This window comes from Aestuariivita sp. (assembly GCF_021404545.1).
In the GTDB taxonomy this organism is placed as follows: domain Bacteria; phylum Pseudomonadota; class Alphaproteobacteria; order Rhodobacterales; family Rhodobacteraceae; genus Aestuariivita.
This window is the reverse complement of the sequence record NZ_JAAWWD010000011.1, coordinates 1-54,676: the sequence shown is the minus strand read 5'-3', so window position 1 is coordinate 54,676 and position 54,676 is coordinate 1. Positions and strand designations below refer to the sequence as shown.

The following is a 54,676-nucleotide window of genomic DNA, read 5'->3' as shown; positions in this document are numbered from 1 at the left end:
CGGTAACCGCCATTACAGTGTAACGCTGGCAGATGCGCTCACAGCGCATGAGGAAGCTTTAACCTATGGTGGTCGCGATGGTGTAACCAGCTTGCACCTTATTGAGTCTGCTCTGGCACGTCCTTGCTCCGGATACCATCGTCCACTCTCGGCAAAAGCTGCAGCGCCGTTGCATTCGGTCGTCAGCAATCACGGTTTCGTCGACGGCAACAAGCGGACTGCTTGGCTGCTGGTCGAACTTCTCATTTCCCGCAGCGGCTATGAGCTAGCGATTTCGGATGCAGAGCCGATCGACGATTTGGTCGTATCAGTCGCTGATCGATCGCTTGACTTTGAAGGTCTAAGAACGTGGTTCGCACAGCGTCTTAGAAAATTCTGATTGGTCAATCTGACATAGGGGTTGCTTTATGTGCGAAGGGGTCGTAAGTGGCCTCTTCATCATGACCTCCACTGGAATCAGGGTGACGCGATTATCGCGGCCCGCCAGTGATGTTGAAAGGACGACGGCAATGAAAGCCAATGAACTGCGTGACAAGACGCCCGATCAGCTTCGGGAAGATCTTGCCAACCTGAAAAAAGAAAGCTTCAACCTGCGTTTTCAGCAGGCCACAGGCCAACTCGAAAACACAGCCGGGATCAAGGCGGCCCGCCGCAATGCCGCCCGCGTGAAGACCATTCTGAACGAAAAGGCCGCAGCAGCGGCCAGCGAATAAGGAGAGCATAGATGCCCAAGCGTATCCTGTCTGGCGTCGTGACCTCCGACGCAAACGCCCAAACCGTGACCGTGTCGGTGGAACGCCGTTTCACGCACCCGGTTCTGAAAAAGACCATCCGTAAGTCCAAGAAATACCGGGCTCACGATGAACAGAACACCTTCAAGGTGGGTGACACCGTTCGCATCATCGAATGTGCACCAAAATCCAAGACGAAACGCTGGGAGGTTCTGGAGGCGTAAGCCGCCAAAACCTTTCGGTTTGAGCGAAACCCTGGGGACAAGGCAATGATGCCCCCCAAAGGTCGGGAGTAACCTACATGATCCAGATGCAGACCAATCTGGATGTCGCTGACAATTCCGGCGCACGCCGTGTTCAGTGCATCAAGGTCCTGGGTGGTTCCAAGCGTAAATACGCATCCGTCGGCGACATCATTGTCGTGTCGGTCAAGGAAGCCATCCCGCGCGGCCGCGTCAAGAAAGGCGATGTCCGCAAGGCCGTCGTCGTACGTACCGCCAAGGAAGTCCGTCGTGAAGACGGCACCGCGATCCGGTTTGACCGGAACGCCGCTGTGATCCTCAACAACAACAATGAACCCGTGGGCACACGGATCTTCGGCCCAGTTGTGCGTGAGCTGCGCGGCAAGAACTTCATGAAGATCATCTCGCTGGCTCCGGAGGTGCTCTGATGGCGGCTAAACTCAAAAAAGGTGACAAGGTCATCGTGCTTGCAGGCAAGGATAAGGGCAAGGAAGGCGAGATCCTTTCTGTCGATCCCAGATCCGGAAAAGCGGTCGTCGACGGCATCAATATGGCCATCCGGCATACCCGTCAAAGCCAACAGAGCCAGGGGGGGCGTATCCCCAAGGCGATGCCGGTTGACCTTTCCAACATCGCTCTGATGGACAGCAATGGCAAACCGACCCGCGTTGGCTTCCGCATGGAAGAGGACAAGAAAGTCCGGTTCGCAAAGACCACGGGAGACGTGATCTGATGCTTGATGCAGCAACCTATACCCCGCGTCTGAAGGCGCAGTATCGTGACAGCATGCGGGCCGCTCTGAAAGAAGAGTTCGGTTATAAGAACGATATGCAGATCCCGCGTCTGGACAAGATTGTGCTGAATATCGGGTGCGGCGCCGAGGCGGTCCGGGATTCCAAGAAGGCCAAATCTGCTGTCGAGGATCTGACCAAGATCGCAGGCCAGCAGGCCCTGACCACCAAGGCCAAGAAATCCATCGCCGGTTTCCGCGTCCGCGAAGACATGCCGTTGGGTGCCAAGGTCACCCTGCGCGGCGACCGGATGTATGAATTCCTGGATCGTCTGATCACCATCGCCTTGCCCCGTGTCCGCGACTTTCGCGGCGTGTCCGGCAAAAGCTTTGATGGGCGTGGCAACTATGCCATGGGCATGAAGGAACACATCGTCTTCCCCGAGATCGACTTTGACAAGGTCGATGAGGTTTGGGGCCTGGACATCGTGATCACCACCACAGCGAACACCGACGCTGAAGCCAAGGCGCTGTTGAAGCATTTCAACATGCCCTTCAACAGCTGAAGCGGAGGGAGAGAGAAGAGATATGGCTAAGAAATCCATGATCGAACGCGAAAAGAAGCGTCAGCGCCTGGTGGAGAAATACGCTGCCAAACGCGCTGAGCTGAAAGAGATCGCGAATGACGAAAGCAAGCCTATGGAAGAGCGTTTCAAGGCGCGCCTCAAGCTTGCGAAACTGCCGCGCAATTCGTCGCCCACCCGGCTGCACAATCGGTGCCAGCTGACGGGTCGGCCGCATGCGTATTACCGTAAACTGAAAATCTCGCGGATCGCGCTGCGGGACCTGGGCTCAAACGGCCAGATCCCCGGCATGGTCAAGTCGAGCTGGTAAGGGAGGGTATGATATGAACGATCCAATCGGCGATATGCTCACCCGTATCCGTAACGCTCAGATGCGCGGCAAATCCACCGTGATCACGCCGGCGTCCAAGCTGCGTGGCTGGGTTCTCGATGTGCTGGCGGATGAGGGTTACATTCGCGGCTATGAGGCGACCACGGGGGCCGACGGTCACCCGGCCATCGAGATTAGCCTGAAATACTACGATGGCACTCCTGTCATTCGCGAATTGAAACGGGTCTCGACACCCGGTCGTCGCGTTTACATGGGCGTCAAGGACATCCCCACGGTGCGTCAGGGCCTGGGTGTGTCGATTGTCTCCACCCCCAAGGGTGTGATGTCGGATGCAAGTGCGCGCAGCCAGAATGTTGGCGGCGAAGTGCTCTGCACGGTCTTCTAAGGAGCGTTAGCATGTCTCGTATTGGTAAAAAACCGGTCGAGCTGCCCAGTGGCGTCAGCGCCAATGTGTCCGGCCAGACCGTTGAAGTGAAAGGGCCCAAGGGCACCCGTAGCTTTACTGCAACCGACGATGTGACGATCACCGTCGAAGACAATGTCGTCCAGATCGATCCGCGCGGGAAATCCAAGCGCGCCCTTCAACAATGGGGTATGTCGCGGACCATGGTGCAGAACCTGGTGACCGGCGTGACCGATGGTTTCAAGAAAGAGCTTGAGATCACCGGCGTGGGCTACAGGGCGCAGATGCAGGGCAACACCCTGAAGCTGAACCTGGGCTATAGCCATGACGTGGACTTTGTGGCACCCGACGGCGTAACAATCACAGCGCCCAAGCAGACTCAGATTGTTGTCGAAGGTATCGACCAGCAACAGGTCGGCGAAGTGGCCGCCAACATTCGCAAGTGGCGCGCGCCCGAGCCCTACAAAGGCAAAGGGATCCGCTACAAGGACGAGTATATCTTCCGTAAGGAAGGTAAGAAGAAGTAAGGACGCAAGACATGGCAAACAGCAAAAGAACCCTGTTTCTGAAGCGCCGTCTGCGCGTTCGGAACAAACTTCGCAAAGTGAATGCGGGGCGCGCACGCCTCAGCGTTCACCGTTCGAACAAGAATATCTCCGTGCAGCTCATTGATGACGTACGCGGTGTGACATTGGCTTCGGCCTCGACCCTGGAAAAGGATCTGGGCGTTGTGGGCAAGAACAATGTCGACGCGGCGAGCAAAGTGGGCACCGCCATCGCCGAACGCGCCAAGAAAGCGGGGGTGGAGGAAGCCTATTTCGACCGCGGCGGGTTTCTCTTTCATGGCAAGGTGAAGGCTTTGGCCGATGCCGCGCGTGAAGGTGGGCTCAAGATCTGACCGGGTCGGCGGGACAAGTCCCGCCCTACACGATACGCCGTAGGGCGGGACTTGTCCCGCCACACGGTTCATAGAAATGAAGGCGGCGCATCCGCCTCGATGATCCGGGGGCCATGTCGGCTCACCAGGATTGGACAACCCAAGGCGCCAGTCGCGCCACCAAAACAAAAGGACTGCTCCGATGGCAGAACGTGACAACCGCCGGGGACGCCGCGACCGCGACGAGGCCCCAGAATTCGCCGACCGGCTGGTCGCGATCAACCGTGTGTCGAAGACCGTGAAGGGTGGTAAGCGCTTTGGCTTCGCCGCCCTCGTCGTGGTCGGTGACCAGAAAGGCCGTGTCGGCTTTGGCAAGGGCAAGGCCAAGGAAGTGCCCGAGGCGATTCGCAAAGCGACCGAGCAAGCCAAGCGTCAGATGATCCGCGTGCCTCTGCGCGAAGGCCGGACGTTGCACCATGACATGAACGGTCGCCATGGCGCGGGCAAGGTTGTGATGCGCACCGCCCCTGAAGGGACGGGTATCATTGCAGGTGGTCCGATGCGGGCCGTGTTCGAGATGCTGGGCATCAAGGACGTTGTGTCCAAGTCGATCGGTTCGCAGAATCCATACAACATGATTCGCGCCACCATGAACGGTCTGATGAAAGAGCAATCACCCCGTTCGGTTGCGCAGCGTCGTGGCAAGAAGGTTGCCGATATCCTGCCCAAGCGCGAAGACGCGGCGGACACATCCGCACAAGTGGCTGAGGAGGCTTGATCCAAATGGCAAAAACCATCGTCGTCAAACAGATCGGCTCCCCGATCCGCCGCCCCGCCAAACAGCGCGCCACGCTGATCGGCCTGGGCCTGAACAAGATGCACAAGACCCGCGAGTTGGAAGACACGCCCAGCGTACGCGGCATGATCAACTCGATCCCGCATATGGTCGAGATCATCGAGGAAAAGGGCTGAGGCGCTAGTTCGTCTGAGTTCTCACGAAAGTCGGGGCGTGTGCGGCAAGCTGTGCACGCCCCAATTTCATTCTGCAGTACCGTATTCGGTTATTGCGAATTCGTTTGCGGTGTGGCCGAAGACCCCACACTATGAACGGCATGTTATCTATCTACCTTTGCACGTTCTTGTTACAGGGTTGCCTTTCCGCTGTTGCGTATGACGCAGGGTTGGCAGGCCCCTCTGGGTTTCAATCTCCCGGGAATCGGTGGTTTAGTCGGTGATCGGCTATATTGGAGCGGTATTCCATTCAAGACCGATCCCTGCATTTCGCAGAGAAGAGCAAAAAGCCGATAGGGCTTTGATCGAATTGTTGTTGTTTTTGATGGATACGCGTCGGCGTCTCAAAACCACATCATTCGGCAATTTGGATTGAATGCGGAAAGCATTGCCAAACCGGAGCCGCAACGTACGCCGACCACAACGAAAGCGAGGATCGTGCTCACTCGCGGGATCGTACCTTTTCGGTGGGTGAGACAGACGTTCATCATGGTGAACGCCACATATCTTGAAGAAACCTACGAGGATGAGCGTTGGGTGCCGATATTGATCGACTTTGCATCACAGGAGTTTTCCAAAGAACTGCGCGAGCGCTGCAAGAGAGGTCGACGGATGATGAGCCTGCCGGTCGCCGCCGTTTGTAGATATGCGGCTTGCCGCGGCACCGCCCGGTTTTCGGAAACCGTGCCGCGGCTGAGGATTTGAGAATGCGCAAAAAGCGTCTCTGATATTCAAGCGTTTCGGGGAATCCCTGAAGTATCTCGCATCGTTTTTTTGCGTTCAAGCCTTAGCGGGAGACAGCAAACAAGCGATTCAGGTCTTTCCGAAGTACTCTGACCGGGCCGACGCTCAAGCCGCCTTCCGCCCCGCCCCCCCACGACCGCCACCACCGGATCGACGGCGCCGATGCTGAGGCTTGCCAGTCCGATCGGGCTTCGGTTCCGCCCCTTCCCAGGGACGCCCGGACGCCACCGGGATCTCGCGCTTGATCGTCTTCTGGATCGCGCGCAGCTCGCTCACTTCTTGAGGTGCGCAGAACGCAATCGCCGCGCCGTCCTTGCCCGCGCGGGCGGTCCGGCCGATCCGGTGCACGTAATTGTCGGCCACGTTGGGCAGGTCATAGTTATAGACATGGCGCACGTCGGGAATATCAAGGCCCCGTGCGGCCACATCGGTGGCGACCAGAACCTTGGTCTCACCTGACTTGAACGCGCGAATGGCCCGTTCCCGTTGGCCCTGGCTTTTGTTGCCATGCACGGAATCGGCGGCATACCCGGCCTTGGCCAAAGCTTTCATCAGCCGCTCCGCCCCATGTTTGGTGCGCGAAAAGACCAGCGCCAACTCGTCGCGGTGTTTGTCCAACAGTTCGATCAGCAGATCGGTCTTTGCGGCCTGGGCCACGAAATGCACCGATTGCGTGACCTTGTCCGCAGGCTTGCCCGGCGGGGCCGTTTCTACGCGCACCGGATCGGTGAGATAGGTGTCGGCCAGTTCGTTCATCTGTTTGGGCATCGTGGCCGAGAACAGAAGCGTCTGGCGTTCCTTCCGCAGCAACGGAGCGATCTTGCGGAGCGCGTGAATGAAGCCCAGATCGAGCATCTGATCGGCCTCGTCCAGCACCAGGAACTCGGTCTGGTCCAGCCGCACGGCCTTGCGGTCCAGCAGGTCGATCAAACGACCGGGTGTGGCCACCAGAACGTCCGTGCCGCGTTGCAGGCGATTGATTTGGGGGTTGATGCCCGCACCGCCCACGACCAGCCCGATCCGCGCGGAAGTACCATCGGCATAGGCGCGCAGGTTGTCCTGAATCTGCTTGGCCAGCTCGCGCGTGGGGGCCAGGATCAGGGCTCGCACGGTTTTGGGGGCAGGGCGCCCCTCCATCCGCAAAAGCGCGGTCAGCAGAGGCAGGCCAAAGGCCGCGGTCTTGCCGGTGCCGGTCTGGGCCAGGCCCATCAGATCGCGCCCGTTCATGACGTGGGGGATCGCTTTGGTCTGGATCGGTGTCGGTTCGGTGATGCCAAGCCCTTTGAGGTTGGTGGCGAGGCGAGGCGTCAGCCCCAACATGTCAAAATCCAAGATCGGATATCCTTATGTATCGGCGGCGCAGATGCCCCGCAACAAAGCGGTTGTCCCGGCGCGTTGCGCGCCGGTGTCGCTGGTGGGTGCGCCTCGCTCTGGGTCATGACCGCATTGCCATGAAACCCGTCAAGGCGCCGGACCCCCGCGTGAATTGGGAACCATTTGGGAATGTAACGGACCGGTTACGCGCGCATTGCGCTGGCTGCTCACGCGGCAGCACCGGTACTGTGGGGCATATGGGAGGGTTTGTGGATAAAGTCAACAGCGCGGGAAATTCCCTTGCCTGTGCCTTACAAGGGAGGCACAGTGCGGGCGGGAGGAATAATAAGCATGCTTACCGACATGGAACACTTCGATCTCAACGCGATCGGTCGAGATTTCATCGCGGATCCGCATCCGACGCTGCACTGGCTGCGCGCCAACAGCCCCGTTCACCGGAATGCCGATGGATCGGTCTATCTTACGCGCCATGCCGATTGTCTCAAGGTTTATCAGTCGCGCGATATGCTCTCTGACAAGACCGAAGAGTTCGGCAAGAAATTCGGCCAATGCCCTCTGCATACGCATCACACAACTTCGCTGATCTTTAACGATCCGCCTTATCATACTGTGGTGCGCAAGCTGATCGCGGGGGCCTTTACGCCGCGCAAGCTGGCGGAGATGGAAAAGCGGATCGAAGGGATCGTCGACCGTCTTCTGGATCAGGTCGAAGAGAAGGGTGAACTGGACCTGATCCCCGATTTCGGGATGATCCTGCCGACTGAGATTATCTCGTTCATGCTGGGCATTCCCGAAGATTACCGCACCATGCTGCGTGGTTTCTCGCTGGCGATTCTCGGTGCTCTCGACCCGGTGGTGCCGCGCGACCGGATTGAGGCAGGGAATGCAGCGGTCACGGAATTTTCCGAGATCCTCACCGATCTGATTGATCATCGCCGCCGCAATCCCGATGGTGCGGCCCAGGGCGAAGTGCTCGACGCGCTGATTTTCGGTGAACATGACGGCCGCCGCCTGACCCAGGAGGAGCTGGTGCAGAACTGCATCTTTCTGCTCAATGCTGGGCATGAGACGACGACTAGTCTGGTTGGCAACTCCGTCGCGATCCTGCTCGACAATCCCGACCAGCATCGCATGCTGCTGGAGGATCCGGACCTGATCACCACCGCGGTCGAGGAGTTTCTGCGCGTACAAAGCCCGCTTCAGATCGGCAATCGTCTGGCGGGCGAGGATATCGCCCTGCCATCGGGCACGATCCCCAAGGGCACGTACATCCACACCTCCATCGGGGGTGCCAATCGCGATCCGGAGGTGTTTGTGGATCCCGACAGGGTCGATATCACCCGCAAGCCGAACAAGCACATCGCCTTTATCACCGGCATCCATGTGTGTCTGGGTGCCAGCCTGGCGCGGGTCGAGGGGCGCATCGCGCTGGGTCGGTTCGTCAAACGCTTTCCCAAGCTGGCGGCCAACGGCCCGGCCGAGATCATGCCGCTGGCGCGGTTTCGCGGGTATTCCTCGCTGCCGGTCAAGGTCAATTGATGGCGCGGATCGACTATTTCTATTCCGCACATTCGGCCTTTGCCTATCTCGGTGCACGGCGGCTTTATGAGATCTGTGCGGCACAAGGAGCCGAACTGGTCCACCGCCCGATGCTGCTGAGCCCGGTGATGGAGGCGGCGGGCGGTCTGCCCTTTGCGGGGCGCTCGCAGGCGCATGTGGATTACTTTTTTGGCCGCGAGATCGAACGGTGGGCCGAGTGGCGCGACGTGCCGATCATACGGTTTCGCCCCACCTATCACGATGCGCCATACGATCTGGCCAACCGGGTGATCATGGCGGCGGGGCCGACGGCGGATGCGCTGTCTCTTTCAATCCTGCGCGCGCATTGGCGCGATGACGCGGATCTGTCGGATCAAGCTACCTTGCGAAGCCTGATCGTCGAGGCGGGGCTGGATCCCGAGATCCTGGTCGCGATCGCCGAGGCGCCGGAAACCCAAGAGGCGCATCGCGCCAATACCGAGGAGGCGATCCGTTCGGGGCTTTTCGGCTCGCCCAGCTATGTCGTGGACGGCGACGTGTTCTACGGGCAGGACCGGCTGGAAATGGTGGAGCGGGCGCTGGCTCAGCCCTTTGGGCCTACCCGCTGGGCAAATCCCACTGTTGCGCCAGAGGCGGGATAAATCCCGCCCTACACCGTGGTCCACCCGCAGCGCGTAGGGCGGGACTTGTCCCGCCGGCCCTGTCGGCATCAGCCCCGCGCGGTGGCTTCGTCCTTGACCCGTCCGATCAACGCACATCCCAATGTCGTGCGCAATGCATCGGCCAGTTCTCCCACCGTTTCGGTCGACACAAACAGGCCGCCCGTCCTGTCGGCCAGGCATTTCGCCACCGTCTTGCCATCCTCATAGGTCTGCTGCTCGGGATTGTCCCAGCTAAAGAAATCAACCACCACCTTGAAACCGATCACATGAACTGTAAGATCCGCCGCCTCCCGGGCCAGGGCATCGCCCAGGGCACAGGGCCTTCCGCCACAGGTCTCGTTGCCGTCGGTGACCAGCACGACGATGCCCGGAGCCGAGCGGTACGCCAGCGCCTCCGCTGCTTGTCGCACCGACGCGGCCAAGGGTGTCAGTCCGCGCGGATCCAGCGCTTCGACCGCGTCGATGATCGGTGTTGCCGCATCCGCAATCGGGCCAAAGCGCAGATCGATATTGCTGCACGCATCAAGCGGACCGGGCCCATAGACCAACAGTCCGACCCGACGATAGGGCGTGATGTCGGGCATTGCCTCACGCACAGCCTGCCGTGCCTCGACAATCCGCGTCGCTTCCTGAATGTCGAAACCCAACTCGTCCATCGAGGCCGATCCGTCAAAGACCAGCATCGCATCCGCCGCACAGCCCGGCGCCGCCGCAAGATGCGTGGCAGAGGCCGCAAGGCTCAGCGCCAGGGTCAAGGGGGCCAGGGCGTTCATCTGCCCAGACTGACATCAAGACCCGATCAGATCAACGGCTTGGCCTCACGCGGCACCATGCCCGCTTATGACCGCGACAACGCCTACCAGAACGAGGCTTAGCGCCCAGACCACATCGAGATTGAACCAGCTGCGTGACAGGAATTTCAGCCCCAGCCACAGATACATCCCCAGCGCCAGCGCACCGCCTGCCAGCATCATCGCTGCGGTATGGGCAAAGGCCACCACAAAGGCCAGCCCGTAATTCGTGCCCATCAGAACGCCAGCCGCGGCATGGCCGCGATCCAGTTCGGCGTAATTGCAGATGCCCAGATAGATCGGCACCAGCATCAGACCCGCACCATGTGCGATCGCCGCCAGAAATGACCAGAGTGCCAGCCGTGTGGGCTTCACCCGCGCCAGAAACCGAGGGTGGCGGCGGTTGATCAGCAGATAGATGCCAAGCGCGATCACCAGCAGACCCGCACCTATGCGGATCTGCGCCTCCCATTCCACAAGGGTCAGCATCACTGTGAACGGCAGCAGGATCGCCGTCATCGCCAGAAAATGCCCACCGGCGAGCATCGCCAGCGCGCGGGGCAGGGCCGCGGCCCTTTGCTCAAAGAGCGCGGCCGAAACCGCCAGCGGCCAGCCCATGCCGGGGTTCACCCCGTGATAGATGCCAGAAACGATGACGGCCCCCCAAAGGGCCATCACCGATGTCGGATCGGTCAAGGATCACACGTTGGGATAGCAGAAACTGTCGGTCGAACAGTCGCCCCCCTCCAGCCGGATCTGATGCGATCTGAGACCCTTGGGGAAGGCCACATAGAAATCGGGATCCAGCGTCAGCCCACCGTTTTCGCCCACATTGGCCATGACCATCTGACCGCCCTCATCATCGGGATAGAACTGGTCGTCCCAAGTCGAATACAGCGAGTTGGTCCAGTAGACGCGTTTGCCATCGCGGCTGATCTCGACCATCTGCGGGCCAAAGGCAAAGGGCTGGCCATTGGGATGCTTGGTGCCGCGCGCGATGCCGCCCAGCTCGACCTTGCCCGCCAGAACCGGGTTCATCGGATCGGAAACGTCGTATTGATGCATCTCCCCCATGCCCCAGCAGGCGACGTAAAGGTATTTGTCATCCAGGCTCAGGTCGATATCGGTGACCAGGGGCGGCACTGCGCCGAACCCTTTGAGAAGCTCCGGCAGGTTTTCGGGATCCTCGGGGCGGGGATCGATGGTGATCGTCTTTTTGGCCTGCCATTTGCCATCGTCGTCGCGCCACCACGTAAAGATCGCGCCCTGCAGGTTGGTGGTATCCACCACCACACCGCAAAACCCGTAATCCTTGGCCGGATCATGCGCGGGCCGGATCTCCAGCGCCATCTGGTGGTTCTCGCCCAGATCGATGGTCTGGACATTCTTGCGCGCGCGCAGGTCCCAGAAATGGATCGAATGGCCGTATTTGTTGGACAACAGATCCTCGGCCACGATGCCGTTCTCGAACTGCGGCGGAAGACCCCATTCGGACGAGACCATGTAATCTTGCGGCAGGTTCCACCAGAAGTCGTAGTGCTTGTCCTGCTTGCCGCGATCCATCTCATAGCGACCGATGATGTCAAAGGTTTCGCAATCCATGATGAAAATACCCGGAGGGCCATCGGTCCCGTCCTCGCCGCCCCCGCCGAGGGTCGAGACATAGATCCCCTCTGGCCCGCAATGGATCGTATGGGGCCGCGAATAACCGGTCTTGGCAAAGACCTCCTCTGGCTCGATGATTTTGTGGATCTTGGCCTCCAGCGGCTCCTTGACGTCGATGATGTAGATCCGCGACGACCGGATGCCCGGCACGATCAGATAGCGCCGCTCCAGAAACGCGTGCCCGGTCAGCGGCGAAAGCGCCGAGGAACAGGCATTCCATCCGAAATGATGAAACTCATCACCCTGATAGGGCACGATTATCTGATGCACGATCTGCCCATAAGTGTCGGAACTGGAGTTCACATCGACCACGGCGATTCCGTCCGACTGCGACCCGTCGGGGCTGAGCATCACGGTAAAGGCATAGTTTTCCACTGGCGCCTGCATGGCAAGCTGGGCCGTCGGGTGAAATGTTGGATCAGGTCTTAGGTTCATCAAATGTCCTCCCGGTTGATGCACGCTATGTTGCAAGCACGCCTTGAGGATGGACCCCGAGGGCGTGCCACCACTGAACCTGCGGACCTTAGGATTTGGCGCAGCGATCTTGCGTCGCTCTGGCGAAATTTTGGTGATCAAAGGTCGTCAGGTGTCAAATGTAAGACAATTGAAAGGGAGTCGCCTGTGCATTGCAAGGACTTTCTGGGTCGCCCCCGGTCCAGAGCCCATCCGCCCCAGCCGCCGCAGGCAAGGTCGAAGGGCGCGCACTGCCGGATGCCGACCCTGCCGGACCGCACGGCACGGATGTCGGGATGCAAGGCCGCTCCATCGCAAGCGCAGGCCGTCTGTGCCCGGCCTGGAGACGCAGATCTCATGCGCCAGGCTCTTGATCCGGGCCCCATCCCCGTCTATACGCCCCCGGTGGCGTTCCGGCCACTGAGTCTGAAACCAGGAAAAGCCGTGGTTGGCCCATTGCGCTTCGGGGGCCACATCCGGCAAAGGAGAAGCGATATGAAACTGAATGAACTGAGCGACAATCCCGGCGCCACCAAGAAACGCAAGCGCGTTGGCCGTGGTCCCGGCTCGGGCATGGGTAAAACCGGTGGCCGTGGTATCAAGGGTCAGAAATCCCGCTCAGGCGTGGCGATCAACGGGTATGAAGGCGGGCAGATGCCGCTCTACCAACGGCTGCCCAAGCGTGGCTTTAACAAGCCGAACCGCAAGGCATTTGCCGTTGTGAATCTGGGCCTTATCCAGAAATTCGTCGACGCCAAGAAACTCGATGCCTCGGCGCCGATCACCGAAGATACGCTGATCGAAAGCGGCCTGGTGCGCCGCAAGCTTGACGGGATCCGGGTTCTGGCCAAGGGCGATCTGTCGGCCAAGCTGACCCTTGAGGTGACCGGCGCTTCGAAATCCGCGATCGACGCGGTGGAAAAAGCGGGCGGCTCACTGACGGTAACAAACGCGGCTGCGGCCGAGTAACAGCTTGTGAGCGGCGGCCCCGCCGCCTACATAAGCAGTTAAGTTTTCCATTGTCGCCGCCCGTGCCGGAAAACGGCTCTGGGCGGCGTTCGCATAAGAGAGACCTCTTTCATGGTATCAGCCGCCGAACAAATGGCCGCGAATACAAGCTGGTCGGCCCTGGGCAAAGCCACCGACCTGCGCAATCGCATCCTGTTCACCTTGGGCCTTTTGATTGTCTATCGCCTCGGCACCTTTATACCGGTGCCCGGCATCGACGGTCTGGCGCTTCAGGAATTCATGGAGCAGGCGGGCCAGGGCATCGGCGGAATGGTGTCAATGTTCACCGGCGGCGCGCTGGGCCGGATGGGTATCTTTGCACTGGGGATCATGCCCTATATCTCGGCCTCGATCATCGTGCAGCTTCTGGCGGCCATGGTCCCGGCGCTGGAGCAGCTCAAAAAAGAAGGCGAGCAGGGCCGCAAGAAACTGAACCAATACACCCGTTATGGCACGGTGGCGCTCGCCACGGTTCAGGCCTATGGCCTGGCCGTCTCGTTGGAAGCGGGGGATCTGGCGACCGATCCGGGCCTCTATTTCCGTCTGTCGTGCATGATCACGCTGGTCGGCGGCACAATGTTCCTGATGTGGCTGGGCGAACAGATCACCGCGCGCGGCGTCGGTAACGGGATCTCGCTGATCATCTTCGTCGGGATTATCGCGGAACTGCCTTCTTCGCTGGCGCAGTTCCTGGCCTCCGGCCGCTCCGGCGCGCTGAGCCCCGCAGTCATCATCGGCGTGATCCTGATGGTCGTTATCGCGATTACCTTTGTGGTCTTCATGGAGCGCGCGTTGCGCAAGATCCATATCCAGTATCCGCGTCGTCAGGTGGGCATGAAGGTCTATGACGGCGGGTCCTCGCATCTGCCGGTCAAGGTGAACCCGGCTTCGGTGATCCCGGCGATCTTTGCTTCATCGCTGCTGTTGTTGCCGATCACGATCTCGACGTTCTCGGGCGACAGCTCAGGGCCGATCATGTCGACGCTCCTGGCCTATTTCGGGCCGGGGCAGCCGCTCTATCTCTTGTTCTTTGCGGCGATGATCGTCTTTTTCACCTATTTCTACACTTTCAACGTGTCGTTCAAACCCGATGACGTGGCTGATAATCTGAAAAAGCAGAACGGCTTTGTGCCGGGTGTCCGACCTGGCAAGAAAACCTCTGAATACCTGGAATACGTGGTCAACCGCGTGCTGGTGCTGGGCTCGGCCTATCTGGCGCTGGTCTGTGTTCTGCCCGAGATTGTGCGCGCCGAACTGGGCATCCCGTTCTTCTTTGGCGGCACCTCTGTCCTGATTGTGGTCTCGGTGACCATGGACACGATCCAGCAGGTCCAAAGCCACCTTCTGGCCCACCAATACGAGGGCCTGATCGAGAAAAGCCAGCTGCGCGGCAAGCGTGACGGCACCAAGAAACGCAAGAAGGCCCCGTCGCGTCGATGAATATCATTCTGCTTGGGCCCCCGGGGGCCGGTAAGGGGACGCAGGCGCGTCGCCTGGTTGAAGATCGCAACATGGTCCAGCTCTCTACCGGGGACATGCTGCGCGAGGCGCGGACCAGCGGAACAGAGATGGGCAAGATCGTGGCCGATGTTATGGATCGCGGTAATCTCGTCACCGACGAGATCGTCATCGGCCTGATCCGGGAAAGGCTGACCAGCGGGGAAAACGGTGGCGGTTACATCTTTGACGGGTTTCCCCGCACGCTGGCCCAGGCCGACGCTTTGGGTAACTTGCTGAGCGAGCTGAACGAGACGCTGGATGCTGTCATCGAAATGCGCGTCGATGATGAGGCTCTTGTCTCCCGCATCACGGCACGGTCGACCTGTGCTGCGTGCGGCGAGGTCTATAACGACCTCACCAAACCAATCCCGGCGGACGGCACATGCAGCAATTGCGGCGGCACCGAATTCACCCGCCGCGCGGATGACAACGAAGACAGCCTGCGCATCCGACTGATGGCGTATTACAAGCAGACGTCTCCGCTGATCGGGTATTACTATGCAAAGGGCGATCTCAGCTCTGTGAATGGGTTGGGAGAGATTGACGAGGTCGGGGCCGAAATCGCAGCGGCACTCGGTTGACCATCGGCGTTTTCGCGCGGCTCTGGACCGGTCTTGAACCGCATCGCGGAAAAACCCTTGACATGGGTTGGCCAAGGGTTGACGCGCCAGACGATCCCTCATAGATAGCGCCATCTCGAAGATGAGAATCACGATGCGGGGATGGGTCGCGCCCATGCTCTGCCGACTACCTCAAATCGCGGCCCGGCGGCGTCTGCCCACCGGGCCATAGTTGTGAAAAAAGGGCCCGGCATGACGGGCTCGCGACGAAAGGACAGACCACGTGGCACGTATTGCCGGCGTCAACATCCCCACTGCAAAGCGGGTCCCGATCGCCCTCACCTATATCACCGGAATCGGCAACACTTCGGCGCGCGCCATCTGCGAGGCGGTCGGCATCGACCAGGCCCGCCGCGTCAATGAGCTGAGCGATAGCGAAGTGCTCTCGATCCGCGAACATATCGACGCCAATTACAACGTCGAAGGCGACCTTCGCCGCGAAGTTCAGATGAACATCAAGCGCCTGATGGACCTGGGCTGCTATCGTGGCCTGCGCCATCGCCGGAACCTGCCCGTTCGCGGACAGCGGACCCACACCAATGCACGCACCCGCAAAGGCCCCGCAAAGGCCATTGCCGGCAAGAAGAAGTAAGGGGGTCTGACCGATGGCACGTGAAAAGACACGCGTAAAGAAAAAGGTCCGCAAGAACATCGCCGCCGGTGTGGCGCATGTGAATTCGACCTTCAACAACACCAAGATCCTGATCTCTGACGTGCAGGGCAACGCGATTTCGTGGTCGTCTGCCGGCACAATGGGTTTCAAAGGCTCGCGTAAATCGACCCCCTATGCCGCGCAATTGGCTGCCGAAGACGCAGGCAAAAAGGCACAGGACCATGGTGTGAAAACGCTGGAAGTCGAAGTACAGGGCCCTGGCTCGGGCCGGGAAAGCGCGTTGCGCGCCTTGGCCGCTGTCGGGTTCAACATCACCTCGATCCGTGATGTGACCCCGATCGCCCATAACGGGTGCCGCCCACCCAAACGCCGCCGCGTCTAAAGGCAGATTTTTCACTGGGGCCGCGTGAGACTTCACGGCCCCAGTCCGCGTTTTTGAAACCTCGGGAGTCTTGATCCTTACCGGACATGGGGACAAGGCAGGAATGGAGGCTCTACATGATCCATAAAAATTGGGCTGAATTGATCAAACCCACCCAGCTTGACGTCAAGCCTGGCAAGAACCCCGCACAAACCGCCACAGTCGTCGCAGAACCGCTGGAGCGTGGCTTTGGTCTGACGCTCGGCAATGCGCTGCGCCGGGTCCTGATGTCGAGCCTTCAGGGCGCCGCCATCACATCCGTCCAGATCGACAATGTGCTGCACGAATTCTCGTCTGTGGCCGGTGTGCGCGAGGACGTGACCGACATCATCCTCAACCTCAAAGGCGTGCGTATCCGCATGGAGGTCGAAGGCCCCAAGCGCGTCTCGATCAATGCCAAGGGGCCGGCGGTCGTGACAGCGGGCGATATCAGCGAATCCGCGGGCATCGAGATCCTGAACAAGGATCACGTGATCTGCCACCTCGACGACGGAGCCGAGGTGTATATGGAACTGACCGTCAACACCGGAAAAGGTTATGTCTCGGCCGATAAGAACAAGCCCGAGGATGCCCCCATCGGCCTGATCCCGATCGACGCGATCTACAGCCCCGTGACCAAGGTCAGCTATGACGTGCAGCCCACCCGTGAGGGACAGGTGCTGGACTATGACAAGCTGACGATGAAGATCACCACCGACGGCTCGATCACGCCGGATGATGCCGTCGCCTTTGCCGCGCGTATCCTTCAGGATCAGCTGTCGATCTTTGTGAACTTCGACGAGCCCGAAGCCGCCGGCCGTCAGGATGAGGATGACGGGCTCGAGTTTAACCCGCTGCTCTTGAAAAAAGTGGACGAGCTGGAACTGTCGGTCCGCTCTGCCAACTGCCTCAAGAACGACAACATCGTCTATATTGGCGATCTGATCCAGAAGACCGAAGCCGAGATGCTGCGCACGCCGAACTTTGGCCGCAAATCCCTCAACGAGATCAAGGAAGTCCTCTCGGGTATGGGCCTGCATCTGGGCATGGACGTCGAAGATTGGCCGCCCGACAATATCGAGGACCTGGCCAAGAAATTCGAGGACGCCTTTTAGGCCTCGTTGGCCAAGATTTTCGCCCAGATCATCTTGGCCATCCACACCGGGCACCCGCCCCAAGGAGAGCGGCTGACACGCATCGGCCGCCGGACAAAGCAAAATCGCCCGTAGAGGGCAAATAGGAGATAAGAAAATGCGTCACGCACGTGGGTACCGCCGCCTGAACCGAACACATGAGCACCGCAAGGCTCTGTTCTCGAATATGGCAGGCTCGCTCATCGAACATGAGCAGATCAAGACAACCCTGCCCAAGGCCAAGGAACTGCGCCCGATCATCGAAAAGATGATCACTCTGGCCAAGCGTGGCGATCTGCACGCCCGCCGTCAGGTGGCGGCCAAGCTCAAGGAAGATCAGTATGTCACCAAGCTTTTTGACGTGCTGGGTCCCCGTTATAAGGACCGCCAGGGCGGCTATGTCCGGGTGCTGAAAGCAGGCTTCCGGTATGGCGACATGGCGCCGATGGCGATCATCGAATTCGTCGACCGCGACGTCGATGCCAAAGGGGCCGCCGACAAGGCCCGCGCCGCTGAACAAGAGGCATTCGCCGAAGAGGACTGAACCCTTCGGCCAAGCGGTTTAAGCCGCCGTCCGATCCCGTCGGGCGGCGGTTTTTGATTTTCCGGTCAATTGCCAGACCCCATCGCATCCAATTCGGACTTGATCAGTTTCTCGATCTTATCAACGGGATGCCCCGCCATGTTCTTGGGGATTTCCGCCACGATCTTTTCGGTGACCGTCCGGTGCATCTCGGCCCGCAACACGCCCAGGATCTGGGGGGCCGCGACAATCACCAGTGCTTTGAACTCCCCTTTATGTGCCTTCTGGTAAAGGATATCCGACAGATCCTTGGCAAAGCGTTCCTTTGCCAATTCGTGCCAGTCTGTCCCTTCCATTGCTGATCGTTGTCCGGGCCCACCATCGGCCCTGCGCCCGGCTTGGGTTGCACCTTGCTCACGCGTTGGGGGGTTTTCTTGGACCTCGGTTTCCAAGATGCTCAGGTTGGGGTCGTCGTGATCGGTTATGTTGCGCATGAACAGGGCCTTCTCACTGTCGGTCACCACAACCCACGTGCCCGTCTTAAGTTCGACCATCACATTCGCTCCCTTTTTCATGCCACCGGACGCGTCGTGCCTGCCCAGAGGCCTGGCCACACCTTACGCCACTCTACCATGTATATCGGCCGCCCCGGACCACGCCGGAAGGGCATGCGTCAAAAAAACCTGCCGACGCTCTCTTTCTTTCCGGAATTCGCAAGGGTTAGGGTTCGGATGACAGTCTGAAGAAGGCCACTGGCATGATTGATATCTCGCTGCTTCCTGAGCGCTTTACGGGGCCGTCAGCCTGGATCGGGCGTGATCTGGCGGCGACGCCGAAGGCATGGCTCTATACGCTCGGCAAGGTCGATATTGCCGATCTGGAACAGGCCGCGGACCGCTTTTTGGCATTGGACCGCGATATCGGCGAAATCACGGCCGATACTTTCCCGCTTAGGACCTTCGCCACCCATCTTGCCATGCTCAAGGCCCGGCTGTTGCGTGGCATCGGGGTCGAGGTGCTGCGCGGTTTGCCAACCGACAGCTACACGCAGCGACAGGCAGCGACGATCTTCTGCGGCATAGGAGCCCATCTGGGCAGCGCAAGGTCCCAGAATGCGGCCGGTCATGTCTTGGGCCATGTCCGCGATACCGGTGCAAAGGCCGACGATCCCAATACGCGCATCTACCAGACTAGCGCGCGCCAGACCTTCCACACCGACAGCGCCGACGTGGTGGGTCTTTTGTGTCTCAAGGACGCGATGGAAGGCGGTGACAGTCTGCTGGTCAGTGCCGAGACGATCTATAACGCGATGCGCGCGACGCGGCCGGATCTGCTGGCCTTGCTTTTCGACCCTATCGCGACAGACCGCCGCGGCGAAGTGCCCGAGGGCGCCGCACCTTTCATGACGATCCCACCACTCAACTGGCACGCAGGGTATCTGACGGTCTTTTACCAGCGCCAGTATATCGACAGCGCCCAGCGGTTCGACAGCGCCATGCGACTGACACCCGACCATATCGAGGCGCTGGATATGTTCGACGCGCTGGCCGATGATCCCGATCTGCATATCGCGATGCGGCTCGAACCCGGCGATATGCAATTTGTCTATAACCATGCACAGCTTCATGATCGCACCGGTTTTCGCGACTGGCCTGACCGGGCAGACCGGCGCCATCTGCTGCGCTTGTGGCTTTCCATCCCGGATGACCGCCCCTTGCCTGAGTGTTTCCGACAACGCTACGGATCGATCGAGATCGGCAATCGCGGTGGCATCCTCACCAAAGGAACCCGGCTGCACGCGCCGCTCGACTAGATCCTTCTTCTCCTTCAAAATACCGGCGGGGGAGGCCCGCAGGGCCGGGGGCAGCGCCCCCAAACCGGCGCCAGCGCTTGCATTCCGCGCACGTGCTCCGCATATCTCGACAGGCACAGTCCAACCAAAGGCCTCCCGATGTTTCGCGTTCTGATGTCCTTGATTTTACTGGGTGCCGCTTCGGCATCCCCGGCTGAAACCCGCGTCCCGCAAAGCCAGACCGAGATCGCGATGGGTTTTGCTCCGCTGGTCAAGGAAGCCGCCCCGGCGGTCGTCAATATCTACGCCAGGATCGTGCGCCCGGGCCGGGTGAGCCCGTTTCAGGGCGATCCGTTCTTTGAAGAGTTCTTTCGCGGTTTCGGCACATCCCGTCCTCGCGTCCAGAACTCTCTCGGCTCAGGCGTGATCCTGTCTCCGGACGGGATCGTGGTGTCGAATTATCATGTGGTGGGCCAGGCCACGGATATCCGCGTGGTGCTGAACGATCGGCGCGAATTCTCCGCCCGCGTGCTCTTGGGCGATCAGGAAAGCGACCTGGCCATCCTCCAGCTGGAGGGGATAGAGGATCTCCCCTATCTGCGGCTGCGCGACAGTGACCGGGTCGAGGTGGGCGAACTGGTCCTGGCCATCGGCAACCCGTTCGGGGTGGGTCAGACCGTCTCCAGTGGGATCGTGTCGGGCCTTGCGCGGTCTGGTGCGGCAATGGGCAATGCGCGGGGGTATTTCCTCCAGACCGACGCGCCGATCAACCCGGGCAATTCGGGCGGTGCGCTGATCGACGTGAATGGCGATCTGATTGGCATCAACACGTCTATCTTGTCACGTTCGGGTGGCTCTAACGGCATCGGTTTTGCGATCCCCGCCAATCTGGTGGCACAGTTCGTCGAACAGGCCGCGGCGGGGGCCGAGACATTCCAGCGCCCCTGGGCCGGAATGGCCGGGCAGCCGGTGGATGCCGATCTGGCGGCGTCTCTGGGCCTCGATGTGCCACAAGGAATCGTCATCTCCGATCTGCATGCCGCAAGTCCCTTTGCCGCCGCAGGCATCCGCGTGGGCGATGTGATCAGCCATGTGGACGGGCAGGAGGTGAACTCCCCCTCCGAGATGGTGTTTCGCATGGCCGTCGCCGGTCTGGGCCGGACCGCCCAAATCACCCGCACCAGGCGGGGTGCCGTGGCAGAGGTCGATGTGGCGCTGATCGCAGCCCCGGATGAGCCCCCCAGTGTGCCGCAGGAGCTCAGCAACCGGACGGTGCTGCCGGGCCTGACGGTGGCGGTGGTCAACCCGGCGGTCATCGCGGCCTACAACCTGCCGCTCTCGATCGAGGGGGTGGTCGTGACCGATCCCGGCGAGGTGGGCGCGCGTGTCGGGGCGCGGTCGGGCGACGTCATCTTGGGTATCAACGGGACTGTCACCGCGACACCGCGCGCGGTAGTTCGCGCGCTGACCCAACCGGGACGGCGCGTGCAAATGGATATCCTGCGCGGTGGCCAGCGTGTCGCGTTGCGATTTCGGATCTGACCGTTGGGCGACCTCTTTGATCAGATCGACCCGCCCGATGGGCCCGCGCCGCCCCGGCCGCTCGCCGATCGCCTGCGTCCCCAGACCTTGTCGGAGGTGATCGGACAATCGCATCTCTTGGGTCCGGAGGGATCGCTCAGTGTGATGCTGGCCTCGGGCAGTCTTGGCTCGCTGATCCTCTGGGGTCCGCCGGGGGTGGGCAAGACGACCATCGCGCGGCTTTTGGCGGATGAGACAGATCTGCATTTTATCCAGATCAGCGCGATTTTCACCGGGGTGCCGGACCTCAAGAAAGTGTTCGAGGCTGCGCGCCTGCGCCGCCGCCAGGGCAGGGGTACGCTTCTTTTTGTCGATGAGATCCACCGGTTCAACAAGGCCCAGCAGGACGGGTTCCTGCCGCATATGGAGGACGGCACGATCCTGCTGGTGGGTGCCACCACCGAGAACCCGTCGTTTGAGCTGAACGCCGCCGTCCTGTCGCGCGCCCAGGTGATGGTGCTGGAACGTCTCAGCCTTGCGGATCTCGAGCTTTTGACCCAACGCGCAGAGCAGGAGCTGGGCCGCAAACTGCCCCTGACCGGGCATGCACGCGATGCGTTGCAGGAAATGGCCGATGGTGACGGGCGCGCGGCGCTGAACCTGATCGAACAGGTGGCGGCGTGGGCCACCGACGCGCCGCTCGATACCGATGCGCTGACCACGCGGCTGATGCGGCGCGCGGCACAATACGACAAATCGGGGGACGCGCATTACAATCTGATCTCGGCCCTGCATAAATCGGTGCGCGGGTCGGACCCGGACGCGGCGCTCTACTGGCTGTCGCGGATGCTGGACGGGGGCGAGGACCCGCGATACCTTGCCCGCCGCATCACCCGCATGGCGATCGAGGATATCGGGCTTGCCGACCCACAGGCGCAGCGTGTCTGCCTGGATGCCTGGGAAACCTATGAGCGGTTGGGCAGCCCCGAGGGGGAACTCGCGCTGGCGCAGGCGGTGGCCTATCTGGCGCTGGCACCAAAGTCGAACGCGACCTATGTCGGCTATAAGCAGTCGATGAAACTGGCCAAGCAGACCGGCAGCAAACCGCCTCCCAAACATATCCTGAACGCGCCGACCGCGTTGATGAAGGATCAGGGATATGCAACGGGGTACGATTACGACCACGATGCCGAGGATGGCTTTTCCGGACAGAACTACTTCCCCGACGGGGTGAAGCGTCCGGTCCTCTATCAACCGGTCGAGCGCGGTTTTGAACGGGAATTGAAGAAGCGGCTCGATTACTTCGCCAAGCTCCGGGCCAAGCGGGAAACTTGACTCCCCCCCGGCAAAGCGCGACAGACCGCGGATGGTTTTGACGGTTCTTCAAGTGGCCCTTGGCGGGGCGATTGGCGCGGTGCTGCGGTATCTGGTCGGCGTGGGCATTTTCCGCGCCATAGGGCAGGGCGCGTTTCCTTTGGGTGTGATCAGCGTCAACATTCTGGGCTCGGTCCTGATGGGGCTTTTTGTGGTGGCCGCGGCGCATCGGGGGCTGAGCTATCTCAACCCGTTCGTGATAACGGGCATCCTAGGAGGATTTACGACCTTTTCCGCCTTCTCGTTGGAGACGGTGACGTTGATGGAACGCGGGCAGTTCGGTTTGGCGGGGCTCTATGTCGGGCTTTCGGTTGCCGGTTCGGTGGGGGGGTTGATGTTGGGCCTGTGGCTTGCGCGTGGGGTAATGGCATGAGCGGTGTGCAAACCGTGACGATCTCGGCGGGCGAAGGGGATCAGCGTCTCGATCGCTGGCTCAAGCGCCGCTTTCCGCAACTGGGCCAGGGGCGCATCGAAAAGATGTGCCGCAAGGGCGAGCTGCGGGTGAATGGCGGGCGGGTCAAAGCCTCCACCCGGATTGAGGAAGGGCAGGAGGTGCGCCTGCCGCCCTTGCCCGAGAATGCCAAACCCGAGGTCGTGCGCACCGCTGTCTCAGACGCCGATGCCCGGATGATCCAGGCCTGTGTGATTTATCGCGACGACCACATTCTGGCGATCAACAAGCCGCCTGGCCTGCCGGTGCAGGGTGGCAGCGGGCAAACCCGCCATGTGGATGGTTTGGCCGAAGCGTTGCGCTTTGGCTATGACGAAAAGCCCCGGCTGGTGCACCGGCTGGACAAGGATACCTCTGGCGTGCTGGTCTTGGCGCGGACCCGTGCCGCGGCGACCGCGCTGACGGCGGCGTTCCGGCATCGCGAGACCCGCAAGATCTACTGGGCTTTGGTCGCCGGTGTGCCCACGCCCTATCTGGGCGAGATCAAGACTGGGCTGGTCAAGGCCGGCGGCCATGGGGCCAAGGGCGAGGGCGAAAAGATGATCGCGCTGCATCCGCGCGACACCGACAGTACGCCGGGCGCCAAACGCGCCCGCACGCTTTATGCGACGCTCTACCGGGTGGCTAGCAGGGCGGCCTGGGTCGCGATGGAGCCGGTGACCGGCCGCACGCATCAGTTGCGTGTGCATATGGCCGAGCTGGGACACCCGATCATCGGGGATGGCAAATATGGCGGGTCGGGGCAGGAGAACCTGGGCGATGGCTGGGGCGCGCAACTGGGCGGCGTGATCAGCAAGAAACTGCACCTGCATGCGCGCAGGCTGGCATTTGAACACCCGCAGACGCGCAAGACGATCAGCCTCACCGCAGCGCTGCCGCCGCATATGAAAGACAGTTGGGAGACGTTTGGCTGGACCGAAGACCTGGCCAAGGACGATCCGTTCGAGGATCTGAAATGAGCGGCCCGCTCCGGCTGGTGCTTTTTGACGTGGACGGAACGCTGGTCGACAGCCAGGGCGACATTGTCATGTCGATGACCGCGGCATTCGAGGGCGTCGGCGCGCCCGTGCCGGATCGCGCATCCATCCTCTCCATCGTTGGTCTGTCTTTGCCGCGCGCCATGGCCGAGTTGGCGCCCCGGGTAGAGGACGCGGTCCGGGCCAGGATGGTTGAGCTTTACAAGGGCAGCTACATGGCCCTGCGCGCTGCGGCGGGATCGGCAGCATCCTCTCCGCTCTATCCCGGCGCGCGGGCGGTTCTGGATGGGCTCAGCGATGCGTCGGGCACGCTTTTGGGTGTGGCAACGGGTAAATCCCGGCGCGGTCTGGATGCGCTGATCGCGGGGCACGGCCTGGAGGGTCTTTTTGTGACCCAGCAGACGGCAGATCATCACCCTTCCAAACCGCATCCCGCAATGATCGAAGAGGCGATGCGAGAAACGGGGGTTGAGCCGCATCAGACCGTGATGATCGGAGATACCGAGTTTGACATGGAGATGGCCCGCGCCGCGGGCGTTCACGCGCTGGGCGTGAGTTGGGGGTACCATGCGCGCGAACGGCTGAGGCAGGCGGATCGCATTCTGGACAGCATGGACGCGCTGCCCGACGCCATAGACGAGATATGGAGGATCGCCGGATGAGCGAATGGGCGCTGAAGCGTTTCTGGAAAGAGGCAGAGGTTGAAGAAACGGACACGGGCTTTGCCATCGCTCTGGACGGTCGCGCGGTAAAGACACCCGCCAAGGCAGGGCTGGTCGTGCCAACTCGCGCCATGGCGCAGGCCATCGCGGCGGAATGGGACGCGCAAACCGATCAGATCGATCCGCGGCTGATGCCGTTTACCCGCTCGGCCAATGCCGCCATCGACAAGGTACGCCTCCAGCAGGCCGAGGTCGCGCGGATGCTGGCCGATTACGGTGATGCCGATCTCTTGTGCTACCGCGCCGAGGACCCGCAAGAGCTGGTGGCGCGGCAAGCCGCGATCTGGGATCCGGCGCTGGACTGGGCGGCGGAGGCATTGGGCGCGCGGCTCTACCCGCGCGTGGGCATCATACATGCGGCACAAGACACCGGGGCTCTGACAAATCTGTCGGACCGTGTGCATGCGCAAACGCCGTTTCAGTTGGCCGCATTTCACGATTTGGTGACCTTGAGCGGCTCGCTTGTCCTTGGCTTTGCGGCGGCCTACGGCTGGCGCGATGCCGAAGAGGTCTGGCGGATGTCGCGGCTGGATGAGCTTTGGCAGCAAGAGCAATGGGGCCGGGATGACGAGGCGGTTGCGGCCGCCAATATCAAACGCGCGGCCTTTGTCCACGCCAAGTCGTTCTACGATATTTGCTGATTGCCTAATCGCCTCGCGGATTGTCGTTTACCTTGGGTCGCGCCAGGGTTGTTCATCTCATTTGATGATCGCGCACTTGACCTTTGCTTATGAATCCGATCACACTCGGGCGCATTAAGAGGGGAGGCCCCCTCTTTTGGCTATGCATACCGACCATAAACGGTCGGATGAACTGCCCGATGTGCGGGTAGACAATCAGGAAGAGGTAAAGATGAAAAAAACCGTATTTCTTGGCGCGCTCACCATTGCCGGTCTGGCAGCGGGTGCTGCCGCGGCAGGCACGCTGGATGACGTGAAAGCACGCGGCACGCTCAATTGCGGTGTGACAACCGGACTGGTGGGCTTTGCGGCCCCGGACTCCAATGGCGAATGGAACGGCTTTGACGTGTCGGTCTGCCGCGCGGTCGCAGCAGCGGCCCTGGGCGATCCGACTGCCGTCGAATTCGTGCCGACGACAGGCAAGACCCGTTTCACCGCGCTCGCTTCTGGCGAGATCGACATGCTGGCGCGTAACACCACCTGGACCTTCAGCCGTGATGTGGACCTGAAGTTCGAATTCGTCGGGATCAACTACTATGACGGTCAGGGCTTTATGGTGCCTCGGGACCTCGGGGTGTCGTCTGCCAAAGAACTGGACGGCGCGACAGTGTGCATCCAGACCGGCACCACCACCGAGCTGAACCTGGCGGATTTCTTCCGTGCCAACAACATCAGCTATGAGCCGGTGCCGATCGAAACCAATGCCGAAGCGCAACAGCAATATCTGGCCGGTGCCTGCGACGTCTATACCACGGACGCATCCGGTCTGGCCGCGACACGCGCCACATTCGAGAACCCGGGCGATCACGTTCTGCTGCCCGAGATCATCTCGAAAGAGCCGCTGGGCCCGCTGGTCCGACACGGTGATAACGAGTGGGCGGATATCGTCCGCTGGACCCTGAATGCGCTGATCACTGCCGAGGAGCTGGGTGTCACGTCGACCAATATCGCCGAGCTGGCCGCCGGGACCAACAACCCGGAAATCAACCGTCTGCTGGGCACCGAAGGCACCCTGGGCGAGATGCTGGGCCTGGACGCCGAGTGGAGCAAGCGCGCGATCATGTCGGGCGGCAACTATGGCGAGATCTTTGCCAAGCATATCGGGGAAAGCACTCCGATCGGTCTGGCACGTGGCCTGAACGCACAGTGGACCGACGGTGGGCTGCTGTACTCGCCGCCATTCCGGTAAGACCATGACTTGGGAAGGGCGCAGAGACATCTCTGCGCCCTTCCACCTTTACGGGACGATCCGGTACCCGGGCAACATAGCCCAACCTTAACCAAACACCGGACGACGACAGACAGGGGACCACCCATATGACGACGCTCACAGACCCTCCACAGGGGTCGTTTAAGGTGTCGATGCTGCTGAACGACACGCGGTATCGGTCATATACCTTTCAGTTCATTGCATTGATCCTGCTGATAGCGGCCTTCGCCTATCTGGGCAGCAACCTCGCATATAATCTCGCCGAAGCGGGGCTGAACATTTCTTATGGATTTCTGGGTGAGCCGGCCGGTTACGATATTAACCAGCGGCTGATCGAATATACCAGCCAGTCCAGCCATTGGGACGCGACCATCGTGGGCGTGCTCAACACGCTCCTTGTGGCGTTCCTGGCCTGTGTGACCGCAACTATCCTCGGCGTCATAGCCGGTGTGTTGCGCTTGTCGAACAACTGGCTGATTTCCAAGCTGATGTCGATCTATGTCGAGGCGTTCCGCAACGTGCCGGTGCTGATCTGGATCATCATCATCTTTACCGTTATCACCGCCGTTCTGCCCGGCGCGCGCGCCTATCTGGGCGAGGATCCGGATGTGGATCTGACGCTGGGCATGTTCGCCTTCACCAATCGGGGCATTTATATCCCTGCCCCGGTGCTGGGCTCGGGCGGCATGGCCGTTGTGGTGATCCTCCTGGCCTCGATCATGGCGATGTTCGCGTATCGGTCTTATGCCAAGAAGCTGCTTTTCAACACCGGGCGCCTGTTGCCGATGGCCTGGCCAAGCGTCGCGATCCTGATCCTGCCTGCGGTCATCGCGTTCTATGTGCTGGGCCAGCCGATCACGCTTGATACGCCCGATCCCTTGGCCAACCGGTTCAACCTGCGTGGCGGAATCCAGATCGGCGCGCCGCTGATAGCACTCTGGTTCGCGCTCGCGATTTATACTGGTGCGTTCATCGCCGAGAATGTGCGGGCCGGTATTCAGGCCGTCTCCAAGGGCCAGACCGAGGCCGCGGCCTCCCTGGGGCTGCGCCCCAACCGGGTGATGAACCTGGTCGTGCTGCCCCAGGCGCTTCGGGTGATCATACCGCCGCTGATTTCGCAATATCTCAACATCACCAAGAACTCATCGCTGGCGATTGCGGTCGGATATGCCGATATCACGGCCACGCTGGGCGGCATCACCCTCAACCAGACCGGCCGGGCCATCGAATCCGTTTTGTTGCTCATGCTGTTCTATCTGGTGATTTCGCTGAGCATCTCGACCGTGATGAACCTCTATAACCGGGCCGTGAGCCTGAAGGAGCGCTGAGATGTCCGATACACATGCACATTCCGTCGCTTATGTCCGCGAAACGCAGCTGCCCCAGCAACCGCCGCCCACGATCGAGACGGGTGCGGTCAAATGGGTGCGCCAGAACCTCTTTAACGGGCCGTGGGGGTCGCTGCTTACGCTGGTCTCGCTTTATGTGATCTATCTGATCCTGGCCGGATCCTTGCCGTGGCTTCTGAACGGGGTTTGGACCACATCGAACATCCGCGAATGCCGGGAGGTTCTGGACGGCGCCACGGGCGGCTGTTTCTCGGTCCTCAGTGAACGCTGGAACCAGCTCTTGTTCGGTATCGCCTATCCCAGCGACCAGTACTGGCGGCCGACCGTGGCCTTTGTGCTGCTGATCGCGGCGCTGGCACCGGTTCTTTTCATGCATCTGCCGCGCAAGCTGCTGATCTTCACCGGGCTTTACCCCTTTATTGCGTTTTGGCTGATCTGGGGCGGAACCATCATGGTGCCCATTGTGGCGCTGATCGGTGTTGGGGTCGGGTATGCTGTCTATAACCGCTATGTGGCCGACAGCTTTGCGATGGGCTTTTTCGGCGGTGTCGCCGCCGCCATGGTTACATGGTGGCTGGGAGGCTTTGTCATCGGCGCCATGCCCGGCTTTATCGCCCTGGAGGCGGTGCCTTCGCGCGATATGGGCGGGTTCATGCTGAACATGATCCTCGGCGTGGTCTGTGTGTCGCTGTCGTTGCCCCTGGGCATCATGCTGGCGCTGGGCCGTCAAAGCTCCATGCCGATCATTAAATGGATCTGCGTGGTCTTTATCGAGTTCATCCGGGGCGTGCCGCTGATCACGCTCTTGTTCGTGGCAAATGTGGTTCTGGCCTATTTCCTGCCGCCGGGGACGAATTTCGACCTGATCCTGCGGGTGATCATCATGATCACCATGTTCGCCGCGGCCTATATCGCCGAGGTGATCCGGGGTGGCCTCGCTGCCTTGCCGCGCGGCCAATACGAGGCCGCCGACAGCCTGGGTCTGGATTACGCGCAATCCATGCGGCTGATTATCCTGCCGCAGGCGCTAAAGATCTCGATCCCCGGAATCGTGAACGTGGCAGTGGGTCTTTTCAAGGATACGACGCTGGTGTCGGTTATCTCGATGTTCGATCTCGTCGGCATGATCCGCGGGCCGATCCTCGCCTCGACCGACTGGAACGGGGTCTATTGGGAGCTTTGGCTCTTTGCCTCGATGCTGTTCTTTGTCGTGTGCTATGGCATTTCACAATACTCGCAATGGCTGGAACGACAGCTTGCGACTGACCACCGATAAGGAGTGGGACCATGAATGACGTTGTTCCTGAAACACATGATGTGGACATGGCGGTCTCGGACGAGGTTGCGATCTCGATCGAGAGCATGAACAAATGGTTCGGCACCTTCCACGTGCTGCGCGACATCGATCTGACCGTCTATCGCGGCGAACGGATCGTTATCGCGGGGCCGTCGGGGTCCGGGAAATCAACGTTGATCCGCTGTATCAACGCGCTGGAAGAACACCAGGCGGGCAAGATCACCGTGGATGGCACCGTGCTGTCGTCGGACATCAAGAATATCGACAGGATCCGGTCCGAGGTTGGGATGTGCTTTCAACACTTCAACCTGTTCCCGCATCTGTCGATTCTGGAGAACTGTACCCTTGCCCCGATCTGGGTGCGCAAGACGCCCAAGAAAGAGGCCGAGGAAATCGCGATGCATTTCCTCGAGAAAGTCAAGATCCCCGAGCAGGCCGACAAATACCCCGGTCAGCTTTCGGGCGGTCAGCAGCAGCGTGTGGCGATTGCCCGGTCGCTGTGCATGCGTCCGCGCATCATGCTCTTTGACGAACCGACATCTGCTCTGGACCCCGAAATGATCTCGGAGGTGCTGGATACGATGGTGCAGCTTGCCGAAGAAGGCATGACCATGCTGTGCGTGACCCATGAGATGGGCTTTGCCCGCAAGGTCGCCAACCGCGTGATCTTTATGGATGAAGGCCAGATCGTGGAGCAGAATGAGCCCGAGGAATTCTTCAACAATCCAAAGAGCCCACGCACGCAGCTCTTCCTCAGCCAGATCCTGGGTCATTGACCGGTGGGGCGGGACAAGTCCCGCCCTACATCTTGAGGTCGGCGTAGGGCGGGACTTGTCCCGCCTTTGCTATTTCATCAGCTCACGCGGTATGACGAAATGCGCAACGCGCCCGGTTCCGGGCCGAACGCCAGCCCAGCCGTCGGCCTCGAATGTAACAACCAGGGTCGCCCCCGTCGGATAATCCCAGAACCGCGCATGATCCGGAGCGACGTCCACCAACTCCTCCGCGAACTCCGAAATGGCTGGATTATGTCCCAGCATCAAAACGGTTCGCCCGCCCGCATCGGCAAGGACATGCCACATCTGTTCCGGGTCCGCGTGATAAAGCCTGCGTGTATAGTGTGGCTCAACACTCAGCCCCAAACCGTCATAGGTCTGCCCTGTCCGGGTCGATGAGGAGCTTAAGACCTCGTCCGGCACCAGCCCCTTGGTCTTGAGCCATTTGCCCAGAGCCTGCGCCGATCTGCGGCCCCTGCCATTCAACGGCCGGTCATGATCGGGTAGCCCCGGGATGTCCCAGGCAGACTTGGCATGGCGCATCAGGATCAGTGTCACTGTCATGGGTGTAAGAACCGCTCCATATGATAGGCCGATTGTGCAGGCAGGCGGCCAAAGCGGCGCGACACCGGGCAGGCTCTGCGCGCGGCGCATCCCTGTCCCAGGCATCCGCCAAGATCCTCTCCCCGGATATGAGTCCGGCATGCGGGAACATCATAACCCTCTGGCTGCAAAGCGTCGACCGGGCAGCTGCTGAGGCAGGGGCGTTCGGCACAGCCGTCACAGGGGTTGGGCGGCCGCGCAGGCAGCGCCAACCGGTCAGGCAGCGCCAGCGCCCCGCGGAACGACACAAAAAGTCCCGCGTGATCATGGACCAGCAGCAGGATGGGTGAGGCATGCACGCGCCCTGTCCGCGTGGCCCAGGAAAAGAACGGCAGATAGGGTGCGCCGCCGAAGGGAAAGAGGGGTACGGCCCCGATCTCCTCGGCCCAGTCGGTGATGACCCTTTCGGACCATCGGTCCACAGGATCGGGGGTGCCTTCCTGCCATTCTGCGGAAGAGGTCATCGCAGGCCAAAAACGCGGCTCATCGGGCCCCAGCATCAAGAGGGTCTGTGTGCCTTCCGGCACGCCGTCCTCCTCTGTGGGATGAAACCCGCCCAGAATGGTCAGATACCGGACCTCAGCAGCCTCTGAGAGCGTGTCATAGCTCATGTCCGGCGAAACGGGAGGGTCAAGCTCCAGCCCAGCCGCGCGGGCTTGTCGTCTTGCCATTCCAGCCCGATAGTCATCTCATCATGACCTTTGGCCGGTTGCGGGATATAGGTTCGAAAGGCGCGGTCCCAGATCGACAGGGCAAAGCCGTAATTGCTGTCATGCTCGTGGCGATGCACCGAATGATGCACGCGGTGCATGTCCGGTGTGACAAGCACCATCCGCAGCGCCCGGTCCAGCCCAAGGGGTAGCCGGATATTGGCATGGTTGAACATCGCCGTGCCATTGAGCAGGATCTCAAACACGATCACGGCCAGGGCGGCGGGCCCCAAGAGGTAGACCAGCCCGACTTTCAGGACCATCGAAAGCGCAATCTCTACCGGGTGGAACCTGATCGCGGTGGTCACATCCATATCCCGGTCGGCGTGATGAACCCGATGCAGGCGCCACAGAATGGGGATCTTGTGGGTGATCAGATGCTGGAGCCATATGGCAAAATCCAGGATCAGAACGGCCAACACGAACTCCAGCCACACTGGCCAGCTGATAAGGTTGAAAAGGCCCCAGCCGTTCTGGGCGGCATCGACCGCAGCCCCCACCGCCAAAAGCGGCAGACCAAAGGCCAGGGCGCGCAATGTCACGGTGTTGAGCGCGGTGATCGTCCAGTTGGTCAGCCAGCGATGGGCGCGTGGCTGGACGCGCGCGCGGCGCGGCGCCAGCGTTTCGGCCAAAGCAAAGAGGGCAAACAGGCCCAGAAAGACGCCAAACCGGATGATCGTCTCGTTTTCCATAGGCCTCAGATTATGTCCCCGGCCTTGTACGACAAGCCCGAGCCAGACACAAACCTGTCATTCCGGCCGCGTCTGGGGCCGGATGAGCGTCCCGGGCCCCTGTTCGGTAAACAGCTCCAGCAGAACTGCATTGGTCACACGCCCATCGAGGATGACGACACCGCGCACCCCCTCGCGGAGCGCATGAAGCGCCGTTTCGGTCTTGGGGATCATGCCTCCGGCAATGGTACCATCGGCGATCATTGCGGTGATTTGCGGGGCTGTCAGCTCAGCGACAAGCTCCTTGTCTGGGGTCATAACGCCAGAGACATCGGTCAGCAGCAACAGCCTGTCTGCCTTCAGCGCACCTGCGATGGCCCCGGCCGCGGTGTCGCCGTTTATGTTAAAGGTCTCACCATCCTCGCCTGCGCCCAGCGGGGCGATCACCGGGATGGTGTTCAGATCGAACAGGCCACGCAGGATAGCGGGATCAACTTTGGTAGGCGTTCCCACAAACCCCAGATCGACATCTGTCTGCGTGCAGGTGATCAAGCCAGCGTCCTTACCCGACAGGCCCACAGCGCGCCCACCCTGCCGCCCGATGGCCTGCACGATGCGCTTGTTGACGAGGCCGGACAGGACCATCTCGACGACCTCGACCGTGGCGGCATCCGTGACCCGTTTGCCGTGTACGAAATCCGATTGGATCCCAAGCCTGTCGAGCATCGCGTTGATCATCGGGCCGCCGCCGTGAACGATGACCGGATTAACGCCAACCTGCCGCATCAGCACGACGTCACGCGCGAAACTCTGCATCGCCGCATCGCTGCCCATGGCATGGCCGCCCAGCTTGATCACCACTGTCGCACCCGCATAGCGCTGGAGAAATGGCAGCGCACGTGACAGGGTTTCAGCGGTTGCGATCCAGTCCCGGTTCATCGTTTTTGCCTTTGTCTTGGGTTTGTTGCGCGCCTTTGTGATCGGCTTCAATGCTGACGGCAATAATTTTCGCAGAAAATTTTGGGCCTCGGGGCTGGCCGTGCGCGAGGCCCGGTCAGGTGATCCCGGCCACAATCGCGCGCAACGTCGCGATCCCGTCGCCCTTCTCGCTGGAGGTCAGTACGATCTCGGGAAATGCGGCGGGGTGTTTGGACAGTTTCTCGCGGACCTGGTCCAGCACCCGCGCGCGATCCTTGTCCTTGACTTTGTCGGCCTTCGTCAGAACGCACTGAAACGTGACCGCCGCACTGTCGAGCAACGCGAGGATTTCTTCATCGACCGCCTTGATGCCATGGCGTGCATCGATCAGCACAAAGGCGCGCCGAAGGGTTTGTCTGCCCGACAGATATTGCTTGAGCAGGCGTTGCCATTTCTCCACCACCGGCAGGGGCGCATTGGCGTATCCATATCCCGGCAGATCGACCAGATAGTGGCTGTCGGCCAGCGCAAAGTAATTGATTTCTTGTGTTCGCCCCGGTGTGTTCGAGGCCCGGGCCAGACCGTTGCGCCCGGTCAGGGCATTGATCAGAGAGGATTTTCCGACATTCGAGCGACCGGCGAAACACACCTCCAGCCGGTCGGCCGCGGGCAGTCCCGACATTGCCACCACACCTTTGATGAAATCGCATTGCCCGGCAAATAGCTTGCGACCCTTTTCGGCTGTCGCGTCATCGGGCCTTTCGGCAAGGGGGAAGGGGAGGGTGTCCATCAGAGGGTCTCGACCTTGTCCCCTATCGCGATGGGGCCGCCTTCGATCACTTCGGCATAAACGCCGAAATCGCGATGGCCCCAGCCCTTTTCCAGCGCGCCCAGCGTATCGGCATCGCGGGTGCCGCTGCGCGGGTTGGCCGCAGTATGCAGGCATCGCTCGATACGCTCACGCACGGCCAGAACGCTGCCTCCGATGCGGATCTGTTTGCCGATCCAGTCAAACTCCTCCCACGGGGCCATCTCGTCGAACCAGACGTTGCCGCGCCAGCGCTCGACTTCCAGCGGGCGGCCCAGCTTTTGCGACACCGCCCGGTGCGAGCTTTCGTTCATGATCGACACCGACGGGAAATCGCTGTCGGTCATCCCGCGCGCCCCGGTCGAGACGATGTGGCGGGGCTGCGCACGATTCTCCGGGATCAGCGGCGCGACCCAGGCCAGGAACTGATTGGCCTCCATTGGATCGTCGGGGCGGAACGTCATCGCCCCCAGCTTGTCATGGGTGAGGCTGATCTGCCGTGTCTCTTCATTCAATTCGGCCCATAGACCGGCCAGGCCGGGCGTGCGGGTCCCGATCATGAAATTCATGCATGCGGCCCATCCATCGCCATCATGCTTGGACTGATCATGCTGCACCGCCCAGAACCGGTCCCAGGGCATGGCCTGACCCGGATGCAGGGTGACCCCGCGCAACGCCTCGCGACCATGGCTCTTGATCGGATGGCGCCAGAGCTGTGTGAGCCTGCCGGTCATCAGCTCTTGTCCTTGCCGCCCTTGGGCTTGGCTGCGGGCTTGGCACCCGCCTCAGCGCCCTTTTTGAAGCCTTGGAGGATGTTGCCGAACACATCCGGTTTATAACCTTGGCTGCGCATAATGGCATATTGCTGCATGAAGGTGATCGTGTTGTTGGCAATCCAGTAGATCACCAGACCGCTGGCAAAGCCGCCCAACATGAACATGAACACCCAAGGCAACCAGGCGAACACCATCTTTTGCGTGGGATCGGTCGGTGCCGGGTTCAGCTTTTGCTGAAGCCACATCGAGATACCCAAAAGCAGTGGCAAGATCCCGATAAAGACCAGCGCCATGATCGAACCGGGCTCGGGCCCCGCATTGCCCAGCAGGCCAAAGAGGTTGAGAATCGAGGTGGGATCGGGCGCGCTCAGATCCTGGAACGGGCCCAGCCAGGGCGCATGCCGCAGCTCGATCGTGACAAAGATCACCTTATAGAGCGAGAAGAAGATCGGGATCTGCAAAAGGATGGGCAAACAGCCCGCGGCGGGGTTCACCTTTTCCTTCTTGTAAAGCTCCATCATCCCCTGTTGCAGCTTTTGGCGGTCGTCGCCGGCGCGCTCTTTCAGCGCCTCCATCTGCGGCTGCAGCTCTTTCATCTTGGCCATGGAGACATAGGATTTGTAAGCCAGCGGCAACAGAACCGCCTTGATGATCAGCGTCAGCGCGATGATCGACCAGCCCATATTGCCGATCAGGATGTTCAACTCATGCAGCAGCCAAAAGATCGGCTTTGTCAGGAAAAAGAACCAGCCCCAGTCGATGCTGTCGATAAAGCCCTGGACTCCTTCGCTCTGATACGTGCGGATCGCGTCCCATTCCTTGGCCCCTGCGAACAGCTGGGTGGAAAACTCGGCCACGTCCTGCACTGCCAGAGTGATCGTCGGCAGCTTGGTCGTCGTCTGATAGATGTCCCGACCGGGATCGTGGACCGTGCTGAACTCAAATCCGGAGCCCGGGCGCGGAATGAGTGTGGTCATCCAGTAGTGATCGGTGAATCCCGTCCAGCCGTTTTCGGCTACGGTGGTGGCTTGATGGCTGGCTGCCGGGTCGATATCGTCATAATCGGTCTCGATCAGCTCACCATCGGCCATCGCAATGGCCCCTTCATGCAGGATGAAGAAATTCTTCAGGTCCTGCGGCTCCCCATGACGGGCGATGATCCCGTAGGGTGCAAGCGAGACCGTGCCGCCACTGGTGTTCTCGACCGACTGTGTGATGTCGAACATGTAATCGGCATCGACAGCAATGGTCCTGCTAAAGATCAGGCCCGCTCCGTTGTTCCAGCTGAGCGTCACGGGGGTATCTGGCGTCAGGGTTTGCGAGCCGGTGACGGTCCAGAAGGTGTTGGGGCCGGGCACCTGATCGGCCGACAGACCCGTCCCGGCGGCCCAGCCGTAGAGCGCGTAATAGGCATTGGGCCCGTCAACAGGGGAGAGCATGGTCACAATGCTCGAATTCTCGTCCAGTTCAACCCGGTAATCCTTGAGCGACAGGTCGTCGATCCGACCGCCAAGCAAGGAGATGGAGCCCGTCAGGCGTGGCGTGTCGATCTCGATACGCGGGGCTGCGGCAAGTGCGTCTTGCCGCGTCTCTGCTTGCAGATCCAGCGGAGCGTCGCCGCTGCCCGCGGCCCGGGGGGCGCTGGCGATATCGTCCTGGCCGACCGTTGAGGATACCGGCGCAGTTTCGGGCGCAATCGGCTCCGGCTCCGGGGGCGGGAACATCACGAACCACACCAGGATGACGACAAAGCTCAGCGCTGTTGCCAGGATGAGATTCTTGTTCTGATCGTCCATCGGGGGCCGCCACCTCATGCAATTCAGACAGGTGGGTTCAACAGAGTGCCGGGCCAAAGGTCAAGCAGATTCGGGCCCGGTCGGCGCAAGGGCCGCGCCCGAGGGCATGCTTTGGGGTCTTGCACGGATCGCCGGGGGCTGTCAGCCAATCTGGCGCCCGATGCGAGGGGCGCTCTGAAGCTTGGCCTCATGTTTGCTCAACCACATCAGGGTTTCGTCGAACGGCATCGGGCGACCGATGCCGAACCCCTGCACATGGTGGCAGCCAAGCTGTGCCAGAAACGCGTGTTCACCGACGGTTTCGACCCCCTCGGCCAACGTTTCCAGGTCCAACCGCTCCGCCATCGTCAGAAGAGCGCCGATCAGCCGTTGCTGTTCGGGGTCGCGGTCCGATTTAACGACAAAGGACCGGTCGATCTTGATGCGGTGTACCGGAAACCGGCGCAGCGATGCGATAGAAGCGTGACCCGTGCCATAGTCATCCAGATCAATCGCGCATCCCAGCTGGTTGAGCCCCGTGATGTTGCGCGCGACCGTGTCGTTGGGCACATCCGACATCACGGTTTCCAGTATCTCGAGGCAAAGCCTGTTGGGGCCCAGGTCAAACCGGTCGAGCGCCCAGGAAATCTTGTCACACAGCCTGGGATTGTTGAGATCGTCTTGCGACAGGTTGACCGAGACCCTGGGCACTGCAAGACCGGCATCGTCCCAACCTCGCAAGGCGCTCAGCGACTGGGTGAGGATCACCTCGCTCAATCGCTCCATCAGGCCCTGTTCCTCCAAAGCGGGCAGGAATTGATCCGGCGCGATGGTGCCGCGGGTGTCATGAACCCAGCGCGCCAGAGCTTCGAACCCCGACACCTGCCCCGTGTCGGTACAAAGCTGCGGTTGAAACCAGGGGCCTATCTCACCGTTGTCCAGCGCGCTGACCACGGTTTGCTGCAAGGTCCTGCGGATCTCCCGGCGGGTCTGCATCTCTGGCGCAAAGGCCCGGATGGAGGATGGTCCGTTCTGGCGCGCCTCATCCAGGGCGGTGATCGCAGCGCAAAGCCAGTCTTGCGCGTCACCTGACGGCGCGCGGCTGCGCAGGCAAAACCCAATGGCGCAGGACACATACAAGGTCGCGCCTCCCACACGCAGCGGCTCTTCGATGACGCCCTGCAGCCGACCGGCCAATTGGATGCAGAGCTCCAAATCCAATTGGCGGACCGATTGCAGGCAGATGGCAAACCGGCTATCGGCCAGGCGCGCAACGCTCTCCCCGTCGCGCAGAGTGCCAAGGATCCGGTCGCTGGTCACTTGCAGCAGATCGTCCATCGCGGCTTGCCCATGTCTGGCAAGGAACTCTTCGGCGTCGTCAATCTGCACCAGAATACAGGCAGATTTCAGGGTGCCATCGGCGCATCTGTCAAATACGTCCTCCAGCACCACATCAAAGCCATCGCGCAGCATCAGACCTGTGACACTGTCGCGGGGCAAGGTCGGGTCATTTCGCCACGACCCCATGATGCGCGACATCAGAAGGCCGACGGGCAATCCAACGGCAAGACCCGCCAGCGCGCCTTCGCCGCCCAGCCAAAACGCACTGAGCGTCACAGCCGGTATCATCGCCAACAAAGCGGGCAATGCCACGCTGCGTCCCAAGTGCGGCGTGCCGGTTCGTTCCGAGGGATGACGGGGGGTGGGCACTGCAAAGCCTCCTTGACGGCTGTGCAAGGACGCTAGGAGATCAAGGTGTCCTGGTCCTTAATCCGAAATCGGATTTTCAGACCCGTTTGACTCAAATTGTTCGGATTTGAGGGCCAGACCTGCGAAATCAAACAATTTCGGATCGAGCAGATGCGACGGGCGCGCGTTCATCAAGGCCCGGAACATCACCTGGCGGCGGCCGGGGCTGTTTTTTTCCCACCCATCGAGGATCTGTTTGACCTGCTGGCGTTGTAGCCCGTCCTGGCTGCCGCACAGATCGCAAGGGATGATCGGATAGTTCATGGCGCGGGCGAATTTCTCGCAATCCACCTCGGCGACATGGGCCAAGGGGCGATAGAGGAAAAGATCGCCCTCTTCATTCACCAGCTTGGGAGGCATCGTCGCCAGACGGCCGCCGTGAAACAGGTTCATGAAAAAGGTCTCAAGGATGTCGTCCCGGTGATGGCCAAGCACCACGGCGCTGCAGCCTTCCTCGCGTGCGATGCGATACAGATGCCCGCGCCGCAATCGAGAGCACAGCGCGCAAAACGTACGGCCTTGGGGCACTTTATCTATCACAATCGAATAGGTGTCCTGGTATTCAATCCGGTGTGGCACCCCCATCTTTTCCAAAAATGCGGGCAGCACGGTTGCCGGAAATCCAGGCTGGCCCTGATCGAGATTGCACGCCAGAATGTCCACAGGCAAAAGCCCGCGCCACTGCAACTCATAAAGTACGGCCAACAAGGTATAGCTGTCCTTGCCGCCCGAAAGGCAGACAAGCCATCTGTCGGGATTGGGGCCGCGCCGGATCATGCCGTACTGCTGGATCGCCTCACGGGTTTGGCGCACGATCCGCTTGCGCAGCTTGCGAAACTCTGTGCTGCCGGGAGCTCCGGCAAAAAGAGCGTGGATATCATCATCGGGCGTGTCACGCATGCCACAGGCTTTAGTGCCTTGCCAAGCCGACGGCAAGATGCGGAGATTGCGCTCGGGTGCGTTGGCCATGGCCGGGTCAAAGGCGCCGCATTTTCTGACACAGAAAATGGCCCAGAAAATGCGTCATTTTCTGCGCGCCCAGCCTCGACAGATCCGCGCCACGCGCCACTTTCTTGAGCATCCGAATTCAAGGAGGCGGACCATGCGCCATCTGATCGTCTTTGCCTGTCTGGCCGTATTTCTCGTTGCGTGTACCGGCAAGCCTGCACTCGAAGATCCCCAAGTGTCGGATCGCAAGCTCGATCTGGAGGTGTTCTTCCACGGACAATCCAAGGCCTATGGTCAGTTCCAGGATGTCTTCGGTACCGTCCGCCGCCGGTTCGAGGTTGACATAACCGGCACCTGGGACGGGCAGCGGCTGACCCTGGTTGAGGACTTCGTTTACGAGGACGCTTCGACCGAGCGGCGTGTCTGGACCCTCACAAAGACAGGCCCAGACAGCTGGACCGGGACAGCGCCTGGGGTGATCGGAACCGCCCGGGGCAAGGAGCGGGGCGACACGTTCAACTGGCACTACACCATCGACCTGCCTGTGCCCGAGGGCACCCTGCGTGTGACCTTCGACGATTGGATGTGGCTGCTGTCCGGGGATCGGCTCTTGAACCGTGCCTATATGAAACGGTTTGGCGTGGATATCGGCGAGGTCATCATCATCTTTGAAAAACTGTCCTGATCCGCACGGGATTTGCGGATCCTACAATCAATGCCATAGTGGAGCTTTCATCAATCTCCTCATAGGCTTTTCCATGGCATTGTTCTTTTCCCGGCGCACCTTCAACGCGCAACAAAAAAAATTCACCAACAATCCGGCCGCGCTGACCCGTTATGTGGCCATCACCGGCACCAATCCGGGCGGCGGCGGATGGGCGGGCGGCATCCTGTCGCGCGACAACTGGCTGGCGCAGGTCAGGCAAGCGGGCGGCACCCGCGATGTTGTGATCTATGTGCATGGGTTTAACACATCGCAGGCCGACATGCTGCGCCGGATGGAGAGGATGGAGACAGGCCTGAGGGCACATGGCTATACCGGCGCGGTCGTGAGCTATGACTGGCCCAGCGATGGCTCGGTGCTCAACTACAATCGGGACCGGTCTGATGCCAAAGAGGTGGCTCAGTATCTGGTGAAAGACGGGATGGTGCCGTTGCTGGGCATGTCTCCCAAACCACGGGTCCATCTGATGGCGCATTCCATGGGCGCCTTGGTGGTCCTGCGCGGGTTTTCAGATTTCGGCGATGCGATCGGGCCGGGACAGGGCGCTTGGAGCGCCGATCAGGTGATCTTTGCCGCGGGCGACGTTGACAGTGTCTGGCTCGAGAGAGGCGCCTGGGGATCGCTGGTTCTGAACCAGCGCAGCCGCCGGTTCACCAACTACTATTCCGGTCGCGACCGCGTCCTTGCCCTGTCCGGAGGTCTGATCAATGGCGGACGTGAGCGTGTGGGACATGTCGGGATGCCGAGCTTGCTGGCCACGGGGCACCAGGACGTTTATTGCAACGAGCAATACAAAAAGGATGTGCCGACCTCGGACCAGACAATGACCTATTCGCATCGCTGGTGGTTCGACAATGATGGATTTCTGCAAGATATGGCACTGACCCTGTCGGGGCGTGCTGCGGATCAGATGCCCACCAGGCGGGCCACCAACATCGCCGATCAGGCCCTTTTGGTTTAGCGGCTGTGTCCATCAGGCGATCCAGGCGGCCCGTTGCGCCCCCAGGCACCGAACCTTCCGTCTGGTCGTCTGGGCCAGGCGAGCAAAGCTTGCACTGCCATCACCGCGATTGCCCGCAATCTTGTCACTATCGGCAAATGCGTCGTGCAGATCACGCCTATCATGGGCCGCACGGATTGCCTGAAGACTTCGGTCGTTAGCGATCCTTGGATTGGTCTTTGGTGTCGGCATCCGGCACCGGATCGTATCCCGAACCGCCCAGGGGATGACAGCGCCCGATCCGGCGCAGCGCCAGAACGCTGCCCTTTACGGCCCCGTGCCGCTCCAACGCTTCAAGCGCGTAGACACTGCATGTCGGCTGATAGCGACAGTTAAAGCCGACCCAGGGCGAAAAGATCAGCCGATAGGCGCGCACCGGCAGGGCGGCGATGTGGGCCAGCGGACTCATGCCGGGCCATGGATCTTGCGCAATGCCATGCGCAAATCGTCCTGGAGCCGCTCGAACGGGAGGCTGGCGGTCGCCTCCGCGCGCCCGATCAGCACGTAATCCCACCCGTCGTGACCATGCATTGGCAGCACAAGGCGCGCGACCTCGCGCAGCCGACGCTTGGCGCGGTTGCGCGCCACGGCGTTGCCGACCTTCTTGGAGCAGGTAAAGCCCACGCGCATGCCCGGACCCTCATTCGGGCCGCGTGCGCGTGCCTGGACCATCATGCCGGAAGTGCCTTGCCTGCGCGCACGGGCCGCGCGCAGAAAATCCGAGCGCTTCTTGAGCACGGTCAGACAAACGGACACCGCCGGAGGTATATTCCCTTGGGTGGCTGAGCCATCCATGGGGGCCTCCGGCGGTGTCATAAGCTCAAGAAAACTCGCGCGGCTGAAGACGCGCTTAGGCGCTCAGCTCTTTGCGGCCGCGGGCACGGCGCGCGTTCAGGATCTTGCGTCCCGCCTTGGTCGCCATGCGGGCGCGGAACCCGTGGCGGCGCTTGCGAACAAGGTTCGAGGGTTGATAGGTGCGTTTCATCGCTCCAACTCCGGTTTTTGGGGCCAGGCGGCGCGGATTCGCCCCCGGTCATGTAATCGAAGCCCGTCCTCTAAAGCGCCTTGGCAGTTAAGTCAAACCCTCAGACAGTCGATTTGGCCACCTTCCTGCAACAAATATCCCGCGATAGAGCGGCAATTGTTTCAATCCAGCGTCTGGAACGGGAAAATCCTCACGTCACCTGTCACCCCGCATCAAGCAGGCGTGAAGAGGGTACCACATCACCCTGGAGAGGTACATGTTGAGGCCTGACACCACGCAGGAGACCGGCATGACCGATCACGCCGAACATACCGCCGCACCCGCCAAGCGCGGGCTCAATCGGCATCTGCCGCTCCTCGCTATTCTAACTGTGGCGATTATTGGGGCATTTGTGCTGCGCGACACGCTGAGTTTCGAGACCTTGCGTGACAATCGCGAGGCGCTCTTGGCATTTCGCGACGCGAATTTCGCGGGTCTCGCGGCGATCTTTGTCCTGATCTATGTGGCGATCGTGGCGTTTTCGCTGCCTGGTGCTGCCGTCGCCTCGGTCACGGGCGGGTTCCTGTTCGGCCTCGCGGCGGGCACTGTGTTCAATGTGTTTTCCGCCACCATCGGGGCCAGCCTGATCTTTGCCGCGGCCCGCTGGGGCCTGGGTGACATGCTGATGGCCAAGATCCAAGCCTCTGATGGCAAACTCAAAAAGCTCCAGACCGGATTGCGCGAGAACGAGATCAGCGTGCTGTTTTTGTTGCGCTTGGTGCCCGCGGTGCCCTTCTTCGTCGCCAATCTGGTGCCTGCGCTTGTGGGGGTGCGGTTCTTTAACTTCTTCTGGACCACGGCGCTGGGCATCATTCCGGGCGCGCTGGTCTTTACCTGGATCGGTGTGGGTGTGGGGGCCGTGTTCGATCGCGGAGAAAACCCGGACCTGTCACTGCTCTGGGCGCCGCAGGTTATCGGCCCGATCCTGGGTCTGGCTGCTCTGGCCGCCCTTCCCATTGTGGTCAAAGCCATTCGCGGCAAGAAAGAGATCTGAGCCTCATGGAACGTATCAAGACCGACATCCTGGTCATTGGCGCCGGGTCCGGTGGCCTGTCCGTGGCTGCGGGCGCCAGCCAGATGGGGGCCGATGTGGTCCTGCTCGAAGGGCACAAGATGGGCGGCGATTGCCTGAACTTCGGGTGTGTGCCGTCCAAGGCGCTGATCGCCAGTGGCAAGGCCGCTTACGCGCAGGCCCATGCCGGGCAATACGGTGTGGCCGACGTGGTGCCCCGGATCGACTATGCCGCCGCCAAGGATCACGTGCATGACGTGATCGCCCAGATCGCGCCGGTCGACAGTCAGGAACGGTTCGAGGGGTTCGGCGTCCGTGTCATCCGCGAATTTGGCACCTTCATCTCTCCCGCCGAAGTCGCGGCGGGCGACTATGTGATCAGCGCAAGGCGCGTGGTGATCGCCACGGGCTCGCGCCCCTTCGTGCCGCCGGTGCCAGGGCTTGAGGACGTGCCCTACGAGACCAACGAGACGATCTTCGATCTGCGCGCGCGCCCCGATCACCTGCTGATCGTTGGCGGGGGTCCTATCGGAATGGAGATGGCCCAGGCCCATATCCGCCTGGGCAGCAAGGTCACGGTGATCGAAGGCGCCAAGGCGCTGGGCAAGGACGATCCCGAGCTTGCCAAGGTCGTGCTGGACAGCCTGCGCGACGAAGGGGTCGAGATCGCCGAAGATGCTCTGGCCGAAAAGATCACCGGTGCCGCAGGCGCGATCGAGATCCACACCAAGGATGGCCGCCTGTTCAAAGGCTCGCATCTGTTGATGGCGGTCGGGCGGCAAAGCAATACCGACCGGCTGGGCCTGGAGGCGGCGGGTATCAAGACCACAAAGACCGGGATCCAGACCGACGCAAGCCTGCGCACCACCAACAAGAAGGTCTATGCCATCGGCGATGTGGCGGGCGGGCTGCAATTCACCCATGTGGCGGGCTATCACGCCGGTGTCATCATCCGGTCGATGCTGTTCGGCTTGCCGTCCAAGGTCAGGATCGCGCATATCCCCTGGGCGACCTATACCGATCCCGAACTGGCCCAGGTCGGTTTGACCGAGGCGCAGGCGCGTAGGGAACACGGGACCAAGCTGGAGGTCGTGCGGTTCGAATATCTCCACAACGACCGCGCGATTGCGGAACGCAAGACCAGGGGACTGATCAAGGTAATGGTGGTCAAGGGACGGCCCGTGGGCGCCTCGATTGTGGGGTATCAGGCAGGCGAGTTGATCAACCTTTGGGCGCTGGCGCTGGCCAACAAGATGAAGATGAGCCAGATCGCCGCTATGGTCAGCCCTTATCCCACCATCGGTGAGGTGAACAAACGCGCCGCTGGGGCCTATTTCACACCGCGATTGTTTGATAACCCTACGGTCAAACGGGTCGTCCGCTTTGTCCAGCGCTGGATCCCGTAACCCAAGAGAGGCCGTATGCTCAACTCGCTGTCGGGCAGGTTCCTGATCCTGACCATCATCTTTGTGATGTTGGCAGAGGTCTTGATCTTTGTGCCCTCGGTCGCGCGGTTCCGTGAAGATTATATGCTCGACCGGCTCGAACGGGCACAAATCGCGTCGCTTGCGCTTTTGGCCGATGACATGCTCACCAGCGAGCTGGAAAAGGAACTGCTGGAGAATGCCGAGGTGTTCAACGTGGTGTTGCGCCGTGACGAGGTGCGTCAGCTGGTGCTGTCCTCGCCGATGCCGCGCCCGATCGAAATGACGGTCGATCTGCGCGATCCCGGGGCATTCGTGCTGATCCGCGATGCGATGTGGCGCCTGGCCCGGCCGGAAAACGAGGTGATCCGGGTGATCGGCGCGCCGGTGCGCGAAGCGGGCCTTCTGATCGAGGTGACGATGGACACCCGGCCGATGCGCGAGGCGATGATCGAATTCGGCATCCGCATACTGATTTTGTCGGCAGTGATCTCGATCTTTACGGCGCTGTTGTTGTTCATCGCGGTGCGGATCTTTCTGGTTAAACCGATCAAGCGGGTGGTCGGCTCGATGCAGCGCTATGCCAGCGCGCCGGAGGATGCCCGGCGCATCATCCAGCCCGGTGCCGGTGTGACGGAACTGCGCGAAGCCGAAGAGGCGCTTTTTCAGTTGCAGACCGACCTCACCCATTCGCTCAAGCAAAAGGAACGGCTGGCGCAGCTGGGCGGCGCTGTTGCCAAGGTCAGCCACGATTTGCGCAACATCCTCACCTCGGCCCAGCTCTTCACCGACCGTATCGAGTTGAGCGAAGACCCTCTGGTCAGCCGACTGGCCCCCAAGCTCGTGAACTCGATCCGCCGTGCGGTGTCGCTGTGCGAGAGCACCTTGGCCTTCGGACGTGCCGAAGAGCCTGCGCCGACCCTGGCGGTGTTTCAGCTGATTGACGTGGTCTCGGACGTGCTCGACAGCGAGCGACTGAGCGAGGACAGCAGATCTATCAGCTTTGCCGAGGATATCCCGGCGATGATGAGCCTGCGCGCCGATCCCGAACAGCTGTTCCGCGTGATCTCCAATCTTGTCCGCAATGCGCGGCAGGCGATTGCCTCAACCGGCCAACCCGGGGAAATCAACGTGCGCGCCTATGAGGATGACGAGGCCTGGTGGATCGAGATTTCCGATACCGGCCCCGGCCTGCCACCCAAGGCGCGCGAACATCTGTTTACCCCGTTCCAGGGCGGTGCCCGCAAAGGGGGGTCTGGTCTGGGCCTGGCCATCGCCGCTGAACTCGTGCGGGGTCATGGCGGTATGCTGGAACTGAAAAAGACCGACGACTCCGGGACGGTCTTTGCGATATGCCTGCCCAAGGGGGACGGCACACTCTGAGAGGGGCAGGCCGTCGCGATTGCCCTTTCAGGTGCGCTGAACTGGCTTTTTTGCCAAGTGCAGGCCGGTATCTGCGCCCCGTGACCTCCGCGTAGCGCGGCAGTCGGTTGTTGACACAGGCAATTCCATCCAAGGCACGCTCGACGGTGCATAAGCCCATGCGCCACTGCGGGATCCGTGCGGTGCGGTCTGACCCCGCCCCGCCCCCTTTGATCGGACGCTATCGCCCGAAGGACAGTGCGATAAGATCGGCCTTCAGGGGGGCGCTGTCGCTGTTGTTCAGGGTCCGGTCAACCTCATCATGGGTCTGACGCCAGATCGGCACAGCCTCTGCAAGAAGATTGCGACCTGCCTCGGTCAGGGCCAGCCGCCGGTTCCGCCTGTCCTTGGGATCCTTCCACATCGTCAGAAGCCCGCGACGCTCAAGCGGTTTGATGTTCGCGGTGAGCGTTGTGCGGTCCATCGCAAGAAACTGTGCCAGGTCTCTGATCTTGGGCGGATCAGGTCGGTTCAGCGACACCAGGAGGGAGTATTGACCATGGGTCAGCCCAACCGGGCGCAGGGCGGTGTCGAACCGCCGACCGATGGCGCGCGCGGCCCGTTGCAGGTGCAGACATAAACACCGGTCGCGGACTTCATGGGTCACTGCCAGGGGAAGGTCGGATCGCATGAGAGGTAATTAGGTTGACATCAACATAAATGTCAATAAGATGAAGCGTCATGCCGCACCGGCATGTGGAGGGAGGACCATTTTCCTCATGACCCGCCAAACCACTCTGACAACCCTGACCGGGACGCGCATTTGTCGTATCCTTCACAGGTGTGGGGGTCGCTTCATCCGTCCTGCCCACGGTTTCGCAACGTGGACGATCCCGACCACAGCCGAAATCTTGACGGACGAACGCTTTGCGCGTGCAACCGCAAAAGAAATTTCGCGGATCGGATGTCTGCGCGCGCGTCAGGCCGTGTTCGCCATGAAACGGCCGATATCGCCGCGCTCAATCTCGCATTTGATGGACGCCAACCGAAGGAGATTACCCATGACCTATATCACCGTGGCAGTCTATGCCGTCCCGACCTCGAACAAGGAGGCATTTGTTGCCCACTCGAAAGATCTGACACCTCTCTTCATTAAACACGGAGCGCTTGCCGCCGTTGACGCCTGGGGGGATGACGTTCCCGAGGGGCAGACCACTTCCTTTCCGATGGCAGTCAAATGCGCACCAGATGAGACCGTCGCCTATTCCCATGTGATCTGGCCGGACAAGGCGACACATGACGCAAAGATGCAGGCTGTGATGGCCGAAATGCAGGCCGCGAGCAAAGCGAACCCGATGCCCTTCGATGGTCAAAGGATGATTTTCGCAAGTTTCCAGACCGTGGTGGAAGCATGATGGACCCCGGACGGCCAATCGCCATGTACGAGACCGGTCGGCGGATGGCAGCGCCCGCGCAACGATGCCGACGGGATCCGGATTGGGCGCGCGCATCGCGGGGTCGGATGGTGTGCGGGGATGCGATAGGCCCCCGGGCCCGGCAGGTCCGGTCGCCGAGAACCTCTCAAAGGGGCGTCCTGTCCCGTGCTGCCGGTGCCAAGGTTGGTTCTGCGCGGCCGCCTTCGGGACCTGCCCACGGCACCGCTCTTATCCAAGATTGGAGGTATCCAGATGCCCTTGGATGAAATGACCCTTCTCATTGGCACCACAAAAGGCGCGTTTCTTATGCGGTCCGGCAAGGATCCGAACAACGGCGCGCCGAGGGGCCCCTTTTGTGACGGCTGGCCGATCAACCATGTGATTGCCGATCCCGCGAACGGGACCCTTTGGGCAGGTGGCGGGGGCGATTGGACCGGGGCTGGGATCTGGTCGTCACAGGACGCGGGCGAGACGTGGGCTTTGACGCGGCTGACCAGGGGCACGATGGATGACTGGGCCGCCGAGGATCCTGATTTTGCTCAGATGATCAACTGGACCGACACACCGCTTCCCTTTGCCGACACGTTTTCGCAGATTTGGTCCCTGGCCTACGACCATGGCACGCTCTATGCGGGCACCAAGCCTGCGGGCCTGCTTGCCAGCGGGGATGGTGGCAAGACCTGGAGACGGCTCGACGGTCTGACCGACCATCCGTCCGCCAAGGCCTGGAACCCCGGGGCGGCGGGGTTGGTGTTGCACACCATCGTGACGGATCCGGATAATCCCAAGAAGCTGTGGGTGGGCATTTCGGCAGCGGGTGTCTTTGCGACCGAGGATGGCGGCGCAACCTGGCAGCGCCGCAACCGTCTGTCCAACACACAAGCATGCCAGCATCACGATCATCCAGCCGCTCCGCGTGATGGTGAGACAGGTCACTGCGTTCACAACATGGTGCGTGGGGCGGGCCCGGACGATCTACTTTATCAGCAAAACCACCACGGTGTCTGGCGCTCTGGAGACGGCGGCCGCAGCTGGGACGACATCACCGACGGGCTTCCCTCGACATTCGGATTCCCGATCCGGGTTCATCCCAGGGATCCCGATACGATCTGGACCCTGCCGTTGAACGGCGACAGCGCCGGTCGGTTTCCGCCAGATGCTGCCGCTGCCGTATGGCGCAGCCGTGACGGCGGGAAGAGCTGGCAGGACCTGCGCCGTGGGTTGCCTCAGGAGGGGTGTTTCTTCACCGTTCTGAGACAGGCGATGGCAGGCGACACGCGGGATCCGGCGGGTCTCTATTTCGGCACCAATAGCGGCTCGGTCTTTGCCAGCCGCGACGAGGGCGATACATGGGGCGAGATCGCCAGACACCTGCCCACCATACTGAGTGTCGAAGTGCTGGATCAAAGGTGAAGATGGAGCGTTTTGTCTGTTCGGTCCTGGCTCTGGCGCCCAACTCCTGTGAAGAGCGTATCGCGACAGGCCCGCGTGGCGCCGAGAATGCAGGCGCAGATCGGCGCCCCCGAACTGTATCCGGGATCAGGCGTGCCTGTGCGACCGGCCTCGCGATGGGCGCCTGCGGCAGCAGACCATCGCGCCAGACGAGCAATTTGACTGTCACTTTCCGAACGCTGATCGGGTCCGATTGGCTGATGCCGGATCTCGGCGGGCTGTCGTGCCACGCAGACGCGCTGACAGTGACCGTGCCATCGCCACCCGCGACGCACCCTCAGGGGTCTAGGGCATCCAACCAGACCCACCGATCCGATACAGGATAATCCGCCCCCGCGCGGGCCAGAAAACCGCAGCGCCGAGGGCGAGGCAGGGCGCCGTCCCAGAAAATGCGTCATTTTCTGGTGCCTCAGTCGCCCAGTTTGGCGTGAACCTCGTCCAGATCAATCTCGCCGACCGGCATCTTGTTCGCGGGATTGTCAAAGTCGTACCTGAACAGATCGAAATCCCGATGATACATTTCATACATCAGATGCATCGAGAGATCGTCAAAGTAATCCTCAACCGGATGCGCGCGTTTGGGACCATGCCCTTCGCTTTCGTTAAAGCGAGGAATGGCGTCCAGATCGACCTGTTGCGGTGTCTCGATCGCGCGCAGAACCTGGGCCATCCCGTCGTTAAAGCTCTCTGTCCAGAAGATCTGGTCATACCGCCCGCCATTCACGATGAAGGTCGAGATATGGCCTGACATGGCCGACCAGTGAATATCCGGATCCATCGGCCTGCGCCAGCGGATGGTATCGCGGGCAAACAGCAGGAACCGGCGAAACGACTTGATCTGGTCGAATTCCTCCCGACCGTCCTCGCCGCCGACCTCGATCCCGTATTTCTGCACCAACAGCGGTACCAGATTGCCGCGATAACGTTTGCCATTGCGCTGAATGCCGCAGATCTTGTCGAAAAACGAACTCAGGATCCGGGTATAGGGGTTGCGCACGCAGGTAAACGCATAGCTCTGGTGGTTTTGCACATTCCGGCTGATCGGGTCCTGACTGTCCTCGATTGCCCATTTGTGCATACCGGCCTGGGCGTCATGGATGTCGCCATCGAAAAATCGGCCATGATCGGAAAAATACATGATCTGACCGATGGTCGAACAGGCGCATTTGGGCACGACCCGATACACCACACTTTCGCTTTCAGTCATCCAGGTCCCTGGAAAGCCCATCCGTTCCGCCTCCGTCGTCCGGGTTGCCACTCTGGGCGCCCGGCTTACTTTTGCCACAAAAGAACAAAATTTCCGTGTTTATTCAATTGGTCTTCACCATTATCAAGAAGAAACAAGTCCTGAAGCTCAAGGCGGTTCGTTTCCAGTATGGCAAAAATAGCCTATATCCTGCTCTGCCACAAAGACCCCGATGCGATCATCCAGCAGGCGCAGCGTCTGACGGCTGTGGGTGATTACATGTCGATCCATTTCGACGCGCGCGCCAGGTCTGAGGACTATCGACAGATCCGCGCGGCGCTGGCCGACAACCCTAATGTCACCTTTGCCCATACCCGCATCAAGTGCGGTTGGGGAGAATGGTCGCTGGTTCAGGCCACGCTGAATGCGATCCAGTCCGCCATAGACGCTTTTCCGCGCGCCACCCATTTTTACATGCTGTCGGGCGATTGCATGGCGATCAAGACGGCGGAATATGTGCATGGGTTCCTGGATGAAAACGACGTCGATTTCGTGGAAAGCGCGGATTTCTTCGAAAGCGACTGGATCAAGACCGGCTGGAAGGAAGAACGGCTGGTTTATCGCCATCTGGTGAACGAACGAAAGTACAAGCGGCTCTTTTACACGCTTTATGAGATACAGAAACGGCTGGGCCTGACCCGGGATGTGCCTGCCGACATTCAGGTGATGATCGGCAGTCAGTGGTGCTGCCTGCGCCGCCGAACGGTCGAGGCGATCCTGAAATTCATTGCCAAGCGCCCCGATGTCGTGCGGTTTTTTAGGACCACCTGGATCCCGGATGAGACCTTCTTTCAGACGCTGGTGCGCCATCTGATCCCCGCGGACGAGATCAATTCGCGCACGCTGACCTTTCTGATGTTTTCCGATTACGGGATGCCGGTGACGTTCTACAACGATCACTATGACCTTCTGCTGTCGCAGGATTTCCTTTTCGCGCGCAAGATCAGCCCCGAGGCGACAGAGCTCAAGCGCCGCCTGGGCCATGTCTATGCCGCCACCGACATGACGTTTCGCACCTCCAACGAGGGGCGCAGCCTGCACAACTTCCTGACCGGGCGCGGTCGCATCGGGCGCCGCTTCGCGATGCGGTTTTGGGAAACCGAAAGCACCTTGGGTCGCGAGCGTGAGCTGATGATCGTGGTGTGCAAGAAATGGCATGTGGCCAAACGGCTGCTCCAACGGATCCGGCAGGTCACCAATCTGCCCACGATCGAGTATGTATTCAACGAAGAGGACACACCGATCCCAGATCTTGGCGGTATCCAGTCCAGCCTGTGGAAGCGCACCCGGCATCGCCGGGCGCTGATGCGGATGCTGTTTGACTATTACGAGACCGACCGTCTGATTGTGTGCATGGACCCTGAAAACCTGGATCTGATGCATGATTTCTACACTGACCGGTCGCGCACCAAGATGCTGGAGGTGGAGTGTACCTTTACCGACAGGTATCTGACCGGTCATGCCATGCGTGTGGGTCTGGCCGGCGAACAGACCAAGCAGGCCACCTTGCAACGCCTGTTGCCCACGATCCGCAATGACATGACCTATCAAAGCGACCAGATGCGGGATGCCAACTTTCCCAATCATTACCGCATGCAGGAATCCGCGGAACCCGAGGAAAACGCCGAGAAACTGGCGGCGTTTCTGGACATCCCGACCGAGCGGGCGATGGAAATCGCGCGGTCCGATCATCTTTTTGCCGATTGATCCGATGAGTTGATGTGGCGGGCACTTTGCCTATGCTTGGCACACAACCATCGTCGAGCGCCGGGGGGGCCATGTCCGATACCACAACTGTCCAGACCATGTGCCCGATGAACTGCCACCCGACGCTGTGCGGGATGACGGTGACCGTGACCGGCACGGGCGAAGTGTCCATCACCGGCGATGACAGCAATCCCGACAGCCAGGGGTTTTTGTGCATGCGGGGCAATGCCGCCCATGAAATCGTTGGCAATGATCGCAGGCTTCTGACGCCTTTGATACGCGAAGCGCGCGGCACGGAGAGTTGGCAGACCACCACATGGGACGCCGCGATGGACCGCATCGCCGCTGCGATGGAGGGTGTGGGCCGCGAGGCCGTGGGCCTCTGGCAGGGGCACGGCAACGCGGTCAACGATTATGGCTTTGGCCTCAAACGCGCGCAGATGGAGCGGTTCGCCAATCTCTATGGCTGCCAGTATTGGAACCCTGCAATGATCTGCTGGGGGCTGGGAGGGCTTGGCCTGGGCCTGACCGGCGCGCTTGAAACCTCCACCAAGGAGGATATGGGCGCCCATTCCGAGATGATCATTCTGTGGGGCGCAAACACGGTCAGCCAGGCCAATACGATCAAACATGTGGAGGCCGCCAAACGGCGTGGCGCCCGCATCGTGGTCATTGATGTGCGCCGCACGGAACTGAGCGCGCTGGCACATGACGTGATCCTGCTGCATCCGGGCACCGATACCGCGCTGGCACTGGCGATGATGCAGGTCATCGTGGCCGAGGGGCTCTATGACGCCGATTTCGTCGCCGATCATACCGTCGGCTTTGACGCGCTTGCGGCGCATCTGACACCGATGACACCCGAATGGGCCGCAGCCCGGACAGGTGTTGGGGCAGAGCGTATCGTGGCGTTGGCCCGCGCCTACGCGGGCACGCGCCCGGCGATGATCGTGATCGGGGGCTCGTCGCTGCACAAGACGGCCAATACCTGGATGGCGGCCCGCGCGATCTCGTGCCTGCCCGGGCTGACGGGCAATTTCGGCAAACCCGGGGCCGGGATCGGTCCGCGCCACGGGGCGCGTAGCCATGGCGCTGGGTTCACCGATCTTTCCGCCGCCGACCGTCGCCTTGCCGGGGCCTATATCCCCAACCAGATGGAGGCGATCATCGAAGCAATCGAGAGTGGGCAGGTCAAGGTCCTGCTTTCGCTGGGCTCGAATTTCCTGTCGTCTTTTCCTGATACGGACCGGGTGCGCGCGGCACTTGCCCGGCTCGATCTGTTTGTGGCCTATGATATCTTTGCAAACCAAACCACCCGGGAGGTGGCGGATATCGTGCTGCCGGGTACCATCTGGCTGGAGGAGACTGGCGCCAAGGCGACCAACACCCACGTCTATCTCTCCGATCAGGCGCTGGAGCCTGCAGGGCAGGCGCGCCCGCTCTATCGCCTCTATCAGGGTCTTGCCGCGCGGCTGGGGGTGGCGGATGTCTATCCCTGGGCCGATCAGGTGGCGGCGATGGATGCGGTTTTGGACCATCCCGCAACTGGGCACGCAACGGTCGCGGACCTGCGCGCGCAGGGCGGACGCGAAGCGTTGCGGATCTCGCATGTGGCGTATCCGACATATGCGTTTCACACCCCCTCCGGAAAGATCGAATTTTTCTCGAAAAAGGCAGTGGATATGGGCCTGCCCGGTTTACCCCAGATACCGGCGATGGATGCGGTGCGCGCGGGCGGACTGGTGCTGGCGCAGGGCCGCACCTTTGCTCATTTCCATTCCTTCTACGACCACGCCCGCGCTCTGCCCACACTGGCCGCGCGCGAGGCTGCGCCGATGCTGTGGATGGCGCCTGACGATGCGGTGCTCCGGGGCATCGCCGATGGTGACGCCATAGAGATCACCAGCCCGCACGGCCGCTTTGAGGCGCAGGCAAAGGTAACCCGCCGGATGCCAACCGGCGCGGTCTGGATCCGGGATGGCTGGCCGGGGTTCAATGCGCTGACCGATGGCGCCTCGGTCGTGCCCGGTTCCGCACTCACAGGGTTTTCGTTTTCCGTCGGACAGGCGGGGTTCGGAGCGGTAGTCGAGGTGCGCCGGGCCTGACCTTTGCGCGCAAACGAAAAGCCCCGCCATTCGGCAGGGCTTTTGAACAGGTGCTGACCCGCGCCGCAATCAGTTCTTGGCGTAGAATTCCACAACCAGGTTCGGTTCCATCATCACCGGGTAGGGCACATCGCCCAGGCCGGGGGTGCGCACGAAAGCTGCGGTCATCTTGGAGTGGTCCACGTCCAGATAATCGGGCACATCGCGCTCAGGTAGCTGAGCGGCCTCCAGCACGATGGCGAGCTGTTTGGAGCGGTCCCGCACTTCGATGACGTCGCCCTCTTTAACGCGGTAGGAGGGGATGTTGACCTTCTTACCGTTCACCCGGACATGACCGTGGTTGACGAACTGACGCGCGGCAAAAACGGTGGGGACGAATTTGGCACGATAGACAACCGCGTCCAGGCGGCGCTCCAGCAGACCGATCAGGTTCTCACCGGTGTCGCCCTTGACCCGCTCGGCCTCGGCATAGATGCGGCGGAACTGCTTTTCTGTCAGATCGCCGTAATAGCCTTTGAGCTTTTGCTTCGCGCGCAGCTGGATGCCAAAATCGCTCAGCTTGCCCTTGCGGCGCTGACCGTGCTGGCCGGGACCATATTCGCGGCGGTTGACTGGGGATTTCGGACGGCCCCAGATGTTTTCGCCCATCCGGCGATCGATTTTGTACTTGGCAGACGTGCGTTTCGTCACGGCTGATCTCCTTCGTATGCGTATTTACCCTTCATCTCGTCCGAAATCCGGTTCCCAGTTTTCGGGATGAAGCGCTTTGTCGAAGGGCGTTGTCCTCTCCCCGGATTTGGCCAGGACGACAGGGAACCCCTTGCGGGGGCCACCAACACCAATGAAGCCGCGCTTATAACCGGTGCCGAGCCTGTGTCAATGGGTGTGATTTGCCGGAGCGGCTGCGCCGCATTCTGTTCTATTTGTGCGCGGCCGCACGGGCCTTGGGACGCTGTCCCAAACCCTGGGAATATTTAAGGCCAGAAGAAGCCAGGAGCCGCTCCTTTTCATTCTTCTCTTTCAAAATACCGGCGGGGGGGGCCCCAGGGCCGGGGGGCGGGCCCCCCAACACACAAGAGCGCACCCAGCGGGCAGGCGCACATGCGAGAGCTCAGACAAACCTCGTAGTACAACCCTCATCACGTGTTGTGTCTGCCCCGGGGCGCATGCCACACCCCCCCA

The 54,676-nt window shown here is 61.0% G+C and carries 62 protein-coding genes; 42 read left to right on the top strand and 20 right to left on the bottom strand.

Annotation, left to right across the window (positions count from 1 at the left end; translation table 11 throughout):
- The first annotated feature begins 91 nt into the window (after positions 1-91).
- The 13 genes from HEP69_RS23715 to HEP69_RS06650 all read left to right on the top strand — a co-directional run bounded on the left by HEP69_RS23715 (position 92) and on the right by HEP69_RS06650 (position 5,614).
- Positions 92-379, top strand: a complete 288-nt coding sequence (locus HEP69_RS23715) for a type II toxin-antitoxin system death-on-curing family toxin (RefSeq protein ID WP_366111308.1) — start codon at positions 92-94, stop codon at positions 377-379.
- A 130-nt stretch (positions 380-509) separates the two neighbouring features.
- The gene (gene rpmC, locus HEP69_RS06705; RefSeq protein ID WP_290557800.1) at positions 510-713 is read left to right on the top strand and encodes a 50S ribosomal protein L29; all 204 of its coding nucleotides are present in this window, start codon (positions 510-512) and stop codon (positions 711-713) included.
- Positions 714-724: 11 nt separating this feature from the next.
- Complete coding sequence (gene rpsQ, locus HEP69_RS06700; protein ID WP_290557785.1) at positions 725-955, top strand: 30S ribosomal protein S17; 231 nt, start codon at positions 725-727, stop codon at positions 953-955.
- Between the two features lie 77 nt (positions 956-1,032).
- A complete protein-coding gene (rplN, locus tag HEP69_RS06695) occupies positions 1,033-1,401 on the top strand; it encodes a 50S ribosomal protein L14 (RefSeq protein ID WP_008757934.1) in 369 nt (122 codons plus the stop codon).
- Positions 1,401-1,706, top strand: coding sequence for a 50S ribosomal protein L24 (gene rplX, locus HEP69_RS06690; RefSeq protein ID WP_290557784.1), 306 nt, complete (start codon positions 1,401-1,403; stop codon positions 1,704-1,706). The genes rplN and rplX overlap by 1 nt, the downstream gene beginning before the upstream one ends.
- Positions 1,706-2,269, top strand: a complete 564-nt coding sequence (gene rplE / locus HEP69_RS06685; protein ID WP_290557783.1) for a 50S ribosomal protein L5 — start codon at positions 1,706-1,708, stop codon at positions 2,267-2,269. Before rplX ends, rplE begins: the two co-directional genes overlap by 1 nt.
- A gap of 22 nt (positions 2,270-2,291) precedes the next feature.
- On the top strand, positions 2,292-2,597 hold the full coding sequence (rpsN, locus tag HEP69_RS06680; protein ID WP_290557782.1) for a 30S ribosomal protein S14: 306 nt from the start codon (positions 2,292-2,294) through the stop codon (positions 2,595-2,597).
- Positions 2,598-2,610: 13 nt separating this feature from the next.
- Positions 2,611-3,003 (top strand): 30S ribosomal protein S8, encoded by a 393-nt coding sequence (rpsH, locus tag HEP69_RS06675; RefSeq protein WP_290557781.1) that lies wholly within the window; start codon positions 2,611-2,613, stop codon positions 3,001-3,003.
- Positions 3,004-3,014: 11 nt separating this feature from the next.
- Positions 3,015-3,548, top strand: a complete 534-nt coding sequence (gene rplF / locus HEP69_RS06670) for a 50S ribosomal protein L6 (protein WP_290557780.1) — start codon at positions 3,015-3,017, stop codon at positions 3,546-3,548.
- A gap of 11 nt (positions 3,549-3,559) precedes the next feature.
- On the top strand, positions 3,560-3,919 hold the full coding sequence (gene rplR, locus HEP69_RS06665) for a 50S ribosomal protein L18 (protein ID WP_290557779.1): 360 nt from the start codon (positions 3,560-3,562) through the stop codon (positions 3,917-3,919).
- A 181-nt stretch (positions 3,920-4,100) separates the two neighbouring features.
- Positions 4,101-4,676: a 30S ribosomal protein S5 gene (gene rpsE / locus HEP69_RS06660; protein ID WP_290557778.1), complete on the top strand. Its 576-nt coding sequence runs from the start codon at positions 4,101-4,103 to the stop codon at positions 4,674-4,676.
- A gap of 5 nt (positions 4,677-4,681) precedes the next feature.
- Entirely contained in the window at positions 4,682-4,870 is a 189-nt protein-coding gene (rpmD, locus tag HEP69_RS06655) for a 50S ribosomal protein L30 (protein ID WP_290557777.1), read from the top strand.
- A gap of 411 nt (positions 4,871-5,281) precedes the next feature.
- On the top strand, positions 5,282-5,614 hold the full coding sequence (locus HEP69_RS06650) for a hypothetical protein (RefSeq protein ID WP_290557776.1): 333 nt from the start codon (positions 5,282-5,284) through the stop codon (positions 5,612-5,614).
- Between the two features lie 144 nt (positions 5,615-5,758).
- On the opposite strand, the gene HEP69_RS06645 is transcribed toward HEP69_RS06650, so the two are convergent.
- On the bottom strand, positions 5,759-6,985 hold the full coding sequence (locus HEP69_RS06645; protein ID WP_290557775.1) for a DEAD/DEAH box helicase: 1,227 nt from the start codon (positions 6,983-6,985) through the stop codon (positions 5,759-5,761).
- Between the two features lie 333 nt (positions 6,986-7,318).
- Between HEP69_RS06645 and HEP69_RS06640 the strand changes: the two genes are divergently transcribed.
- Together HEP69_RS06640 and HEP69_RS06635 are read left to right on the top strand one after the other, a co-directional pair.
- Positions 7,319-8,527 (top strand): cytochrome P450, encoded by a 1,209-nt coding sequence (locus HEP69_RS06640; RefSeq protein ID WP_290557774.1) that lies wholly within the window; start codon positions 7,319-7,321, stop codon positions 8,525-8,527.
- Positions 8,527-9,168 (top strand): 2-hydroxychromene-2-carboxylate isomerase, encoded by a 642-nt coding sequence (locus HEP69_RS06635; protein ID WP_290557773.1) that lies wholly within the window; start codon positions 8,527-8,529, stop codon positions 9,166-9,168. Before HEP69_RS06640 ends, HEP69_RS06635 begins: the two co-directional genes overlap by 1 nt.
- A 68-nt stretch (positions 9,169-9,236) precedes the next feature.
- Here HEP69_RS06635 and HEP69_RS06630 read toward each other — a convergent pair whose 3' ends face one another.
- The 3 genes from HEP69_RS06630 to HEP69_RS06620 are packed head-to-tail and all read right to left on the bottom strand — an operon-like array spanning position 9,237 to position 12,080.
- Positions 9,237-9,962: a VWA domain-containing protein gene (locus HEP69_RS06630; RefSeq protein ID WP_290557772.1), complete on the bottom strand. Its 726-nt coding sequence runs from the start codon at positions 9,960-9,962 to the stop codon at positions 9,237-9,239.
- A 45-nt stretch (positions 9,963-10,007) separates the two neighbouring features.
- Positions 10,008-10,655, bottom strand: coding sequence for a hypothetical protein (locus HEP69_RS06625; protein ID WP_290557799.1), 648 nt, complete (start codon positions 10,653-10,655; stop codon positions 10,008-10,010).
- Between the two features lie 24 nt (positions 10,656-10,679).
- Positions 10,680-12,080, bottom strand: coding sequence for a selenium-binding protein SBP56-related protein (locus HEP69_RS06620; protein ID WP_290557771.1), 1,401 nt, complete (start codon positions 12,078-12,080; stop codon positions 10,680-10,682).
- A gap of 513 nt (positions 12,081-12,593) precedes the next feature.
- Here HEP69_RS06620 and rplO point away from each other — a divergent pair.
- The 7 genes from rplO to rplQ all read left to right on the top strand — a co-directional run bounded on the left by rplO (position 12,594) and on the right by rplQ (position 17,916).
- Positions 12,594-13,067: a 50S ribosomal protein L15 gene (rplO, locus tag HEP69_RS06615; RefSeq protein WP_290557770.1), complete on the top strand. Its 474-nt coding sequence runs from the start codon at positions 12,594-12,596 to the stop codon at positions 13,065-13,067.
- Positions 13,068-13,178: 111 nt separating this feature from the next.
- On the top strand, positions 13,179-14,546 hold the full coding sequence (gene secY / locus HEP69_RS06610) for a preprotein translocase subunit SecY (protein ID WP_290557769.1): 1,368 nt from the start codon (positions 13,179-13,181) through the stop codon (positions 14,544-14,546).
- A complete protein-coding gene (locus HEP69_RS06605; RefSeq protein ID WP_290557768.1) occupies positions 14,543-15,187 on the top strand; it encodes an adenylate kinase in 645 nt (214 codons plus the stop codon). The genes secY and HEP69_RS06605 overlap by 4 nt, the downstream gene beginning before the upstream one ends.
- Positions 15,188-15,449: 262 nt before the next feature.
- Positions 15,450-15,818, top strand: coding sequence for a 30S ribosomal protein S13 (gene rpsM / locus HEP69_RS06600; protein ID WP_290557767.1), 369 nt, complete (start codon positions 15,450-15,452; stop codon positions 15,816-15,818).
- A gap of 13 nt (positions 15,819-15,831) precedes the next feature.
- A complete protein-coding gene (gene rpsK / locus HEP69_RS06595) occupies positions 15,832-16,221 on the top strand; it encodes a 30S ribosomal protein S11 (RefSeq protein WP_290557766.1) in 390 nt (129 codons plus the stop codon).
- Positions 16,222-16,337: 116 nt separating this feature from the next.
- Positions 16,338-17,354 (top strand): DNA-directed RNA polymerase subunit alpha, encoded by a 1,017-nt coding sequence (locus HEP69_RS06590; RefSeq protein ID WP_290557765.1) that lies wholly within the window; start codon positions 16,338-16,340, stop codon positions 17,352-17,354.
- A gap of 136 nt (positions 17,355-17,490) precedes the next feature.
- The gene (gene rplQ / locus HEP69_RS06585; protein ID WP_290557764.1) at positions 17,491-17,916 is read left to right on the top strand and encodes a 50S ribosomal protein L17; all 426 of its coding nucleotides are present in this window, start codon (positions 17,491-17,493) and stop codon (positions 17,914-17,916) included.
- 65 nt (positions 17,917-17,981) lie between these two features.
- Here the strand turns inward: rplQ and HEP69_RS06580 are convergent, their stop codons facing one another.
- A complete protein-coding gene (locus HEP69_RS06580; protein ID WP_290557763.1) occupies positions 17,982-18,449 on the bottom strand; it encodes a host attachment family protein in 468 nt (155 codons plus the stop codon).
- Positions 18,450-18,652: 203 nt separating this feature from the next.
- Between HEP69_RS06580 and HEP69_RS06575 the strand changes: the two genes are divergently transcribed.
- The 11 genes from HEP69_RS06575 to HEP69_RS06525 all read left to right on the top strand — a co-directional run bounded on the left by HEP69_RS06575 (position 18,653) and on the right by HEP69_RS06525 (position 30,044).
- Positions 18,653-19,708 (top strand): TauD/TfdA family dioxygenase, encoded by a 1,056-nt coding sequence (locus tag HEP69_RS06575; protein ID WP_290557762.1) that lies wholly within the window; start codon positions 18,653-18,655, stop codon positions 19,706-19,708.
- 138 nt (positions 19,709-19,846) lie between these two features.
- Entirely contained in the window at positions 19,847-21,229 is a 1,383-nt protein-coding gene (locus HEP69_RS06570) for a trypsin-like peptidase domain-containing protein (protein WP_290557761.1), read from the top strand.
- 3 nt (positions 21,230-21,232) lie between these two features.
- Positions 21,233-22,543, top strand: a complete 1,311-nt coding sequence (locus HEP69_RS06565; protein ID WP_290557760.1) for a replication-associated recombination protein A — start codon at positions 21,233-21,235, stop codon at positions 22,541-22,543.
- Positions 22,544-22,574: 31 nt separating this feature from the next.
- Positions 22,575-22,955 carry a fluoride efflux transporter CrcB gene (gene crcB / locus HEP69_RS06560; RefSeq protein WP_290557759.1) on the top strand — a complete coding sequence of 127 codons (381 nt, stop codon included), beginning with the start codon at positions 22,575-22,577 and terminating at the stop codon, positions 22,953-22,955.
- Positions 22,952-23,992, top strand: coding sequence for an RluA family pseudouridine synthase (locus HEP69_RS06555; protein ID WP_290557758.1), 1,041 nt, complete (start codon positions 22,952-22,954; stop codon positions 23,990-23,992). Before crcB ends, HEP69_RS06555 begins: the two co-directional genes overlap by 4 nt.
- On the top strand, positions 23,989-24,672 hold the full coding sequence (locus HEP69_RS06550; RefSeq protein ID WP_290557757.1) for an HAD-IA family hydrolase: 684 nt from the start codon (positions 23,989-23,991) through the stop codon (positions 24,670-24,672). The genes HEP69_RS06555 and HEP69_RS06550 overlap by 4 nt, the downstream gene beginning before the upstream one ends.
- Complete coding sequence (locus HEP69_RS06545) at positions 24,669-25,373, top strand: ATP12 family protein (protein WP_290557756.1); 705 nt, start codon at positions 24,669-24,671, stop codon at positions 25,371-25,373. Before HEP69_RS06550 ends, HEP69_RS06545 begins: the two co-directional genes overlap by 4 nt.
- 211 nt (positions 25,374-25,584) lie before the next feature.
- A complete protein-coding gene (locus tag HEP69_RS06540; RefSeq protein WP_290557755.1) occupies positions 25,585-26,601 on the top strand; it encodes an amino acid ABC transporter substrate-binding protein in 1,017 nt (338 codons plus the stop codon).
- A 128-nt stretch (positions 26,602-26,729) separates the two neighbouring features.
- Positions 26,730-27,950 carry an ABC transporter permease subunit gene (locus HEP69_RS06535; protein WP_290557754.1) on the top strand — a complete coding sequence of 407 codons (1,221 nt, stop codon included), beginning with the start codon at positions 26,730-26,732 and terminating at the stop codon, positions 27,948-27,950.
- Between the two features lies 1 nt (position 27,951).
- Positions 27,952-29,247: an amino acid ABC transporter permease gene (locus HEP69_RS06530; RefSeq protein WP_290557753.1), complete on the top strand. Its 1,296-nt coding sequence runs from the start codon at positions 27,952-27,954 to the stop codon at positions 29,245-29,247.
- An 11-nt stretch (positions 29,248-29,258) separates the two neighbouring features.
- A complete protein-coding gene (locus HEP69_RS06525) occupies positions 29,259-30,044 on the top strand; it encodes an amino acid ABC transporter ATP-binding protein (protein ID WP_290557752.1) in 786 nt (261 codons plus the stop codon).
- Between the two features lie 69 nt (positions 30,045-30,113).
- Here HEP69_RS06525 and HEP69_RS06520 read toward each other — a convergent pair whose 3' ends face one another.
- From HEP69_RS06520 to ttcA, 9 genes are all read right to left on the bottom strand, one after another.
- Complete coding sequence (locus tag HEP69_RS06520) at positions 30,114-30,608, bottom strand: histidine phosphatase family protein (protein WP_290557751.1); 495 nt, start codon at positions 30,606-30,608, stop codon at positions 30,114-30,116.
- Positions 30,605-31,258: a ferredoxin gene (locus HEP69_RS06515; RefSeq protein WP_290557750.1), complete on the bottom strand. Its 654-nt coding sequence runs from the start codon at positions 31,256-31,258 to the stop codon at positions 30,605-30,607. Before HEP69_RS06515 ends, HEP69_RS06520 begins: the two co-directional genes overlap by 4 nt.
- Positions 31,255-32,049, bottom strand: coding sequence for a sterol desaturase family protein (locus HEP69_RS06510; protein ID WP_290557749.1), 795 nt, complete (start codon positions 32,047-32,049; stop codon positions 31,255-31,257). The genes HEP69_RS06515 and HEP69_RS06510 overlap by 4 nt, the downstream gene beginning before the upstream one ends.
- Before the next feature lie 57 nt (positions 32,050-32,106).
- On the bottom strand, positions 32,107-32,967 hold the full coding sequence (argB, locus tag HEP69_RS06505; RefSeq protein ID WP_290557748.1) for an acetylglutamate kinase: 861 nt from the start codon (positions 32,965-32,967) through the stop codon (positions 32,107-32,109).
- Positions 32,968-33,082: 115 nt separating this feature from the next.
- Complete coding sequence (gene yihA, locus HEP69_RS06500; protein ID WP_290557747.1) at positions 33,083-33,736, bottom strand: ribosome biogenesis GTP-binding protein YihA/YsxC; 654 nt, start codon at positions 33,734-33,736, stop codon at positions 33,083-33,085.
- The gene (locus tag HEP69_RS06495) at positions 33,736-34,488 is read right to left on the bottom strand and encodes an MOSC domain-containing protein (protein WP_290557746.1); all 753 of its coding nucleotides are present in this window, start codon (positions 34,486-34,488) and stop codon (positions 33,736-33,738) included. The genes yihA and HEP69_RS06495 overlap by 1 nt, the downstream gene beginning before the upstream one ends.
- Positions 34,488-36,326, bottom strand: coding sequence for a membrane protein insertase YidC (yidC, locus tag HEP69_RS06490; RefSeq protein ID WP_290557745.1), 1,839 nt, complete (start codon positions 36,324-36,326; stop codon positions 34,488-34,490). Before yidC ends, HEP69_RS06495 begins: the two co-directional genes overlap by 1 nt.
- A 141-nt stretch (positions 36,327-36,467) precedes the next feature.
- Complete coding sequence (locus HEP69_RS06485) at positions 36,468-38,015, bottom strand: bifunctional diguanylate cyclase/phosphodiesterase (protein WP_366111307.1); 1,548 nt, start codon at positions 38,013-38,015, stop codon at positions 36,468-36,470.
- Between the two features lie 57 nt (positions 38,016-38,072).
- On the bottom strand, positions 38,073-38,954 hold the full coding sequence (gene ttcA, locus HEP69_RS06480; RefSeq protein ID WP_290557744.1) for a tRNA 2-thiocytidine(32) synthetase TtcA: 882 nt from the start codon (positions 38,952-38,954) through the stop codon (positions 38,073-38,075).
- Between the two features lie 202 nt (positions 38,955-39,156).
- On the opposite strand from ttcA, the gene HEP69_RS06475 reads away from it, so the two are divergent.
- Complete coding sequence (locus HEP69_RS06475) at positions 39,157-39,687, top strand: DUF3833 domain-containing protein (protein ID WP_290557743.1); 531 nt, start codon at positions 39,157-39,159, stop codon at positions 39,685-39,687.
- 73 nt (positions 39,688-39,760) lie between these two features.
- Positions 39,761-40,687, top strand: coding sequence for an alpha/beta fold hydrolase (locus HEP69_RS06470; RefSeq protein ID WP_290557742.1), 927 nt, complete (start codon positions 39,761-39,763; stop codon positions 40,685-40,687).
- Between the two features lie 196 nt (positions 40,688-40,883).
- On the opposite strand, the gene yidD is transcribed toward HEP69_RS06470, so the two are convergent.
- Genes yidD through rpmH form a run of 3 tightly spaced genes read right to left on the bottom strand, consistent with a single transcriptional unit; the run spans position 40,884 to position 41,711 of the window.
- Positions 40,884-41,135 (bottom strand): membrane protein insertion efficiency factor YidD, encoded by a 252-nt coding sequence (gene yidD, locus HEP69_RS06465; protein WP_290557741.1) that lies wholly within the window; start codon positions 41,133-41,135, stop codon positions 40,884-40,886.
- Positions 41,132-41,542, bottom strand: coding sequence for a ribonuclease P protein component (gene rnpA, locus HEP69_RS06460; RefSeq protein WP_290557740.1), 411 nt, complete (start codon positions 41,540-41,542; stop codon positions 41,132-41,134). Before rnpA ends, yidD begins: the two co-directional genes overlap by 4 nt.
- Before the next feature lie 34 nt (positions 41,543-41,576).
- Entirely contained in the window at positions 41,577-41,711 is a 135-nt protein-coding gene (rpmH, locus tag HEP69_RS06455; RefSeq protein WP_008554144.1) for a 50S ribosomal protein L34, read from the bottom strand.
- Between the two features lie 289 nt (positions 41,712-42,000).
- Here rpmH and HEP69_RS06450 point away from each other — a divergent pair, with 289 nt between their 5' ends.
- From HEP69_RS06450 to HEP69_RS06440, 3 genes are read left to right on the top strand one after another with little or no spacing between them, the layout of a single operon-like run.
- Positions 42,001-42,744, top strand: coding sequence for a TVP38/TMEM64 family protein (locus HEP69_RS06450; protein WP_290557797.1), 744 nt, complete (start codon positions 42,001-42,003; stop codon positions 42,742-42,744).
- Positions 42,745-42,749: 5 nt separating this feature from the next.
- On the top strand, positions 42,750-44,168 hold the full coding sequence (locus tag HEP69_RS06445) for an FAD-dependent oxidoreductase (RefSeq protein ID WP_290557739.1): 1,419 nt from the start codon (positions 42,750-42,752) through the stop codon (positions 44,166-44,168).
- Positions 44,169-44,183: 15 nt separating this feature from the next.
- Positions 44,184-45,569, top strand: a complete 1,386-nt coding sequence (locus HEP69_RS06440; protein ID WP_290557738.1) for a HAMP domain-containing sensor histidine kinase — start codon at positions 44,184-44,186, stop codon at positions 45,567-45,569.
- Positions 45,570-45,789: 220 nt separating this feature from the next.
- Here HEP69_RS06440 and HEP69_RS06435 read toward each other — a convergent pair whose 3' ends face one another.
- Entirely contained in the window at positions 45,790-46,239 is a 450-nt protein-coding gene (locus tag HEP69_RS06435) for a MarR family winged helix-turn-helix transcriptional regulator (RefSeq protein WP_290557737.1), read from the bottom strand.
- Positions 46,240-46,609: 370 nt separating this feature from the next.
- Between HEP69_RS06435 and HEP69_RS06430 the strand changes: the two genes are divergently transcribed.
- Positions 46,610-46,963, top strand: a complete 354-nt coding sequence (locus HEP69_RS06430; RefSeq protein ID WP_290557736.1) for a DUF1428 domain-containing protein — start codon at positions 46,610-46,612, stop codon at positions 46,961-46,963.
- 273 nt (positions 46,964-47,236) lie between these two features.
- Positions 47,237-48,397, top strand: coding sequence for an exo-alpha-sialidase (locus tag HEP69_RS06425; protein WP_290557735.1), 1,161 nt, complete (start codon positions 47,237-47,239; stop codon positions 48,395-48,397).
- 448 nt (positions 48,398-48,845) lie between these two features.
- Here HEP69_RS06425 and HEP69_RS06420 read toward each other — a convergent pair whose 3' ends face one another.
- On the bottom strand, positions 48,846-49,664 hold the full coding sequence (locus HEP69_RS06420; protein ID WP_290557796.1) for a sulfotransferase family protein: 819 nt from the start codon (positions 49,662-49,664) through the stop codon (positions 48,846-48,848).
- A gap of 147 nt (positions 49,665-49,811) precedes the next feature.
- On the opposite strand from HEP69_RS06420, the gene HEP69_RS06415 reads away from it, so the two are divergent.
- Both HEP69_RS06415 and HEP69_RS06410 read left to right on the top strand, forming a co-directional pair.
- Positions 49,812-51,389, top strand: a complete 1,578-nt coding sequence (locus HEP69_RS06415; protein WP_290557734.1) for a DUF5928 domain-containing protein — start codon at positions 49,812-49,814, stop codon at positions 51,387-51,389.
- Between the two features lie 71 nt (positions 51,390-51,460).
- Positions 51,461-53,494 (top strand): molybdopterin-dependent oxidoreductase, encoded by a 2,034-nt coding sequence (locus HEP69_RS06410; RefSeq protein ID WP_290557733.1) that lies wholly within the window; start codon positions 51,461-51,463, stop codon positions 53,492-53,494.
- A gap of 69 nt (positions 53,495-53,563) precedes the next feature.
- On the opposite strand, the gene rpsD is transcribed toward HEP69_RS06410, so the two are convergent.
- A complete protein-coding gene (rpsD, locus tag HEP69_RS06405; RefSeq protein WP_290557732.1) occupies positions 53,564-54,184 on the bottom strand; it encodes a 30S ribosomal protein S4 in 621 nt (206 codons plus the stop codon).
- Positions 54,185-54,676 lie beyond the last annotated feature (492 nt).

What these genes read in the sequence shown, in the direction of transcription:
- HEP69_RS06425 (WP_290557735.1), top strand. Translation starts at nt 47,237, where the DNA reads ATGCCCTTGGATGAAATGACCCTTCTCATTGGCACCACAAAAGGCGCG.
- HEP69_RS06430 (WP_290557736.1), top strand. Translation starts at nt 46,610, where the DNA reads ATGACCTATATCACCGTGGCAGTCTATGCCGTCCCGACCTCGAACAAG.
- HEP69_RS06545 (WP_290557756.1), top strand. Translation starts at nt 24,669, where the DNA reads ATGAGCGAATGGGCGCTGAAGCGTTTCTGGAAAGAGGCAGAGGTTGAA.
- HEP69_RS06540 (WP_290557755.1), top strand. Translation starts at nt 25,585, where the DNA reads ATGAAAAAAACCGTATTTCTTGGCGCGCTCACCATTGCCGGTCTGGCA.
- argB (WP_290557748.1), bottom strand. Translation starts at nt 32,967, where the DNA reads ATGAACCGGGACTGGATCGCAACCGCTGAAACCCTGTCACGTGCGCTG.
- HEP69_RS06575 (WP_290557762.1), top strand. Translation starts at nt 18,653, where the DNA reads ATGATTGATATCTCGCTGCTTCCTGAGCGCTTTACGGGGCCGTCAGCC.
- ttcA (WP_290557744.1), bottom strand. Translation starts at nt 38,954, where the DNA reads ATGCGTGACACGCCCGATGATGATATCCACGCTCTTTTTGCCGGAGCT.
- rplX (WP_290557784.1), top strand. Translation starts at nt 1,401, where the DNA reads ATGGCGGCTAAACTCAAAAAAGGTGACAAGGTCATCGTGCTTGCAGGC.
- rplO (WP_290557770.1), top strand. Translation starts at nt 12,594, where the DNA reads ATGAAACTGAATGAACTGAGCGACAATCCCGGCGCCACCAAGAAACGC.
- rplN (WP_008757934.1), top strand. Translation starts at nt 1,033, where the DNA reads ATGATCCAGATGCAGACCAATCTGGATGTCGCTGACAATTCCGGCGCA.
- HEP69_RS06435 (WP_290557737.1), bottom strand. Translation starts at nt 46,239, where the DNA reads ATGCGATCCGACCTTCCCCTGGCAGTGACCCATGAAGTCCGCGACCGG.
- HEP69_RS06525 (WP_290557752.1), top strand. Translation starts at nt 29,259, where the DNA reads ATGAATGACGTTGTTCCTGAAACACATGATGTGGACATGGCGGTCTCG.
- yidD (WP_290557741.1), bottom strand. Translation starts at nt 41,135, where the DNA reads ATGAGTCCGCTGGCCCACATCGCCGCCCTGCCGGTGCGCGCCTATCGG.
- rpmH (WP_008554144.1), bottom strand. Translation starts at nt 41,711, where the DNA reads ATGAAACGCACCTATCAACCCTCGAACCTTGTTCGCAAGCGCCGCCAC.
- rpsQ (WP_290557785.1), top strand. Translation starts at nt 725, where the DNA reads ATGCCCAAGCGTATCCTGTCTGGCGTCGTGACCTCCGACGCAAACGCC.
- secY (WP_290557769.1), top strand. Translation starts at nt 13,179, where the DNA reads ATGGTATCAGCCGCCGAACAAATGGCCGCGAATACAAGCTGGTCGGCC.
- rplF (WP_290557780.1), top strand. Translation starts at nt 3,015, where the DNA reads ATGTCTCGTATTGGTAAAAAACCGGTCGAGCTGCCCAGTGGCGTCAGC.
- rplR (WP_290557779.1), top strand. Translation starts at nt 3,560, where the DNA reads ATGGCAAACAGCAAAAGAACCCTGTTTCTGAAGCGCCGTCTGCGCGTT.
- HEP69_RS06550 (WP_290557757.1), top strand. Translation starts at nt 23,989, where the DNA reads ATGAGCGGCCCGCTCCGGCTGGTGCTTTTTGACGTGGACGGAACGCTG.
- rplE (WP_290557783.1), top strand. Translation starts at nt 1,706, where the DNA reads ATGCTTGATGCAGCAACCTATACCCCGCGTCTGAAGGCGCAGTATCGT.
- HEP69_RS06590 (WP_290557765.1), top strand. Translation starts at nt 16,338, where the DNA reads ATGATCCATAAAAATTGGGCTGAATTGATCAAACCCACCCAGCTTGAC.
- HEP69_RS06410 (WP_290557733.1), top strand. Translation starts at nt 51,461, where the DNA reads ATGTCCGATACCACAACTGTCCAGACCATGTGCCCGATGAACTGCCAC.
- HEP69_RS06475 (WP_290557743.1), top strand. Translation starts at nt 39,157, where the DNA reads ATGCGCCATCTGATCGTCTTTGCCTGTCTGGCCGTATTTCTCGTTGCG.
- HEP69_RS06530 (WP_290557753.1), top strand. Translation starts at nt 27,952, where the DNA reads ATGTCCGATACACATGCACATTCCGTCGCTTATGTCCGCGAAACGCAG.
- HEP69_RS06445 (WP_290557739.1), top strand. Translation starts at nt 42,750, where the DNA reads ATGGAACGTATCAAGACCGACATCCTGGTCATTGGCGCCGGGTCCGGT.
- rpsK (WP_290557766.1), top strand. Translation starts at nt 15,832, where the DNA reads ATGGCACGTGAAAAGACACGCGTAAAGAAAAAGGTCCGCAAGAACATC.
- HEP69_RS06450 (WP_290557797.1), top strand. Translation starts at nt 42,001, where the DNA reads ATGACCGATCACGCCGAACATACCGCCGCACCCGCCAAGCGCGGGCTC.
- rpmC (WP_290557800.1), top strand. Translation starts at nt 510, where the DNA reads ATGAAAGCCAATGAACTGCGTGACAAGACGCCCGATCAGCTTCGGGAA.
- HEP69_RS06415 (WP_290557734.1), top strand. Translation starts at nt 49,812, where the DNA reads ATGGCAAAAATAGCCTATATCCTGCTCTGCCACAAAGACCCCGATGCG.
- rpsN (WP_290557782.1), top strand. Translation starts at nt 2,292, where the DNA reads ATGGCTAAGAAATCCATGATCGAACGCGAAAAGAAGCGTCAGCGCCTG.
- rplQ (WP_290557764.1), top strand. Translation starts at nt 17,491, where the DNA reads ATGCGTCACGCACGTGGGTACCGCCGCCTGAACCGAACACATGAGCAC.
- rpsE (WP_290557778.1), top strand. Translation starts at nt 4,101, where the DNA reads ATGGCAGAACGTGACAACCGCCGGGGACGCCGCGACCGCGACGAGGCC.
- HEP69_RS06535 (WP_290557754.1), top strand. Translation starts at nt 26,730, where the DNA reads ATGACGACGCTCACAGACCCTCCACAGGGGTCGTTTAAGGTGTCGATG.
- HEP69_RS06625 (WP_290557799.1), bottom strand. Translation starts at nt 10,655, where the DNA reads ATGGCCCTTTGGGGGGCCGTCATCGTTTCTGGCATCTATCACGGGGTG.
- HEP69_RS06630 (WP_290557772.1), bottom strand. Translation starts at nt 9,962, where the DNA reads ATGAACGCCCTGGCCCCCTTGACCCTGGCGCTGAGCCTTGCGGCCTCT.
- yihA (WP_290557747.1), bottom strand. Translation starts at nt 33,736, where the DNA reads ATGGACACCCTCCCCTTCCCCCTTGCCGAAAGGCCCGATGACGCGACA.
- rpsH (WP_290557781.1), top strand. Translation starts at nt 2,611, where the DNA reads ATGAACGATCCAATCGGCGATATGCTCACCCGTATCCGTAACGCTCAG.
- HEP69_RS06470 (WP_290557742.1), top strand. Translation starts at nt 39,761, where the DNA reads ATGGCATTGTTCTTTTCCCGGCGCACCTTCAACGCGCAACAAAAAAAA.
- HEP69_RS06570 (WP_290557761.1), top strand. Translation starts at nt 19,847, where the DNA reads ATGTTTCGCGTTCTGATGTCCTTGATTTTACTGGGTGCCGCTTCGGCA.
- HEP69_RS06635 (WP_290557773.1), top strand. Translation starts at nt 8,527, where the DNA reads ATGGCGCGGATCGACTATTTCTATTCCGCACATTCGGCCTTTGCCTAT.
- HEP69_RS06555 (WP_290557758.1), top strand. Translation starts at nt 22,952, where the DNA reads ATGAGCGGTGTGCAAACCGTGACGATCTCGGCGGGCGAAGGGGATCAG.
- HEP69_RS06440 (WP_290557738.1), top strand. Translation starts at nt 44,184, where the DNA reads ATGCTCAACTCGCTGTCGGGCAGGTTCCTGATCCTGACCATCATCTTT.
- yidC (WP_290557745.1), bottom strand. Translation starts at nt 36,326, where the DNA reads ATGGACGATCAGAACAAGAATCTCATCCTGGCAACAGCGCTGAGCTTT.
- HEP69_RS06605 (WP_290557768.1), top strand. Translation starts at nt 14,543, where the DNA reads ATGAATATCATTCTGCTTGGGCCCCCGGGGGCCGGTAAGGGGACGCAG.
- HEP69_RS06420 (WP_290557796.1), bottom strand. Translation starts at nt 49,664, where the DNA reads ATGGGCTTTCCAGGGACCTGGATGACTGAAAGCGAAAGTGTGGTGTAT.
- crcB (WP_290557759.1), top strand. Translation starts at nt 22,575, where the DNA reads ATGGTTTTGACGGTTCTTCAAGTGGCCCTTGGCGGGGCGATTGGCGCG.
- HEP69_RS06620 (WP_290557771.1), bottom strand. Translation starts at nt 12,080, where the DNA reads ATGAACCTAAGACCTGATCCAACATTTCACCCGACGGCCCAGCTTGCC.
- HEP69_RS06640 (WP_290557774.1), top strand. Translation starts at nt 7,319, where the DNA reads ATGCTTACCGACATGGAACACTTCGATCTCAACGCGATCGGTCGAGAT.
- HEP69_RS06580 (WP_290557763.1), bottom strand. Translation starts at nt 18,449, where the DNA reads ATGGTCGAACTTAAGACGGGCACGTGGGTTGTGGTGACCGACAGTGAG.
- rpmD (WP_290557777.1), top strand. Translation starts at nt 4,682, where the DNA reads ATGGCAAAAACCATCGTCGTCAAACAGATCGGCTCCCCGATCCGCCGC.
- HEP69_RS06510 (WP_290557749.1), bottom strand. Translation starts at nt 32,049, where the DNA reads ATGGAAAACGAGACGATCATCCGGTTTGGCGTCTTTCTGGGCCTGTTT.
- HEP69_RS06520 (WP_290557751.1), bottom strand. Translation starts at nt 30,608, where the DNA reads ATGACAGTGACACTGATCCTGATGCGCCATGCCAAGTCTGCCTGGGAC.
- rnpA (WP_290557740.1), bottom strand. Translation starts at nt 41,542, where the DNA reads ATGACACCGCCGGAGGCCCCCATGGATGGCTCAGCCACCCAAGGGAAT.
- HEP69_RS06515 (WP_290557750.1), bottom strand. Translation starts at nt 31,258, where the DNA reads ATGAGCTATGACACGCTCTCAGAGGCTGCTGAGGTCCGGTATCTGACC.
- HEP69_RS06495 (WP_290557746.1), bottom strand. Translation starts at nt 34,488, where the DNA reads ATGACCGGCAGGCTCACACAGCTCTGGCGCCATCCGATCAAGAGCCAT.